A 57,671-nucleotide genomic window follows, 5' to 3' on the forward strand; every position below is an offset into this window, starting at 1 on the left:
TGCATGCAACAGTCGGCAGTCAGTGGTTCGACCGAAACAAGTTTCGGATGCGGTTCGGGATAGATGCGGTTGTAATACCACGCAGCAGCAGCCGCCAGCGCCCCGACACCGGCTTGCACGATCACCACGTCGACCTGGTTGGCGGCATCTTTATGGATCTCTTCGAACATGGTCAGGTATCCCGCTTGTATCCACCGAGGTATCTGCTCATAACCGGGCCAGCCGGTGTCGGAGAGTATCTGCCAGTCACGCGCAAGCGCGTCTTCTCTGCAACGAGCCACAGCAGCATCATAAGATCCATCCACAACGATAACTTCAGCACCCTCGTTGCGGATGTTTTCGATTCGCGCCGGGACCGTTTCTTTTGGCATGTAGATCACTGCCTTTTGGGCAAGTTGGCGCGCCACCCAGGCGACACCGCGGCCATGGTTGCCGTCCGTTGCCGTAGTGAACGTGAAACTCCCGGACGGCAACGGTGAATCTCTGTAGAACCGCTCGGACGGCGGGCAACTTTGAGAGTTTTCGTTGAGCAACTGTTTGATGACCTGATAGATTGCATAGGTGGAGCCGAGCGCTTTGAAAGCGTTCAACCCGAATCGATGCGATTCGTCCTTGACCAACAACTCCCCAATGCCGAGTCGCTCAGCCAACACCGGCAGCGACACCAACGGCGTCGGCGCGTACTCTTTGAGTGATCGATGCACCGATGACGCTTCGCAGCTTTTGAACTCGGAATTGATCGCATCATCCCAGATGGGAGCAACCTGTCGGTGCCTGTTGATTTCAAAGCATGGTTCCATGGCGAACAAGCTACAACTATCGCCACTTGCGGTCAATGATTTCGAGTCGACAAAAAAAGCGGGACCTCCGGTTGAAACCGGAAGCCCCGCCCCGCGGACGGCGGAGAGGGTCATAGACAGATGGGCGGGGGAGGACCGCCTGCGAACATGTAATCCACCAGGTAGACAAGGTCAGCGATATCGGGCCCCGCACCGTTTGCGTCGATGTCGCTGGCTTGCCAACATGGTGGCACGCCGCCACCTGAGAACATGTAGTCGACCAGAAAAACCAGATCTGCGATATCCGGTCCCAGACCGTCAAAGTCAAGATCGGCCCGCACCTCACAGCAGAAGAGCGGGTTGATCCATTCGAAGTAGGCCATCATCTGGGGAAAAACCACATCACGTTCCGTCCACTGGGCATCGCCGTTGATGATCGCTTCGAAACCGAACGACAAAAACAGCAGGCGGTAGTCGCCACTGTATGAGACCGCTCCCGAGTTCGGTTTGCCCCAGTATTGCAGTTCGGCCACACCGCCGTTGATTGGATCGATGTGATCCAGAACGCTCTGATTGTCGGCGCCGCCACTGCCGTCAATCTTAAGCGCGACCGAGGCATCAAATACCTGGGCGCCCGGCTGGGCTGCCAGGTAGGGATAGTAACTTGTCTTGACATACTCGCAACGCAGATAGTTGTGCAAGAAGTCTGCATCGGTCGTGTCCAGCTGGCCGGCAATACCCTGGCCGCTCAAAAGCAGATTACCACCGGCGTCCAGATACGCCTTGATGGTGATAATCTCGTCCGGTGTTAAGAGATTGCTGCGGTGGTCTCCGGTAAACCATATTACCATATCGTACTCGCCCAGATGGGCCGCTTGGGGCGTGCCCCAGGATGCGTTCCAAACGTCGTAGGTGGAATCGGTGTACAGCAGCGCCAGGCGGTAGTACAGGTCGACATCGTTGCCGGCCAGATCATCGTCGACCAACAGCACCGACGCTTCGCCGGTCGATTTGTCAAAGCTCAAAGTCTGCACCTTGGTGCCGTAGTTGCTCGTCCAGGTGATGGTCAGGCTGAAGGTGGCAACCTGCCTGCCGCAGCCGTTGGGGATATCAAACTCGAACGGCGTGGCCGCATTGTCTACCGATCCCCCGACCGCCATGTCGCTGAAAGATGCACTGCCCACCGTGACATTTAAGGGCGGCCCGGATACCGACAGTTCTGCGGATATATCGGAGAGCGCTTCTTCGTGCAGGTTGTCCAGAGTAACGGCAAACTGGATCGTTTCGCCGTCTTCCAGAATACCATCGCCGTCGCCGCCTGAACTATCATTGAACGCCAGTCCCCCAATCTGCGGACCTTTCCACATGTCGACAAGATACACCGTGTCGCCCTCGAATTCTGAAATTGCCAACTGATAATCGCGGTTGTTGAAGCATAGACCGGCCGGTTGGTTATGACCGGACGAAATCAACTCCGGCGGCGCCACAAAATCGTTGTCGTAGCGATAGATTGAACCGTTGGTGTGAGTGGCCACGTAGACATTGCCACGTGCATCAATGTTGACCCCATCATATCGACCTGGTGAGGTAGTAGTAAGACTCACCACCGTCGAATCATCCATGTTGACCGCCACAATCTGGGAATTCTGAATGTAGCTGACCACGATAATGCGATTGTTTCGAATATCGAACGTACAATCCTGAATAGCCTGGCCCAAGCCGGAGGCGAATGTCCAATGTTCACCATCGCTGAGGCGCAGTTTTATGATACGCCCGCCCGTGTCAACGATGTACAAGAAGCCCGAAGTATCGGCTGTGAGGCCATCGATACCACCCCAGGCAACGATGCTCTGCTGGAATACCGTAGCCCCGGTGGCGGCGTCCAACCCAACCAGTATTCCGGGCGTTGAGACATACAGCACGCTATCCACTAAGTGGTTGCCAAGCGTCTGGGTGAGTCCATCCCTGAACGGTGACTGAATGCCCGCGGTGTCGATAGCCACGATAGCCCCATCATACAGGCTCGATACTAAATAGCGATTATTAATGCTGTCAAACGATATGCTCTCTACCCCGTTTAGCAGATTCTGCCCGTTCACTGACCCCACCACTAACAGGATCAATGCCACTATTACTGTGCCTCTTCGTCGATACATGGTTTTCCTCTCCGTCGAATCGTTTTCTATGTCAATTTCTGTCGCGCCTTTCGTATCAGGGGTGCCGCCAGCGGTCATCTCTTGCACAGGCAGACCTTTTTTTTGCGCTTCGCCATATCCTAACCTCGATCTTAGCAAAGTAGGGTGGGTCCGTCTTCGGACCCGCCTTTGTTGGCAGGCTTGAAGACAGACCTGCCCTACAAGAGAAGGTTCCACCCAAGCAACCAGCCGGACTATCCCATCCAGTAGTTGCGTCTGTCACTTGTTCGGCTTATGTTTGTCTGATTATGAGGTACGAAGCAGACCGATGAATCTCAATGACCTCTATAGTGCAGCCCGCAACGGCGACCGGCGCGCCGAGGAAAAGCTATTTGATGTTCTGACTGCAAGATTCAGGCTGTTTTCGCGCCAGAGAATATGGGACAGCGACGTTTCCGAAGAAGTCGTCCAGGAGAGCCTGTTGACGATTTATAAGGAGTACAAGACGATTACCTTTACCTCAAGCTTCGCCGCCTGGGCATACAAAGTACTGAACAATCGGATCCTCGCCCAGATCAAGAAAGGCCAAAGGCAAGCAAGTCGTTTGCAGCCGTTGCCCGAGGGTGATACAACTGTCGCCCCCGCCTCTGAAGACTTTGACCCGGCCTTGAAACGACGGCTTCTGGATTGTCTGAAGAAGATTCGTTCCACCAACTTGCGCTACGCCCGGATTCTCAATTTACAGTACCAGGGATTCGATACTGAAGATGTATGCAGGCGATTGGCCGTGACTCGCAGCAACTTGTATTCGCTGCTATCACGGGCGCGTACGGTTTTGGAGCTATGTCTTGAGGAAGGGGGCGTGCTGTGACCAATGGCTGCAACGACCAACGGTTTGAGACTCTCTTGCACGCCTACGAACTGGGGTTCCTAAGCGAAGATGAACGGGCGGAGTTGGAGATGCACATGCTCGACTGTTCCAGCTGCTTTGAGAAGGCACAGAGACTCGCACCGACCATGCAACTGATAAAGAGCGATCCCGAGGTGCGCGAAGCTGTCGACTCACTGGATTCAGACGAAAGCACGGTGCCGAGCGATACGATCGGTATTCCCGAGATGAGAGCTCGCCGTAGTTTGTGGCGCAAGCTCATGCCGACCTCGATTGCGGCTGCAGCCGTGCTCGCACTGCTTGTGTTCAAGCCCTGGAAAGTCCAGATCAGCACTGACGAAGCGGTGGCTCAGGAGAATCGGCTGGCCGTGATGTATTTCGAGAACCTGGTGGATGAGGCAGATTCAAGTCATCTGGGCGAGATCGCGACCAATCTCTTGATCACCGATCTGTCGGAATCACGGTTCATCCAGGTGGTATCAAGCCAACACCTGCACGACCTGCTCAAACTAATCGGCAATGAAGACGTGAAGATAGTCGACAAGGATATCGCTACCCAGATCGCCCGCAAGGCGAGGGCCAAATGGATTCTGACCGGGAAGATTCTTCAGTCCTCTCCCGGTTTTGTTGTAACGGCTCAGATTGTGGATGTCTCCAGCGGAAACGCCGTTGCATCCCAGCGAGTGACCGGCGCTAAGGAGGATGACATTTTTGCGGTCGTCGACAAACTGACAACAGAAGTTAAAAATGATCTCTCCCTGCCGGCCGATGCCATGGGCGAGATGGACCCCTCGGTGGCCGATGTCACGACACACTCGGCCGAAGCTTACCGGCACTACCTGGACGGCCTGGAACTCCGTCGCAAATTCTATAGTCCCGAGGCGGCGGCAAGTTTTCAAAAAGCGCTTGAGTACGACTCCACCTTCGCCATGGCCTGGTATCATCTGGCCAAGCTTATCGACCGAAATCTGGTCGACCGGGCCGTCCAGTACGCCGACAAGGTCGGACGCAAAGAGCAATACTACATACGCAGCCTCAAGGCGTTGATCGACCAAGACACAGAGCAAGCCATGGCCCTGCTGCAAGAATTGGTCCGACATTTCCCCGATGAAAAAACAGCCTTGCTGGACCTTGGCCGCCTTTACAATCAAATAGGAGACAACTCAGAAGCGATTGAGGTTTTCCATCGGGCCGTTGAGATCGATCCTACGTACAAAGAAGCCTTCAATCTACTGGCCTACACCTATCAAGGGTATGGTAAGCTCGACAGCGCCTTGATGGCCATCAACCGATACATCGATCTGGCCCCGGATGAACCTAACCCCTACGACTCACGTGGAGACATTTACCGGGCTGAGAAGATGTTCGATGAAGCGATTGAGTCATACCAACAAGCTCTGCGCATAGCGCCGGATTTCAATGCCACCCGATACAAACTGGGCCCGCTATTGATGATTCGCGGTGATTTCGATCTGGCCGACAGTTGCTTCCAGTGGATGGCCGATTCACCCCGCAAAGTCACCCGATCCGGTGCGCGGGTGTATCTGGCCCTGCCCCACATCGGTCGTGGACATCTCAACCAGGCTATCGAGATTCTGGACGATGGGATCGCCGCCGACCGCCTCGAACAGAGCGGCGGCTGGAACAGTGTTCTCAAGTACTACCTCAAAGCGCTGTGCTATCTTGAACAGGGACGCAACAGCGACGCCATCGATGCGGTGGATTCCTGTTTCAGCGTACACGACCGGGACTCGCCGCTGGACATGCAGTGTTTTCGTGGATTGTACACTTACACGCTGGCCGAAACCGGCCAGGTTGCGCGCAGTGCCGAATCGACGCTGGTCTTCGAGACCTTCCTTGACACTAACGGGATCGTGTTGGAACCGTACTATTTCGCACGCGGCGCGCTGGCTCTGATAACCGGTGACAAACGCACGACCGTGGCCGACCTGCAAAAATCGGCCGACTGGGTGGAATGGAAAAACGACTTCTTCCCGGCTTACTTCCTGGCCCGCGCTCTTTTGGAGGATGGGCAAACCGAAGAAGCTGCAGAACAGTTTGAAAACCTGCTGGACAACGGCACTATATGGCAAGCCTTTCTGGAGATATGGAATCTGAGGTCCAGACTTTATCTGGCCGCAGCTTACGAGAAACTGGGTCGGTATGACGACGCTCGCACGCAATGCGAGTATGTACTCGAACGCTGGTCCGACGCCGATCCGGACCTGGCCATTGTTGAAGATGCCCGCGAGCGCCTGGCTCGTTTGGCACAAAGACCCTGACCCGCCAGGAGTAAAGTGTCAATCCCAACTTCCCGCACCTTCAAGGTCTCAGTGATTCCAAATAGAAAATGCGTTAACTGTTACCGTAGGAAACCGCTTGAAAACCTATGAACGAAAGCTTACCTTCACGCCAGACTAAAGACGACCCGAAAACGAAGACAAAACAACCACCGCTCCCCGTCGCGAGTGCGTCGAGTGGTGGAGATGGAGACTGCACTGATGCACTTTGACCTACTCAGCCCCAAAGATACCAAAGCCATCGATGCGCTGATAGAATCGTATGGCGGCGCACGAGCCATCGGAGACCAAATATCAACCAAGCGCGGATTCGAGACACGCAAGATAACCGCCGCCGACAAAGGGTACGGCGAAATGATCGAAAAAGCCGAGCAGTACGCCAAGTCGTTTCCCAAAGTGGGCGATTTCGTGGCCGCCGAAAAGCTTGAGGTCACCAAACCATCGGTCTGCACCACACAGGTGTCCGGATTCCAGGGCGCTTATGTCACACTGGACTGCATGCGACGAATTGCAGAGAACAAGAACGTGCTGTTCCCTTCGGAAATGATCTCGGTGGTAGCCTTGACCGAACAATACGTCTATGGGGGTGACCTGCTGGCCACCCTGACCATGGCCGAGAACATCCTCAAGGCGAGTAAGTTCTGCTCGACCAATCTTATCGGTATCCCGCTACCCGAAGAACGGTTCGTGCGCCTGGAAAAAGTGACCGGTGAGAAATTTGACCGACGCGGTCTCGGTGACGGTATGTGCGCCCTGATTCTGAAAAACATGGGGACCGGCTTCGGCAATCTGGGCGGTGTCGAAGTGGCCGACAACAATCATCTCGTCTATCTCGACGGTGTCATCCGGGCCGGTATGGAGACCGGCAACAACTTTTTCCTCAACCCAAGCTGGTCGACAATCGTGGCCGCCTGCTGCTGGGGTCGGGTCATTCCGGAAGTTAGCTTCAAGGTCTCCATGCTGCTCTCCACCCAGAACGCAATCCAGTTCCGCATGCTGCTGAACATAATCAAAGCCTACCTGCGCGATGACGGCAGTACACCGATCTACGAGATCAACATCGGCAACGGCGCCAGTCCCGAAACATTCATCCAATGTTCCGAAGAACTCAAAGCCTCAGGACTTGAGAACATCCTGTTAACCGCCCACCTTCGTATCAACCCCGACCTCGGCATGGAAGACTTCAACTGGACCGACAACGCCCACAAAGTTCTCGAGGCCGGATGCGACATGACGATTAAGTACGAAAGCGACGGCACGGCGCGACCTTATGATACGATGGAAGCCTACTTCCTTTCCGATGACGAACGTACCGCCAAAGCCGACCTGATCGGCGATGTAATCTACCACAAGTGCATCCGCTGCGATCTCGATGCAAAAGAAATCATGCGCCGCGGTCACAAAACGCGATTCGCCGGAATTGCCTGCAAAAGCTGAGGTAGCTATGAAGAAACTGATGGAACAATTCGACGGCACTGCTTTTTCGGACCTGATTCGAAGCGCCCCGGAACTTGACGTGCCCATTGACGGCGTCCGCGGATGGGTGATCGGCAACGACACCCATCAAGTGGTCTTTTTCGATATTCAACCGGGCGTGGAAGTTCCCCTCCACTCCCACTGTGCTCAGTGGGGAATGGTGGTAGAAGGTGAGATGACGCTGACCATCGGGGATGAGACCCACACCTACGGACCCGGGGCCTGGTATGTCATTCCGGAAGGAACTATGCACGGCGCCAAAGTCGCCAAGCGCATGTCGGTGATCGACATCTTTGACGCACCCGACCGGTACAAGACAAAATAACCTGCAAACCATCTCGACCGGAGTATTAATAAGATGCGTTTACTTTTCATTGGCTTTGGCACCGTCGTTCAGGGTCTTTCGGAACTTCTTGCAGAGAAGGCAACAGAACTCAAACAAAAACACGGGCTTGATTTGAAAGTGGTCGGAATCTCCGACATGCTCAAAGGTTGTGTCTACGCACCTGACGGCATCGATCTGGCCCAGGCACTGGAGGCCGCGAAGAACGGCGACCTCAAACAATTGCCCAATCAATTCGAGGCTGACGCGCTGGCCATGATCGATGCAGCCGATGCCGACCTGATGGTCGAAGCTACCTATACCGATATCAAGACCGGTCAACCGGCAACATCGCACATCAAGGCCGCTTTGGCTAAAGGGATGCATGTGACCACCACCAACAAAGGTCCGGTGGCTCTTTTCTTGCAAGAGCTAAAAAAGCTGGCCGATGCAAACGGTGTGAAATTTCTGTATGAAGGCACCGTTATCAGTGGTACCCCTCTGCTGAATCTCATTCGCGAGACGCTGGCCGGTAGTCATATCAGTGAGATCAAGGGGATACTTAACGGCACGACCAATTATATCCTGTCACAGATGGAACAAGGTCAGCCCTACGATGCGGTCCTTAAGAAGGCGCAGGAGTTGGGTTACGCCGAAGCTGTTCCGGACGCCGACGTACTCGGCTGGGATGCTCTGGCCAAGATTACTATTCTGGCCAACGCTGTTTTCGGTGTCGATGCAAAACCTGACGCGTTCTCGTGTCAGGGCATCACCGAGATCAGCAATGACGCTATCGCCGAAGCCAAAGCCAACGGAAAGAGATTCAAGCTGATCGGAACGCTGAAACGGGATGGTGACTCTGTTGTCGGCAGCGTTGCGCCGGTGCAGATGGACCTTTCACACCCGCTGGCCGGTGTGATGGGCGCCACCAACGCCGTAACGATCAGCACCGATACGCTGGGCGACGTCACGATCGTCGGACCCGGCGCCGGGCGAGTCGAAACCGGCTACAGCGTGCTTATCGATATCATCAGCATCGGAGGTTCACGATGAAGATGTTGCTTGGCGGTCAGTGGGTCGACCGCGACGAGAAGATCGATGTCTGTGACCCCTTCGACAACTCGGTAATCGATACGGTTCCCAGTGGCAAAGCAGACGACGCTGAACTGGCCTTGGCTTCGGCAACCGCCGGATTTGAAATCACCAAACGGATGTCCGTCTATGACCGGGCGCAGATTCTCTACAAAGCAGCGGGTCTGATCTCCGATCGGCTGGAAGAGTTCGCCCGGATAATCGCCCGCGAAGGTTCCAAGACGATCAACGAAGCGCGCAAGGAAGCGGGCCGTTGCGTCAACACGATTACATGCTCGGCCGAAGAAGCCAAACGCATCCTCGGCGAGACTATACCCTGGGACTCGTTCCCCGGCGGTGAGAAGCGTCGCGGCTACTACTACCGTTTCCCCATTGGTGTCGTGCTGTGTATCACGCCGTTCAACGATCCGCTCAATCTGGTGGCCCACAAACTGGGTCCGGCCATCGCCGCGGGCAACTCGGTGATTCTCAAACCGGCCACGGTTACGCCGCTGTCGGCTATCATGTTAGTCGAAGTGCTTCTTGAGGCCGGACTGCCACCGAATGCAGTTCAACTCATCACCGGCTACGGTTCGAAAATCGGCGATCAACTGGTCAGCGACGAACGAGTGCGCATGGTGTCGTTCACCGGCGGTGTCGAAGCGGGCAAACAGATAGCATCCAAAGCAGGCATCAAAAAGATCGGCATGGAACTCGGTTCCGATTCGCCGGTGATCGTCTGGAAAGATGCCGACATGCAACTGGCCGTCGAGTCATGTGTCTCCGGCGCTTTCTGGGCGGCAGGACAAAACTGTATCGGCGTCCAGCGGTTGCTCGTGCACAAGGATATCTATGACGAGTTCAAAACAGAATTCGTCGAACTCACCAAGACATACAAGATCGGTGACAAACTCGACGAGTCCACGCAGATGGGTCCGATGATAACCGAAGCCGAAGCCAAACGAGTAGAAAAATGGGTCAAAGACGCAGTCGCCGGTGGCGCCAACCTGCTCACCGGCGGTGGCCGCACCGGCGCGTTGGTCGAGCCGACCGTGCTGGACAACGTGCCCGAAGATGCCAAGGTCCATTGCGAAGAAGTATTCGGTCCGACCGTGAACCTATACCCGGTGGATGATCTGGACAAAGCAATCGCTGAGGCCAATGCTCTGCCTTACGGTTTGCTCGCGGCCATTTTCACACGTGATGTTGAAACCGCTTTCAAGGCCGCGTATGAACTTGACTGTGGTGGTGTGATGATTAACGACTCGACCGATTACCGATTGGACTCGATGCCGTTCGGCGGCGTGAAGTATTCCGGGTTGGGCCGCGAAGGGCTCAAGTTCTCATTGCAGGAGATGACCGAACCCAAAGTCATCTGCTTCAACCTGCCCGGGATATAGTGGCAAGCCCCTTTTTTGCGCTTCGCGCAGCATGCTTTTTGGCGCCGTCAAGCGACCCCGCGTGACGGTTTGGGAGTTGGAAGACGGGTGTCGGGCGAGATCGCCCAACACCACCCTCGAAATGACGGCCGATGACGGGTGGCCGTCTCAAGCCTTGTTTGGGACGGACTTCTGTGTCTGCGAAGAGTCACCCCCAAAGCGACTTTGAGGGTGCCACCCAGTCGCCAATGGCGCCTCTGGCGCCAACCTCACCTTGAGCGGAGTTGGAGGGTGCTTGCATCCAATCACGCTTCATGCCTCGACTCCGCTCGGCATGACATGGATGAACTTGTGCCCCCTTTGTCATTCCCGCGAAGGCGGGAATCCATCTTCAATGTTACCACGTGCCGTCAAGCGACCCCGAGTGACGGCTTTGGCAGTTCTTCAGTATGGTGGGGCCGTCTTCGGACCCGCCGCGATTGTCAGGACCACAAGGATCGTGACCTACAAGGTGACGGCGCGCGTAGCGCGAAAAACAGGCTTGCCTGTGTCGGGCGAGGTCGCCCAACACCACCAACGAAATGGTTTACCGCGACTCCTCGTCTGAGGTCAACTCTTCCAACGCCGCTTTCGTCTTTTCACGTCTGGCCTGTTTTTCGGCAATTTCACGCTCACGCAAGTCTACCGTCTGAATTGTCGGGTTATTCACGGGCGTAGGATCACCGGCACCGGTTTGGTCCATTCCTGCATCCCCCATATTTGAAACTGCCTGAACCGTGCCATACGAGGTTGGGAAGTAAGTGGCTGTCAAGCTTCCATAACAGATCTTTGCTGTAATCGTGTTTTCTTTCAACGCCTCAAACCGGAAATCGTAGAAACCGGCCGAGTCCTTGTAGTACACCCGGTGACAGTTGACATCGAAGTCGCTAAAGAAAGAAGAGCCGGCAGAAACGTAGGCGCCGAGTCCAATCCTGGTATAGTACCCAGCGGTAGCCGAACCGCCCTCGGTTTCATCTATCTGGGCCTTTATTCGACCGTTATTCGTAGTGCCGCTTATTTCGGCAAAAGCATGCCCGTTGAGCACTATATACCCGGGGGCCGGAATCTGAATCCTGACCGTCGCAACGTCTTCCATAGTGTTAAGAGCCGATATGGTGTGACAGCCGGTATTTCGATCCAGCACGATCCCCGGTTCGTTCATTAGTTCGAGATCGTCGACCGACTCTTCGTGCAGAACTACGCGTTGATTGTTCAGATAGGTACTTCCATTGCCCATGAAGGCGATTGTGACGCTGTCGTTGGTATCCTTCAGTTTGAGTTGACCGCCGTTGGGACCTGCGTAGATTCTCACTTGATCAACGGCAGTGTCGGCCTGATGGAACATTTTTATCTGCCCGTAGGTCCAGCCCGACAATTGCATCGTCCTGCGGTCCTGATCGGACCCCCACTCATAGAAATTCAGGTGATTGCTCTCAGTATCAAACTCCCAGACCGGACTATCAATAGTGCTTCTACTGATCATCAGGTCACCCCGCATCGAAGTGTTACCCATAACAAACACGTCCCCGTTCAGGTTGGCGGCTCGATTGGATACACCACCAGAGGCCGAAGCAGATATGGCCGTGTTGTGACCAGCACCATCGGCGGCAACGTAAAGGCCATAGTTGGTGGCGGTCGGCTCCCCGCCGCCTACTCCACCGTAGAGGGCATAATTGACATTTGCACCCTGAGCTGTACTGAATACGCCATAGTTGTTGTCCGCCGTGACAACTCCGTCGGAGTTGGCCTGGCTATATATCCCATAGTTGTGAGTTCCGTCCTCAGCCGTTACGGAGAGCCCATAGTTGGCCTCGTCTCCGTAAGATCGCCCATAGAAAGCGTAATTGACTTCACCGTCATGGGCTTCTGCATACGAGCCGTAATTCGTACCCAGCCCATCGGCCGTAAACCGCCCCCCAGTCTTGCCTCCGATGTCGCCGGTAGCAGCACCGTTAATGGCAATGTTGTAGTTTTGACCGCCGGTAACAGCAGCCCGTAGGGCTGTTTTGCTGGTGCCCAAACCCATCATCCACAGATCCACGGCGGGGCCGTTGCCGAAGTTTTTCAACGAAAAAATCGGATCCTCGGTATTTGTGTTAAGACTTAGCGGTGCTATGAAGTTGCCGGCCATCGCTACCGTATCCGGACCGTACGAAGAACTGTCCGACCAGTTCCAGCCGGTCGTCGAACCTCCGATAGAATCATCAGCCAGCGTCCAAGACGAACCCACCCACTTCATGATCTGGCCTTCGGAAGCGCCGTTCTGCCCAATGTCGGCAAGATCGATTCCACCGTCCGTAACGGCATCGGCAGAGTCGGCTATACCGGCTTGGGCCGCTGAAGTCGCCGAGATGGCTGTCTGAGCTTCCAACGCTGCCTGTGCCGAATCTGACATCTCTGACCGGAGCGCGTATGGTACCGCTACCAGCGCTATCCGGGGGCTGTACTCAGGATCGGCCCCGATCTGAATGCCAAGGTAGCGAGTACCTCCGTCGAACACACTGTTAGTCAGAGGATTCACTTCACCGAGCAGCACGGTAAACAATCCGTTAGTGGTAGCAACGGTACGAGTCTCTGTCCAGAGATCAGCCCCGGCTTCAAAGGAATCGTAAATAGTAAACGTCACGCTGTAGTCGCCGTCGGCTACCGGATCGCCGGTATCATCGGTTAGCCTTCCTTGATAGTTCATAGTAGTCGGAACGGCAGCAGACACAGCGGTTGTCATCAGCAGGATTGCTAAGGCTGCAATGTACCTGGTGGTCAGAACGGCGCGGGGAATCATAGGTGTCTCCTCTGGCATGTGCTTTGTCTTCTTTTTGTCTTCTCAATGGCAAGTACTCTCTGTACCGGATAAATATAACCATTTCAGTGCTGTTTGCAAGCGAGATCAACAGCATTGTTCAGAACTTGTCCGTTGACGCCAAGCCGATCCCTATTGACAACAACAGTTAAAACCCTAAATTGTCCAGCCTATTCATGGGGCGGTCGATCCGCCTCCGGTAAGGTGATTATGGAAGGATTGCGATATGCGTCTTTACGAATTCGAAGGCAAAGAGCTTTTCGAGAGATTCAGAATCCCAGTGGGCGAAAGGCACATCGCCCGGACACCCGACGAAGTTTACGAAATCGTCAGCGACCTGAAGTACCCGGTGGTAATCAAATCCCAGGTACTCACCGGCGGACGCGGCAAAGCAGGCGGAATCAAAACCGCCGACGGCGCCAACGAAGCGCGCACCAACGCCGAACAATGTTTCAACCTCACCATCAAGGACTTTCCGGTTGAGTTGGTACTCATCGAGCCCAGGCTTGATATTACACAGGAATTTTACATCGGCGTCACGCTTGATCGGGCCAACTACAAAATCGTGGTCATAGCTTCCGGCGAAGGTGGGGTCGACATTGAAGAGACCGCCGCTACCCACCCCGAGAAAATCGTCAGGAAGTCGTTGAGCATCGAAGAAGAGCTCTTCACCTTTGATGCCCTTACTATAGCCAAGAAGATAGGTATCCCTGCATCCTTACTCAAAGAAGGGGCGGCGATAATTGTCGGCCTGTACAATCTGTTTCGCAGGTATGACGCCAAGTTGGTCGAGATCAACCCATTGGTTCTCACCGCCGACGGCAAACTGATGGCTGCCGATGCGCGCGTATCGCTCGATGACGATGCTGTCTTCCGGCATCCCGATCTGGTCGATCTGGGTATCGAAAAACGTCACGAAGAGGGCGAGATGACGCCACGCGAACAGCAGGCTACCGAGTGGGGCATACCTTATCTCGATCTCGACGGCAATATCGGTATGTTCCCCGGCGGCGCCGGATTCGGCATCATGGGTAACGACTTCATACATTACTATGGCGGCCGTCCAGCCAACTTCATGGATTCAGGCGGCGGGCCCTCACCCGAACGAATCGCCAAGATGCTCGTGCTTCTGGATGAAAACCCAAACGTCAAGGTGATTTTCGGCGCTCGTTTCGGTGGCATTAGCCGCTGCGACGATTTCGCCAAAGGTGTCTTGATGTTTCTGAACGATCATGGCCTTTCCAAACCTATGGTGATGCGCATGACCGGAAACATGTGGCAGGAAGGTGTGCGCATCTTCGAGGAGGCCAAGCAAAAGAACCCCGAACTGTTTTCCAATGTTGAAGCGCATGGTATTGAGACACCGATCGAGGAAATATCAAAACGAGCCGTGGAACTGGCCAACCTGGAAGGGGGCAACTGATGGCTATCCTGGTCGATAATAACAGCAAAGTAATGGTGCAGGGGATCACCGGCGGCGCCGGGAAGTTCCACACCGAGCGAATGCTCACCTACGGCACCAATATCATTGGCGGCGCCACGCCGAGCAAAGGTGGCCAGGAAGTGCATGGCCTGCCGGTGTTCGATACGGTTGCAGAATGTGTCGATAATACCGGCGCCGATGTATCGGTGATTTTCCTGCCGGCCCGGTTTGTCAAAGAGGCGGCAATCGAAGCGGTCCGGGCCGGGATCAAGTTCCTGGTCATTGTGCCGGAACATATCCCGATTCATGACATGTTGCACGTTCGCCGTGAAGCGGTCGCGCACGGCGCAACGATCATCGGCGGCAACACCGCGGGCATCATCTCCCCCGGTCAGGCCAACCTCGGTATCATGCCGGACATCGCGTTCAAACCCGGTCGGGTCGGCACCGTGTCTCGCTCCGGTTCGATAACGTACTACGTCGCCGACACCCTCACCCAGTCGGGTTACGGTGAGACAACTTGCGTAGGTTTGGGTGGTGATCCGGTGTTGGGCTCGACCTTCGATGAGATTCTGCTCAAGTTCGAGGAGGACGATGCAACCAAGGCGGTCGTCATGTGCGGCGAAATCGGCGGCGTCTATGAAGAACGTGCTACCCAAGCGATCAAACAGATGAAAACGCCGGTACTGGCCATGATCGGCGGCGTCTACGCCCCGCCCGGCAAACGAATGGGTCATGCCGGCGCCATTGTCGAAGGCAAAATGGGAACGGCGCAGGACAAACTGGATGCTCTGGCCGAAGCCGGAGCACACCCGTGCAAGACCTTTACGGAGATACCCAAGACTCTGGCCAAGCTGGGAGTGTAGTCTGGGCAAGGGAAGTGAGCCCTATGGAACTTCAGCCCGAACGAAACGTTTAATACTCAATGATCTATGTGCTTTCAAAACCGCGCCTGCTTCAGACTATCGCGGCCCTGGCAGTAGTCCTTTTTGTGGGGGCTCTTCTTTTGCTAACCGTTGCCGGGGCTCAACCGAATGACTGTAAAGACTGTGACGATGGGTGTGACGGGCACGGCGAGTCGGTCTGCAGTTGCATAGGTTGCGCTCCTGTTATGGCGGCCTGTCGGGTCTTACCGCCGGAACTCGGTCCTCCGCAAACCCACTGTTGCTTAGCCCCAATCTCTCCTCTTGAATTGCTCGAATCCGATTGGTTTGATCGTCTGGATCGGCCACCACAAACCCTTTCTTAGTTTTTACTTGCAAACGATCAGTGTTCTTGGCCAAATTCCTTGGGTCCATGTTTGGCGAAGGACGCGGTTCGGTCACTTGGTGTTGTGAACCAAATCGATCGCATAATTATGCAAATGAGAATTAACAGCAAAGGTACAGAAAATATGATCAATCGAATAACCCTTCTAACTCTTGTTCTTGCCTTGTCCACACTCGCAATCGCCTGCGGCGGTGGTAAGAACTTCAGCCTCACCGAGGAACCGGGAACGGAGATTCGTATCTACGAAGTCTTCGGCATGGACTGTCCCGGCTGTCATGTCGGTGTTGAAAAACTGGTCAATCGGGTTGATGGTGTCGTGACCTCCGTGGCCAACTGGACGAAGAAACAAATTGCCATCAAGGTGCGCTCGTCGGATAACGTTTCCGACGAGGCTATCTTCGACGCCATTAAAGAAGCCAACTTTACCCCCGGAAAACGTCTCGACTGATTATGGGAGATAACATGCTTAAAAAGACACTTCTGATATTTGTGGCCCTGAGTCTATCCCTGGCTACTGTACCGGACTTGACGGCCGGAGGCATTAGTGCCGATGCCGGTCTCACACCGGCGCACGACAAGTGGATGTTTCGCACGCAAGCGCGCTTGAACAGATTGAAGAACGCGCCCGACCAGATGACCCGCGAGATGGACATGTACATGTTCCCGCTGGTGATCGCCTACGGCGTCCGCTCGGATCTGACCGTGATGATCCGTCAGCCGCTTATGCGTATGAACATGACTATGGCCGGCAACACCACTCACACCACCGGGTTTGGCGACCTGATGCTTATGACCAAGTACCGCGCCGTCCGGCGCAACACCCCGACCTATACCTTCGGCGTCGCACCACTGCTTGGCATCAAGCTCCCCACCGGCGAAGATGACATCTCCGCGAACGCAACTTCGCTCAAAACCGGGTTGTTCGTCTCGGGCCGCATTCAACCGTGGGCGTCCGAGTTGAATTTTACTTATACACTCAACGGTCTGACCGGCGACGACGACCGCGAGGAGTACCAGGTTCTCGAATTCGTGGGCGCTTTTGCTCGTCAGTTCAGTCTCACCGAGGACGGACGCAGAGCGATCGCGCCGGTGGTCGAGCTGTCGTATGAACATGCTACCGCCACAGAGATCGATAATGTTGAACAGCCTAACAGCGGTGGATCGTTGCTCCGGGTCGCACCGGGCGCGAAGTTAACAATCTCAGGGGTCGTCTTTGAGTCACTGTTGTGGATTCCGGTCTGGGAAGATTTGAACGGCAACCAACTCGAGTACGACATCGGCGGCCTGATCGGCCTGCGCGTGATGCTGTAAGGTGGCAAGCCACTCTTTCGCGCTTCGCGCGCCCGTACTGTCACCCACTGCTTGACCGTGTCACCCTGAGCGGAGTCGAAGGGTCCATCTTCTCTTGTAGGGCGGAACCCTCGTAGCGGTTCCGCCTTTCAGTCCCACAGCAAGCTGTGGGGCACCCCAACTCGAATACGACGTTGGCGGCTTGATCGGCCTGCGCGTGATGTCGGAACCACAGGGGTTCCGACCTACTATTCGGACCTACTATTCGAACTTCGCCGGAATGACACAGTCAAGATGAGATTGCCGCGGCCTCGCGAAGCGCGCGGCCTCGCAATGACGGAGCGGTGAGTGAAACGCAAGATATCCATTCATGAGCACCCCACTTTATCCTTCCCTTGCCCGCCGTGGCATCGTATTATCTGAAAAAGCGAATCCATACCCGGAGGTCCGATGTTTAAGACACTAGTGTCATGCATGGTCACGATGATTCTGGCGGTAGTAGTAATCACACCCACATTTGCCCAACGCCCGGAACCGAAAAAAGAAGAAATCCGCGGGCATACCATGTATACCCTCATGGAACCGGGTGGCATACCGGCCATATTCGAGCCGGAATTTGTATCCATCGAAGTAGCCGACTCGTTTTATTACGATGATGAACCGTTGATCGCGGTGTCATCCGGCAGCGTCGCGCGAGGCTACAGCACCTGGCATCTGGACCATCACGAAATCGTCAATGACATGCTTGAAGGAACGGCTATCGCCGTCACCTGGTGACCGCTTTGTTTTACAGGCATAGTTTATGCCTCTGAGATCGACGGACAGGTGTTCACGTTTCAAGCTTCGGGATCGCTCTGGCAGGACGCCCTGGTTATGCACGACCGTGAGACCGAATCGCTCTGGCCGCAGCCGTGGGGCGAGTGTTTCAAGGGAGCTTCCGAGGGCAAGAAACTAACCGAGTACCCGGCCATTCATACAACTTACTCAGAGTTCAAAAAACTCTACCCGCACGGCCAACTATTGAAGAAGCCCGAAAGAGGCGAAGCTGGTTCACCATACTCAAGGTACTTCGCCGACCCGGAGAAGCTGGGTATGTTCGGCAGGCTCAACAATTACGAACAGATGCCCGGTAAAGACAAAGTGTTTGGAATCCGCAGCGGCGACCAGCAAGTGGCGGTGTCTCTGGCTCTCTTGAAAAGGAGGGGTTACACCTTGGTTACCGGTGTGGGCGATCCGATGATAGTCACTTACGATTCGACATCCGAAACCGCCTCAGCTCTTGCATTTGAGGGCGACCAGAGAGCATCGGTCAAAGGTCTTAGAGTTTATAGCGACAGTATCATCGGACCCGGCGGCGTGACTGTTTGGCACCCTCGGACCGGCAAAGCCATCCGGGGTGAAGGCTCGGACCTGCCGGTTGTACCGACTATGAGCGCATACTGGTTTGCCTGGTTGAGTTTCTTCCCGGAGACTGAGCTGGTCGATTAGTGCCGGAACTTGCCAGTTGAGAACAACCCGATTTATCGGTGGTTTGCCTGGTTGAGTTTCTACCCGGAGACTGAGCTGGTGAATTAGTTGCTAGTCTCTTGTGGTGGCTGATTCTTCGGACTCGGCCACTACCCACGCGATCTGAAGATCACGCGGGCACAAGATACTCAATTAACAAAATAGGACATTTCTATCTTGCTAAAAACCGGACATTTCTGTTTTGCCTTGACATTGGGGCTATTTGGGGATTGACTAAACGCTCTATTTTCGGTATATTCTCACTCGATAGGGTATTTGTCATTTCTTCAGCCGCGGTAGTGCAGGCTATCGGCAGGCTGTGCCCTCGGAGGTTCTGCGAACCTCTCGCTGAATCTCCATACCACGACGACGATATCAGGACACCGAGGAGTACAACATGTCTCACCGATTCTCCCTTACATTGCTCACTCTGTTGATTCTGCTCACCCTCACCGGTTGGACCTGGGCAGGCAACACGTCTAAAGATGGGCTGAACCCGATTCCAATCAGCAACCCGAACGCTCAACTCTATAATGACATCGAAGACGCTCGTCCGGCACCGGCTACTTTTAAGAAGCCGATGACGGAAGGTCCTTTCGAGGTCCAGATGTCCGGCGTTGCTTCAAGTCCTCCGTCAGCCTACTTCTGTGAAGACTTAGGCTACTACGACGACACGGTTACATCCGTCTGGGTGTGGAGTATTCCGGATGCCTGGGGCGACGATCTCATGAATATGCGCTTTACCGTCGAAGAAGGTATTGAGTGTACTCTGAAGGTCGGTTGGGTCCTGATGTATGGTGGTTTTGCCACCGGTACACCGGATATGCGGGTGTACCTATGGGACGACGACGGCTTCGGTTTCCCCGGCAACAAGCTGGACTCGACCGATGTACCTAATGCCGCCATGGGCGGATCCTTCTGGTGGGCCGAAGCCAACTGGTCGGCTGCCGATTGGGTCTTCACCAATGGTGAAGAATACCATATCGGCTGGACGACCCTGGGCGGCGACGGCGACACGTTGTGGTGCGTGTCCGATAAAGGTACCGGTCCCCACTCGTACACTGGTGAACAACGGGCCAGTGAAAACTGGAACGGCTTTTGGGGTACGATGTACGACGACTGGGGCGAGGATGTATGTTTCCTCATGACATCTGAGCGTTGTTGCTATGAGTTACCTTTTACCGATTGCTATTCTCAAAGCTGGGATGAGGGCACTGCCTACTGGTGGAAAGCTCCCCACGACGCTTATGGTATTATCGACTATGCACAGCGGTTTACTGTCACTGGGGTTGAAACCCTTCAGTCTGTAGATATCGATGTCTACGACTTTACGGGTTCCTCCTCGCAGAACGCCGGTATCGTCGGTAATGACGACTTGATTATCAGTGTATGGGATGACAATGCCGGCTATCCCGGCTCGGTTATTGCGCAAGAAACCGTCCCGGCGGGGACCTATGTGTACCATCCGGCCTATACTAACGTTGATTTCTCATCACACAATCTGGTGCTGGGTTCCGGGGACTTCTATGTCTCCTTCAACTCGACCGGTGATCTCGGTGCCGGCGACTTTGAGGGTACCTTGTCGGATGATGAAACGGATGGCCACGGTCGCTCATACTGTATCTACGGTGGCGATTGGTGGACCATCGGTGATCTCTTCGGAATCGATGTCGACATGAAGTACACAGCAAATTTGTGTGATGACCCATTCTTCGAGTGTGAATTGGCTTTCTACGACACGGGTCCGGTCTATTACTGGACTTTGCCGGATGCTTACGGCGACGTCGCCAATGCCCAGTTGATCAAGTCTGTTGGGAAGGCGTGCGAAGTCAGAGAAGTCTCCTGGGCTCTTCATGATTTCAATCCGGGCGTGGCCTATGCTCACAACTCAGTGGTTTCAGTCCACGAGGACGTGGGTGGTCTGCCCGGACCGGCCCTGGCCTCGGTCACCCTAACTCCGGCTGATTATGTGATGTACCCCGGTTACACTTCGGTCGACTTCGCACCCTTGGCTGTCAGCGTTCAGGGACTATACTGGATTTCAATCGAATCCTTGTCACCGACCGAAGCCGAAGGTATTGCTACCCTGACCGATTTTGGCGGCGGCGGCTGGAACTATGGTGCCGCCGAACTCTGGAATGGTTTCTGGGGTCTGCTCTGTCTGGATTGGAACGGCGTGCCTTGTGATATTGCTTTCGTCGCCAAATCCTATCATTGCTGTCAACCACACTGTTGCTGCCCCTGCCAAGGAGATCCGGGTTGGGCTACGCATCAGCACGATCAGCAGCGTACCGGCGCATCGTTCAATTCCTTTGGCGACGCCCAGTGTGACTTGACAACGCAATGGTGCTACACCCACCCGACCAACCAGATATTTTATACCGGTCCGGCTATTTCGGGCGACAAGGTTGTTTGCGCCTGGGATAATGAAGTCAAGGTGTTTAACCTGACGACGGGCTTTGAAGCTTATACCCTGTCCGGTTTTCCGCTGGGCAACCAGATCAGATGTACGCCGCACATACAGGATAGCGTGATGTATCTGACCGGCGGAGATCAGCAATCTGTTAGCGCTTGGGACTTCGCTACCGGCGCTATGATCTGGAGCCGTGATATTACCAGTGTCGGTGTCGGCGGCCTGTTTGGGCAGACCCGTTACGGTTCCTTTATAATTCTGGAACAGGGTAGCGGCGACGTATTGTACTTCGGTACGGATGACGGTGCTATCGTTGCTGTCGATGCAGCCACCGGCGCTCTGTACTCAGGCTGGACGGTGAACCCGGTGTATATCGCTCCCGGTGCTCCACTGAAATCCGGCTCGACCGACGGCTTACAGCTTTTCTACAACACCTATCCGGGTGGTGTGGAAGGTGATGTTTACGCCATCGACGCCGCTACCGGCGCTATCAACTGGCAGTTGTCAACATCCGGCGGCCTACAGGCTGCTGCGGTCTACCCGGAAGGGCCGCAGGGTGGTGAAGGTTTTGCCGCACCTAACGCGGTCAGTCTGGAAAATGGTCTTCTGTTTGTCAATTCAAGTATTGCCGCTCCGTATCATCCCGGGGATGGTGTCTTCTACGCCATCAACACTTCTGACGGTTCAGTAGCCTACGCGGTGCCTTCGCACCGTCCCAACACTGCCGGTACCGCCGCCGGTCCGGTAATCGACCGTGCACGTGTCTATCAGGCCGGTCAGTCCTGGTGGGCGACTCCCCCGTCAGGTGGTTTGATTCTTGCTTTCAACAAGACCACCGGCTCCTATGTGTGGGCGACCTCCAGCCCCGAGTATAACACATACCGCGGTGATATGGCTCTCACCTGCGGAAAAGACGGTGAGGCGCCACTGTTGTTCGCAATCGGTCACCACGGCTTTATCAGCACATTGAACTCTGCCACGGGTGAGGAAATCTACCGTCGTCGTATTACCTATGGTGGATTCCCCAACTCAATAGCTCTGAGCGCAGCGATAGGACCCGGCGTCGTGGCTATTAGTGACCTTTACGGTACACTTTCTGTTCTGGCCAAAGGTGAAGATCGTCCGCGCCTGGAAATTCAGTCGTACCAGCCTTCTCCATCGGTGGAGTTTGGTCCGGCCACTTCATTGCACGTGCCGATCCCGAACCGGTTGGTCAACACCGGTTGTGCCGACCTGACCTTCGGTCAGCTTGAGACCAACACCTCTGCGAACCATCCGTGGATACCGCCGGACTTCGCTCCGGCCAACGTGCGTCCCGATGTAATGGATCGCGCAGCCGGTATCACTGATCGTTTGACCGAAGGCTTCGAGACCAAAGCTATCCCGGCGCGACCGGAAGCTGAGGTCGATGACTATTTCGTCATTCGTGACCGTGGTGAACAGTCGTTGAACCTGGGTGCCGATGCAGGAGTTCCGTTCCTGCAGTATGCGACTCACACCGAAGCGGTCGTTTGGCCACACGCCGGTGACATTCTTGCCGCCGGTGACACGGCTGACCTCGTTATCGATGTCAACCAGTCGCTGATCGTTCGCGGACCACAGGATTTCTATATGGTGATCCCCAGCGACGATCCTGATTTCTATCTGCACGACGTCTGTGGCAACACGCTCTACGGTCCGCCCGAAATCCACGTAACTATCGTCGGTGGCTGTCTTGTTGATACCACCACCATGCAGTTCGGCATGGGTGGCGGTAACACTCAACTCGTGACCAACAATGGCCGTATCGGTACCGGCGACTGGGACCCGCACGCAATGGATATAGACGGCGACGACGCCTCGATCTACCAGGGTTCGTTCATCTATGCCACCGGCCTATATGAGGTGGCCCTAAGCACCCAGGATTGGTATTCCGGCGGCGGCGAGGACGAGGCGTATCGGTCGATGCAGCCGGACCCGAACTGGTGTGACGACCAGTGCAAGGCGCACATCGATGAGGGTGTCGTCCTGAGTTGTCTCGGTGGCTACTCCTCAGACGGTATAACTTACACCCCAATCATGGGTAACCGAGTTTGTGTAACCTATCTTGACTCCGTTCAGGACTTCGGAACTTCTTGGGATTGGTCAAACTACGATGCACCGTTCAGTAATGATCTGACCATGGGTCTCATGGTGAACTCACGCACGGTGGGTGCTTATGACTTTGAGCCGCTGAAGGACCTCACCGTTGACATCATGGAATTCACCGAGCGCAACGGCGACTCGGTCACAGGCTGGGCTTTCGGCACCACCATGGACTACGACGTCGGAAGTGATGATATCGCTTCACGTTCTGCGGAAGGATCGGCGGCCTGGGTCTCCAACGGTGGAGTGGGCGATGTCCAATGGGGTATGATCAAGTTCCCGTTCGGATGCGGAAGTAACGAGGCGGCAGGCGGCAACAATACAAACGTAGACTACGTCCCGATGATCAATACGGTGTCCGGACACGGCGACGGCATGTGGTTTAACGTTCCCACCCTCTATCTCGATTCCGCCTGGGACTACCTCAACCGGCCGGCCGGTGAGTATTCTCAAGCGCCGTTCACCAGCGATAGGGAAGCTCACTTCACCATTGCCAAACACGATTTTGCCGGTGGCGATACTTATGAGATGGCTGTGGCTCAGTTCGGTCTGCACGGCACTTCGGGCGATGCAACTGAAATCAATGCCCTGGCCAAGCTGGCCAACAAGTGGCTCGGTTTTGGTCGTGGCGATGTCAACAATGACGGCAATGTTGATCTTGGCGACGTAGTTTGTCTGGCCAGGTACGTGACTGGTAACGGCCCCGGACCGATTCCGTTCATGCACCTGGGTGATGTCGATTGTGACGGTGACGTTGATATGGACGATGTGGTGTATCTTGCCGAATTCCTGTATGACAATGGACCTTGCCCGTGTGGTGACTGGTGCTTCTAGGCCACAAGTGGCCCTTCTGGCGCTTCGCGCGGTCATAAATGACTCTTTCGCGCTACGCGCGCCGTTCTGTGCGTGGTGTACGTCCTCATGCGCCACGGTGATAAATCACTTTCTCGCGCTTCGCGTGCCCAGAATCTAACTCAGTGCATCTCTTCAACCTCACCCTTAGCGGAGTCGAAGGGTGCACGGTCAAGCCGTGTTCTTGTGGCTATGCCACGCGTTGACCCAAAAGCGCGCGAAGCGCAAAAACCAGGCTTGCCTGTGGTTCGACTCCGCTCACCATGAGGTTGCGCGCGAAGCGCGAGAGACCCATTTATGGGTGTCATTCCCGCACCCCTTTGTCATTCCCGCGAAGGCGGGAATCTATCCGTATTGCGGTTCGCTCAAAGCTGAAGATGGACCCCCGCCTTCGCGGGGGTGACGACCCAGGGACCGTAGGTCGGCCACCCACATGATCCCACCGCCCCTTCTTACGCCTCACAAAAAAGACGCCCAGCGGTGGAGGGGAACTCAGGGGAGTGGTCACCACTGGGCGATACAGTCGGCTGCACGATTGCAGCCGGATGTTGGTCTTACGATATCGTAGAGCCTGTTCCGTTTTTGTTCTATTACCTCACACTATCTTACTTCAGCAACACCATTTTGCGGGTGGTCTCAAACTCCGGTGTGGACAATCGATAGAAGTAAACACCGCTTGACAAGTCTCTGGCATCCCAGGCAACCGTGTATGTCCCAACTTCGTGCCGGCCGTCGGCCAGTATTGCGACTTTCTGTCCGACAACGTTGTAAACATCGAGCGAGATATTGGCCGCTTTCGGTAAGCTGAACGTGATCGCTGTCACCGGATTAAACGGGTTAGGATAGTTTTGTCCCAAACTGTAGCCATCAGGTAAAAGTCCGCCGACACTTTCCACCGAAGCCTGCATCGAACCATACTGTTTGTCGGCCACGACGGCCTCGACCACCCGGACTCTACCGATCAATCTGACTACCGCTGTTTCTCCTGATTCGATGACGTTGTCGCCGTCGAGATCAAGGATTCCCACCCTGACATTCTCGCCACGCACACCGTGGACCAGATCGAGCCCGTCATCAACCAGCTTCTGGGGTGCAACCGTTCCATCGGCGCGCAGATGCAATTGCAGTCCGCGAAGGTCGACCGGTGAATTCAAAATAATATCGGTCGCACCGTTTTCATACACCGCTCTCAAGACGATTTCCGGGTTGGGTTTCGCCACGGCCGCCCCATCGGAGGTAACACAACCGCAATTCAAGTCGGGGAAGGCTGGTGGATCCAGCGGGTTGAACATCCAGTCGATCAGGAACACCAGATCGGAGATGTCCGGTCCGATACAGTCGCCGTTGACATCCAAAGCATCGATCACGCACGGCGGCGGACCATACGAGAACATATAGTCGACCACGCCGACGAGATCGGATATACTGATCACCGGGTCAGCGTCGAAATTACCCGGTACGTATCCGACGATTTCCACCCGGTCGCGCCAGTAGTCGAAGCCTGGGTGTACGGTCGTGTATGTCGTGTCGGCGAAGGCGAGTCTCTTGGCGACATCGAGCATCAGGGTGGTGTCCCACCTGATGTAAGCGGCATCGCTACAACCCGGCACAACATTAAAGTGAATGTTGAACACGGTCGACACACCCGGCGGAATGGTGGCATCGAACGAATTGGCCAGGGCCACAAAAACGTAACCCAAACTGTCATTGACCTCGCTGAAGTTCCAATCCCACTCGGAGGTCATCAAACCCTCGGTGGACAGCGAACAGATCGATACTCCCTCCGGGATTGAAATCGGAATTGTCGCTCCCTTGATCGGCTGAGTCAATTTGGTTTGAACCGGCTGTACCGCACAGGCCCAATCGCACGGCGTTACGGTTATACTCGGGACAATCAGAGAATCGACCGGGTCGGTACCCGGGCCGGTAACTCGCAACAACACCGGGACCCCTACCGGCGGGAAAGAGACGCCGTCGGTATCGGGCCATATAGTAATCGTATCGTGGTAGTAGCCCGGCGGCAGCGAGTCGGTCTGCACCGTGACAGGCGACATATAGGGTGTTAAAAATGGTGGTTGATCGTTGAAATCCAGATGCAGCCACGGCGCATGACTCCATATGTGAAAGGGTACGGCTTCACCGTGCACCTCATAAATGTACAGCCCGGTGGTGATTGCCCCACCCTGCGGCAACACGAACGAGAATTGTTGGGGGTCGGTGGCCACCACGGCACTGCCGGAATCGGGCAGGATGTGCAGAACCACCGGGACGATCACGTCGTCAAAGCCGTACATGTCATCCAGCGGATAGTAGATCAGCACGCTGTCACCGTAGGTGCCCGGCGCCAGACCGGCGATGCTGATATGGAAGCCGACATGCGATGGTGTCACACCAAAAGCGGTGCCGGAGTCCAGCGTCAGCCAGGGGCTGTTGTTGAAAACAGTGGCAGCAAAACTGAGATTGGCGCTATCCAGATCGTACACAAGGAACTCTTCACCGATAACGTGGTTGCCCTGGTTCAGCGTGAACTCAAAGTGATCCGGCGCCGCCAAGACAGTGAACGGCTGGCCTTCGGTCACGATCAGCGTAAACGGCACATGTGCCACATCGACCGGCGGTTCAACATTCTCAGAGTAAGCGGTGATGGTGAGAACATCATGGTACACCCCCGGCGCCATGCCCTCGGTGGAGACACCGAACGGAAGGGTCATCGGTGTTGTCGGCACCGTGAACCAGACCGGCAGTGTCAGCCAGGGCGCTTCATGGGTAAAACTCAGCGCCAGTGTGGCGCCGTGAAGTTCCTCGATGTGCAAGTAGTCCTCAAAACTGTGCCCCGATGGCACCGCGTAATCGAATTGCTGAGGATCGACCACCAACTGAAATCCCAAAGAGTCGACGACCAGCCAAACCGGTATGGCCACCGGCGGGAAAGGTATGGAATCATGGGGTGCGTATAGCACGATCGTGTCCACATACTGTCCCGGCCCGAGGTCGTTGGCATAGATGCCGAAGTAGACCGAGTCGGGCGTCCAATACATGTTGTCTGGCTGGGTATCCTCAATGTCCAGCCAGGGACTTCCGTGCATCACTTCGGCTGCGAACGGAATCGACAAACCGTGAGCTTCCCACACGGCTATCCCCTGGTGCGGTATCACGTCTCCCGGTTGGGCCGCGAATTCGAAATGGTTGGGATATACTATCAGGTTGGGACCGTCATGGATCGATACGAACACCGGGACCCGTACCGTGTCGAAGTCGACGTTCGGGTCAACGGGCATTATAACGATAGTGTCCACATAGTTGCCGGGCGGTAGATTGTTGGCACCAACGGCGACGGTGAGAGTCATAGGTGTTGAGTAGGGCGGCATCGGGAACGGGTCCACCACCAACCAGGGATGCGTGTTCGAAAAATGAAAAGGCACGTTGTGTCCGTTGACTTCGAACACATGAAGCGAGTCCGATGTTCCTGTACCACCGGACAGACTGAAATTGAATTCCGAGGGAATCGTGTGAACGACAAATTCGCTGCCACCGCCGGTTACGTGCAGCACCACCGGTACATCCAGTGTCTGGAACGGCCCCGTGGAGTCATTCAGGAAAGCGTGAAGGACTATCATGTCCTCGTAGATGCCCGGTGTCAGACCCTCGGTGTGAACGTACACCGGCAGGCTGAACGGTGTGGCAACCGGCGCGAAGTACACCGGCAGGGTCAACCATTGACTGGAGTTGGACCAGCCGAAGTAGATAGTATCGCCGTGCGCCTCAAAAACGAACAACGAGTCTTCCATGGTTGCACCGGGCGGCCCCGCGAAAGCCAACTGCGGAGGCGCTACCATTAAGAGCGGTTGATTGGGCGTGCAACTCAGGTGAAGCCGGACCACAACTTGCTCGGGCGGGATATTCGGATCACCGGCAGTGACGGTAACAATCGATTCCAGTAGCAGGGTGTCGCCGGGCGGCAGGGAGTCCGGCAGGTCGCCCAAGTGCTCTTTAACTATCCAAACCAGTACCGAGTCTGAGTCATAACCGGACGGCGGTATAACCCCCAGCCAAGCCGCATCCGGATCAACCTCCCAGTATAACCCGGTGTCGCCGCAAACAGCCATGATGTATATGGACTTGTATTCGATACTCTCTTGCAGAAGCCAGCCGTTGCAAAGATCACCGTAGAAATCCAACCCATCCGGCATAACTTCCAGGCATGAATTGTTCTGCCCCCAGGCAGACTGGATACCGAACATTAAGAGCGCAATACAGACAAACGACCGCAACATCAACTTATAAAGTCCACACGAGTAGCGCATTACAGCTTCCTCCGCTAAGATGTTGGTTTTCGATCGCGATCCCAGGAACATCAGGACTCGAAGGTCCTGCCGCGTCCGCCTGTTCACAACCTGTGAATCGACAGACCCACCGTGGCTCTATAGCTATCCTTCCACTTAAAGTATATCAATACAGCCATTTTGAGTCAAGCCTTTTTTGGGGCGCGATGTTTGACCTTGACTTTCGCCTCGATAATCTCTATTATGGGCCAACAATATCCATGACTCCACACTCGGAGGTAGCCAATGCTGTCCGCTGTGCGTACTTTGCTTGCCGTGCTATTGACTTTGTCCGTCGTCCCCGTTATTCACGCCGACACACCGTTGACTACACAGCTGGTGGCGTTCGGTTTCAACCAGCCGGTTTTTCTGTGTGCTGCCCCCGGTGACACCACTCGTTTGTTCGTCGTCGAACAGCGGGGGAGGATTCGTATCATCAAGAACGGCTCGCTGCTCAGTACGCCCTTTCTGGATATCGATGCTTACGTTCGCTCCAGCGGTTCCGAACAAGGATTACTGGGTATGGCCTTCCATCCCGATTATGCAGTCAATGGGTATTTCTACGTCAACTACACCAGTGAACCAAACGGCGATACCCGTGTCGCGCGGTTTCAGGTGAGCGCCGACCCTGATCTGGCTGACGACTCCAGCCAAAGCACTTTGCTCACACTGGATCAGCCCTACTCGAACCACAACGCCGGCATGTTGGCCTTCAGTCCAATCGACGGTTACCTGTACATCGGTTTGGGCGACGGTGGCTCCGGAGGTGATCCGAGTAACCTCGCTCAGGACTCCACGTACCTGCTTGGGAAAATGCTGCGCATTGATGTTGACGGTGGTTCGCCTTACGCGATTCCGCCGTCCAATCCGTGGTATGGACACCCCACCGTTCGGAATGAGATCTGGGCATTTGGCTTGCGAAATCCATGGCGGTATGGTTTTGACCGGCTGACAGGCGATCTTTACATCGCCGATGTCGGCCAGGGTGAATGGGAGGAAATTGATTTTCAATCAATGTCAAGTAGCGGTGGCGAAAACTATGGGTGGCGACTCAAAGAGGGAACACACTGCTATCACCCGTCGGTAAACTGCGAGGACGGCGTGACGCTCGTAGAACCAGTTTATGAGTACTCCCACAGCGGCGGCAACTGCTCGATCACCGGCGGATATGTCTACCGCGGTTGTGCGATACCCGACTTGCAGGGTGCCTATTTCTTCGCCGATTATTGCAGCGGGCGGGTCTGGTCTTTTCGGTACGATGGCGCCACTGTATCTGATTTTACCGACCGGACGGCTGAGGTTGGTCAATCCCCATGGACTATAGCATCGTTCGGCGAGGATGCCAGGGGCGAGTTGTACATCGTCAATCACTCGGGGGCGATTTACAAAATCGTTCCGGACGGCGTGGCCGATCAATGCGAGGCCATCGAGTGCTGCGTCGGTATCCGTGGCAATGTGGATGGCAGTTTTGACGACGGGATTGATATTTCCGATCTGGTCTACCTGGTGGACTTCATGTTCAACGGTGGACCTCAGCCGTCGTGTTTCGAAGAGGCGGATGTTGACGCCAGCGGATCGGCGCCAATCGACATAGCCGATTTGGTTTATCTGGTGGATTACATGTTCACGGGCGGTCCGGCGCCGTCGAGTTGTGTCTAACGCGGTCACGGATGTCAACGAGACTGGTCGAAAGATAGAAGTCCTTTGACCGTATCGTGCAAGGCGGCTCGATAGTGCAAACCGCCGGTATCGGTGTCGCGCATAATTCGTGAGAACTCTTCAAACTCATCAAGCGTGGCCAGACGAACCTCGGTGATCTCGTCGTGATCGGTAAACTGAAAATCCCCCGACAGATACCGCGCCTGAAAGACCAATGACCGCCAGCGTATACTGTCATCCGGCGACACGTCGGCGCCAACGAAGGCTACATCGGTGCGAAGAAGAAAACGCTCCAGTTCAATCCGACAGCCGGTCTCCTCGGCCACTTCCCGATCGATTCCTGCGACGATGCTCTCCCCCGGTTTGATGCCACCCGAGGGCGCGCGATACATGCCGGGCGGATACATCGGTTTGGCGATAACTACTATCCGACCCTCTTTGTGGATGTAGAGCGTGACGTCGTGGTTGCGTCCGTCCTTTTGGGAGGACCTGATACGATCCAACTCTTCGCCGCTAACGTCGATCCGAAACTCTGCCGGTTCCGGTTGCCCGAACCTCTCGGCCATCCGGGCGATCATAGGCTCGCTGACAAACATTCTACAAGAGGGCGAGGATACCGGTCTGCTTGGGCAACGTCGTCACCTGACAACCGCCGTCGGTGATCAGACAATCGATCTCTGTGCGGAAGCCACAATCATCCATGTAGATACCGGGCTCTATCGAGAACAGATGCCCCGGCTGAAGGATGCGTCGATCCTCTGTCTCCAGATTGTCGATGTTGGGACCGCTGCCGTGGCCGTGAGTGCCGATGGAGTGTCCGGTGCGATGCGTAAAGTAGTCTCCATAACCGGCCTCGGCCACCACCGCACGGCAGGCATCATCGACCTCACTGCCATAGATCGGACGTTCCTGCATGCTGTCCTCGATAAAAGAAATCGCGGCATCACGGGCGCGCACGATCACATCGAACATTGAAACATACTTTTCAGGTATCTCGTCTCTGGTCCCGGCATAGGCCATCCAGGTAATGTCGCCGTAGATGCCGTCTTCTGTTTTCAGCTTGGCCCAAAGGTCGATAAGAATCAAATGCCCTTTTTGGATGGTCACAGACTTTTCCGCCGTCGGCTGGTAATGTGGATTCCCGGCGTTGCCGTCGACCGCGCAGATCGGATTAAACTCGCAGACCATGTTGTTCTTGTTAAACTGCTCAAGTATGTGCTGGCTGACATCGTACTCGCTGACCGGCTTGCCTTCTGTCAGTGATCGAGCGATCAGGGAAAAAGCGCCGTCCTTAATCTCCATTAGTTTTCCAGCCGCTTCGTGATGAGCTGCTATCTGCGGCTCTGTCAGCCGCGCCTGAAAAGCAGCCACCAGATCAGCCGAAGACACAATCTCGACACCCATACTGCGCACCATCTCAACAGTGCCGGCGTCGACCAGCCCGATATAGGGCAGCCGACCCATCCGGGAGTATTCCATGGCCACCCACTTGCGGCCTTCGAGAACGCGGGTCAGTTCCTGCTCCATAGCGCGATACCCGGCGAACGGTTTCAACTCACCCGGCAGATGCCCGAATTTGCTCTTTTCAATCTCAGGTATCAATCCGACCGGTGAGCCTTCGACCGGGATGAAATAAAACGACCGGCGTGTCAACACACCTTTGAGGTGTAGCATCTCGACTGCGACGTCGTTGCGGGCATGAAAGTCGGCCATCAGCCAACCGTCCAGTTCGTGTTCTTTCAGGTATCCTTGAATCTTTTCAATGTCCATCATATAATCCTCGCTTTGGTTGGACTAAACATAAGTCAACAGGTCGCGCTTGTCACACAAAATCTCGCGGTGTCACGTTATGGATTGATAGCATCGGCACAATCAGAGTGCTACCTGAAATCCATCGTGCGCCAATACAAGATTGTCCAGACCGGCTTTGTCGGAAAGCTGCTGGAGATTAGCCGTTGCCTCGGCATCGCCAAGATGACTGATGACGAATCGTCCGACGTTCGATGTTTGGGCAAAGTCGAAGAACTGATCCAGGTCGACATGGGTTAGTTCGAGTACGGCGATGTCAACGCCGTCGAGATGCGGCTTGATGTCGTCGAAGCTTCCGATGTCGGCAGAATAGAACAACGTCGTACCGGGAAGATCGATTTTGAAAGAATGACACTGCATCCGGTTGGGCAGTTGCAGCTTTTCAATGAACTCGGCGTAGCCATGTAGATGCTTGTTGCCAATGGCCTGTAGTCGAAAACTGCCTTCAAACACGAAGCCGTCGGAGTATCCATGCAGGTTCAACTCGAACGGCAGTTTTTCACGGATAATATAGACCGCGGGCAAGTAATCAGTGAACGGTTTGACAAACTCGTCCGGCAGATAGATATCCAACGGCTCTTTGCGTCCGGACAGGTAGATCATCTGAATGAACTGCGGCAGTTCGCAGCAGTGATCCGGATGGGTGTGACTGATAAAGACTCGATTGACATTCAGTGGATCGAATCCACAGCGCAGAAACGACGAAGTCGCCCCGCCGCCGCAGTCAATCAACGTGAGATCGTTGTCGACGTCCAGCAGATATCCTGTACAGGCGCGATCTGCTTGTGGCATCCCTGATGACGATCCGAGTATGGTGAAAGTGGTGGTGGTCATGTATCGTCTTTTGGTATAGTGTTCAGCTGGATCCTTCGTCGCCAAGAGTGAGACCGCAACTGTGAACATTATAGCTTTTCTCTGAGCAGAATCAAGGCAACTATTGTTTCACAGTCCCCTCTTGAGAGGGGATGAAGGGGTGTGTTTTTGTTTTTCACCGGCGAAGAACACACCCCGCCCTGCGGGCACCCCTCTCGAGAGGGGATGAAGACAAATCTCGTGAGTGGTGTTGGTCGACCCCGCCCGACACCCGTCTTGCTACTCGCTGGTGTTCGGCGGACACAAGGCCCGGCGCAGCGCGATAGAAGAAACACCTTCCAAGATAGAGCGTCATCCAACCAAACTCCCCACTCGCTCCAATGCCGCTTCGCAGTCGGCCCGGTGGACATCGAGATGCAAAACAAACCGAATCTGTTTGGGACCGAACGGCAAGGCTCTCACGCCGACACCGTCCATCTTGCTACAAACATCCAGCGGCTGGTTGTCGCCGGTAACATTTACGATGACCAGGTTAGTATCAACTCGCGACAAATCGACATCGAAGAGATCAAGCTGGTTGAGTCCCTCGGCAAAGAAGCGCGCATTGGCGTGGTCATCGGCTAACCGTTCGATGTTGTTCTGTACGGCGTACAAGCCAGCCGCGGCGATAATCCCAACCTGACGCATCCCGCCACCGAACAGTTTACGTTCCCGCCTGCACTTCTCAATAAACTCGCGCGTACCCAAGGCCACCGACCCTATCGGTGCGCCCAAACCTTTCGACAGGCAGACCGACACCGAGTCGAACGGCCGAGTCAACTCCGGCAGTGACAGGCCGGTTGCGACGTGGGCGTTCCAGATTCGGGCGCCGTCAAGGTGAAAGATCAACCCGAACTCGTCGCACACCTCGCGCACTTTCAGGATTTCGTCCTGCGGCAGGATGGTGCCGCCGTGGTGGTTGTGGGTGTTCTCAAGCGCCACCATCTTGGTCAACGGGCAGTGCAAACTGATCGGTCGGATACTGCCTCTAACCATATCGGCTGTAATCATCCCGCGATCAGTGGTAATCAAATTGACCAGCAAGCCGGAGTGGACAACCGGTCCGGCTACCTCGTAGTTGACAACGTGACACTCTCTGTCGCACAAGAGCTCCCAGCCCGGTTCCGAGTGAACTTTAAGGCAAACCTGGTTGCCCATCGTCCCCGAGGGCACATACAACCCGGCTTCGCGCTCGAACAGGGCGGCCACATATTCTTCTAGTTTTTTTACAGTGGGGTCATCCCCGAGAACGTCGTCACCGACTTCGGCCGTGGCCATCGCCTGGCGCATATCATCGGACGGTTTGGTGACGGTATCGCTTCGCATATCGATTGTCTTCATAGGGAGGAATATAGCTGAAATCGGTTTTGTACACAACAGCAGCTGTGCCGCAGTCCCCGCCGGTGGGAGACAAGCCCCCACCCTACGCGTCATTCTGCAAAAAAAAGACCGCCCATTAAGGCGGCCTTTCAAATCGGTTGTAGTGGTCGAATCAGGAAGCCAGCGTGACGTTTTGCGCTTGCTGTCCTTTGTCGGTGTCAGTCACCTCAAACAATACGGTCTGGCCCGGCTTGAGCGTTTTGTAGCCATCCATCTTGATCTCGGTGTAGTGAACGTAGATGTTTTCCGCTGAGTCCTCTGAGGAAATGAAACCCCACCCTTTTAAGTCGTTGAAGTACTTAACTTTTCCCGTGGACATTAAGTTCCTCCATATTGAGGATTGAATACTGTCAAGGCATCCTATAATCATTATACGTGGCAATGGGACCGCCAGCAACAATAATTTTTGGTTAAATCAGAATCCAAGCAGAATCTGCGTCACCAGAGTCATGGCCAGCCCCGACAGTATCGGCACCGTGACGTTATCGTCGATGCCAAATGGCAGAGCTTCGACCACCGCCGCTACTACCGCCCCTGCTACGGCCACAGTCAGCGCCAAACCGGGCGTAAAGACAGCCACAATCAGCGTGCCAGCCAAACAAGCAGTCGATCCCTCCAGCGATTTACTGCCGAAAAACCTGCGCCGTCCAAATTTCCGCCCGACCAGAGCAGCCAGGGTATCGCCGACGATAATAAAGGCTATGGCCGCGATGGCAATTGGTTTATCAAAAAGCGCCACGGTGAAACAGACAGTCGACAGAATATAGGTGGCCCCGGAGAAATCACCCTGTTTCTCGTGAGGACGGATCATTCTGCCAAAGAATCTCTCAAGCCCGCCTGTCCACAGTGACCATCCCCGCAATCGTGAGATATCCCCCAAAATGAAGGCCAGCGTGATCGGAACCATGAGAGTGAGCATACCGACCCGGTCAAGTTGCAGAAAGTAGTACCCCCCCGGAATGACCAGCGCGAACATGTGGGTGCCTTTGCGCCACAACTCCTGCCCGAACGTGATTTGCCGTGGGACAGAGTCGGGACTGTCGATCATGACCCCGAGGACCGGTATTCCAGCGGCTTGAGATGAATCGGCCGCAGTTTGTTGGGGAACTTTACTGAAAACTGGCGGTACAGGCGGTCCCGGTACTCTTCAAACACTTCGCGGGCGTGCCGCTTTCTGAGAACAGGCACAATATCGATAGAGGCGCGGCCAAAATCGATCAGATTCTTACGGTTGACCACCCTTACAATATGATATCCGAATTGGGTCTTAACCGGTGGCGATATACTGCCTATCGGTGTCAACAGAGCGGCCTGGTAAAGCTCATCCGGCACTTCACCCGGTCCGACATAGCCAAGGTTGGCCAGATCGACTCTTATCTGGGGTTCACCGGGATAATGCTCCTGTGCTAACTGCAAGAAGTCCACGCCGCTCAGGGCCTGATCGCGCAGAAACTCCGCGAAAGTGGAATCCTCGGCGATTATATGCTGAATCTCCACCGGTTTTTTAACAGTGAACTCGTCGATATGTTTATCGTAGTAAGCCCGCACGGCGCTTTCTTCCGGCTGCCAGGTGTGATCAAATCGCTGCCGCTCAAAAATCTCCTTTGAAGATTCATGGCGGTACCGAGACTCGATAGCCATCACCTCCGGGAGCGTGTCGATCCTCATATCGCGCGCTACCTGAACCATGACGACCCGTTTGGCCAACTCCTGTATCATCTCATATTTGAGAGCCAGGGTCGTGTTATCCAGCCTGTTGTTGTTGCGGAACGTCTCCTCCAGCGCCCGAAGATGATTGAAGTCGAGGGTGTCGGTGCCATTGATAATCGCCGCCCAGGTGGCCGGCTCAACCTTGTAAACATTGGTGTCAAGAATGGCATCGTTGCGGACGATCTCAAGCGGCAGACTGCGCACAGAATCCAGAATCCGGCCACCGATCTCGTTCGCCTTGGTGTTTTTCAAGTCCTGCGTTGCGACGATGTAGGCAGCCGAGTCGTAGGGGGGGATTCCCTCCGGCATGTGCCTCGGGGTCATGATGATATGCCATCCGTCACGGTCCTGGTATGGCTGCGAGGCCACCCCTTCTTCCATAGAGAAGGCCACCGAGTCAAACGGAGGTCGATAGATTCCGCGCTCTGTCCACCCAACCAGCCCGCCATCCTTACCCGAAAAGGTATCGTGGGAGTACTGTCGGGCAACCTCTACAAAGGGCATGCCCATTTCAATGAGGCGACGTAACTGGTGAGCGTACTCTTCCAACTCGAATTCAAACTGCTCGGGAGAAAGCGACCTAAAATGAAGCGAGTCTTTGCCGGCTTTGATACTGACCGGTGAGATCAGGATATGGAACAGCATCACCTGTTCTTTGATAGAGAATAGATCCGGTCGGCTGTGGTAAAAGTCGACCACCTCCTGTGAATCTACGGTCACTTGGTTGTAAACGGCCTCATTCAGAAGGGCGCGGATCATGGCGTTTTGATAGCGATGCTTGTATATCCGGTACACGTCGTAGTAGTCATCCAACTTGACATCGGCCGAGGCCAGCCCGGCCAAGGTATCGCACAAAAGCGAATCCAGGATGAGCTCCACATCCGATGCCTTCAGCATCCCCCCCCGTGGGAGGATATCGCCGGCCGCAATCGTATCATAAAGTTGTGGCTGAGTGATTTCGAACAGCGTGTCAACTTTGGCGATCACGTAGTCGTGTTTATCAAGCTCTTTTTCGTACACAATGGGCGGACGGCAAGCCGCCATGGCCAGCAAACAGAACAAGACAATTATCAAAAACAATTTCATACAATCACCGGAACTCCATTGATCGGTTTGGAGCTGCCAAGATTATACAATTATCTCAGAAAAACAAGCCCAAATAGCTGAGTGGAAGTTGCGATGAGCAGTCTTCAGCAGGGCAAGTCTGTCCTCATATCTGCCGTGAGACCCACGGAACGGGTGGCACCCTCAAAACCGGTTTGGGGGGGGCTATTGTTTCTCGCCCCAGGCAACGTTTGAGGCGGCCACTCAGTCGCCCGAGGGTACTCGAAACATAACTGGCGAGGAAAAGAATCACGCCAAGGGCGTGATGTCGAAACCACAGGGGTTTCGACCTACTGTTGTTGCCTCAGCATGAGGTGGTGAGAGACATTGTCAAAGGACAATTCCACAGTAGTCGAGATTACATCGGGGCAAGCTCAACCGGAGTCGGGTCGATGGGAGTAACCGCCTGATCTTTGCGCGCATTCCTGTACGTTTGGAACTCAAGGCGAAAGGTGGTTCCCTGACCAACCTGTGAGTCCAGGCTGATGTCGACTTTTAGAGCGCTGCAAATACGATGGACGATGGCCAGACCCAGCCCGCTGCCCTGTTTCTTGGTCGAGTAGAATGGCTGATAGACCCGGCGCAGGTTATCGGGCCTGATTCCGGGACCATTATCCTGAATATACAACTCAACGATACCACCGACCGGATCAATGGCCAGGCGAAGCGTCAACTCATCCCCTTTTTCCTCAAGCGCCTCACAGGCGTTCACGGTCAGGTTCAAAAGCAATTGCTTGATCAGGTCTTCATCACCGACAACGTAAATGATCGAGCTATCCGACTCGAAATTGAATTTCAGATCGGCGCTGAACGAGGGCTGGTGGTGCAGAATCTGAATCACGTCGTTTATCAGGTGGCAAAGTTCGACTTTGTTGTAAGCCGGACGGTCAATGCGTGCGTACTGAAGAAACTCAGAGAGGATTCTCGACAGCCGGTGTGACTCTTTGACGATCAGTTGCATCAACCTTTCGTTTTCACCCTGCAGTTTGAGTTCCTTGTCGAGGACTTCGACCGATCCTGAGATGGCGGCCAGCGGGTTTCGGATTTCGTGAGCAATCGAGGCCGACAATTCCCCCACCGCTGCCAGCCGATCGGCCGCTCGCACTTTGGACTCAAGTCGTTTGGCGTCCGTAAGGTCGGTAAAGATTGCGATCACGCCTCTCAGGGCGCCGGTTTCCTCCATTAAAATGGACGTCGAGAGACCGAGGGGAACAGTTTGACGTTCATGATTGAGAATGCTGATTTCCTGGCGGGGATGGCTGGCTACGCGCTCAAGTCCGTCCAGAAGGTCCCCGGCCAGGTCGGGCATCCGATCGGCAAACACTTCATCACAGCGCATCCCTTTGACTTCTTCCTCACGATATCCCAGGATCTTCTCGGCCGCCCGGTTGAAGAAAATGATGTGTCCGAAGGCATCGACAGTCAACAGACCGCTGTTGAGATGCCTGAGAATGTCATCGGTTTCCAGCTTGGCCCGCTTGAGGGCCCGGGAGGTGTCTGCCAACTGGCGGTCGCGGGCTTCCAGCCGCTCAGCCAGGTAGCCTGAGATAAAGGCGATCAGGTAGAAAATCAGAATATGCAGAAATATCGAGTAGAAGATAGCGTCCTGCGCCGACACAATCGATTTGAGAGCGTTCGGGAAATAAAGAGGCGCTCCCGTTTCGCCGGACCGCAGCCAGATGATAAACGTATAGGCCAACGAGACCAGCGATGCCACCACCAAAGTCCCCACCAAACGATAAGCCAGGGCAGCCGACACAATGGTCAGCAGAAAGAGGGCTGAGAAGGGTGAGTTTATGTTGCCGGTGGCGTGTATGACACCTGACTCGATGACGATCTCAAGCAAGAACTGCAAACCGACAACGGTGGCTGAGGCCATCTGTAATCTGCCGAAGCGATCAAAGGCCAGCAACAGGGCTACGCCCAGGGTAAAGATAGAATAGAGAATCAACGGCAGATGCAAAAAGCTCGGATACTCAATCCAAAACACCACCACCGCAAACAGGATCACAAAAGTGATCAGTCGCAGCGGTAGAAACCAGCCTAATCGCTTGGGTCTTGCGTACCTGTCCTTTATGAGCATGGTATACAAACGGCGCCGCTGTGACGGCGCCGTTTTCCGTGATATTCTGTTACCTTTTGTCTCGCTGTCGTCGACTGCTATATCTTACCGATAATGTCGAACATCGGCAGATACATCGCTATCAAGATACCACCGATCACAACACCCATAAACACGATTATGATCGGCTCGATAACCGAAGTCAACGCAGCCACGGCGTCATCGACTTCATCGTCATAAAAGTCAGCGATTTTTGACAACATATCATCCAGGCCGCCGGTCTTCTCACCTACCGAGATCATCTGTGTGACCATGGGCGGGAAGACACCCGTTTCCTTGAGCGGCCCGGTGATGGTGTCGCCCTCGGCGATGGCCATGACCGAACGATTAATGGCCGCAGCAATGACCCGGTTGCCGGCCGTCTTGGCCGTGATTTCAAGCGCTTCCAGAATGGAAACACCCGAAGCCAAGAGGGTACTCAAAGTTCGCGTGAATCTCGCCACCGACGACTTGCGAACGAGGTTGCCGAACACCGGTGTCCTCAGCAGAATCTTGTCAAAGGTTAAGGCTCCGCTGTCGGTTCTCTTCCACCAGATGAACACCCCGGCAAAACCGAGAGAACCGAAGATCAGGTAGAGGAAATTCGATTTCAGGAAGTTCGAGATTTGGAGAACGACCAATGTTGGTCCCGGCAGGTCGGCCCCGAGTCCACCGAACATCTTGGCAAATACCGGCACAATGAAGGCCAACATACCAATCGTCACAGCGGCCGCCACAAAGGCCACCACCGACGGATAGATCATGGCTCCCTTGACTTTTCTTACCAGTTTGTCCGCTTTCTCGCGGTAGACGGCCAGTCGGACCAGAATTGCGTCCAGGGCGCCGCCCATCTCACCGGCTTCCACCATGTTGGTATACAAGCCATCAAAGATTTTGGGATGACGAGCCAGGGCTTCCGAGAGCGTCGCTCCACCCGCCACGCCGTCTTTGACCTGGGCGATAATCTTGGCCAGTTCTCTGCTCTCAGTCTGGGCGGCCAGGATGTCCAGACATTGCACCATGGGCAGACCGGCCCCGATCATGGTTGCAAACTGTCGTGTGAATCGGGAGATATCAATCTTCTTGATGCCGGTCCCGATCTTGATCTGAAGTTCAGGCGCTTTCTTACTGATCGAATTGACCAGAATGCGATTCTGTCTAAGCACCCGTTCAAGGTCGCCCCGGCTCTTCGCTTTAAGTTCCCCCTGGACCGCCGCACCGGCCAGCGTTTTTCCCTTGTATACAAAAATCGGCATCAGCTTAACCCTTTCTCAAACCACTTCATCCGGCCTCAGGAAAACGCCGGAGACTTATCTTTGGCCAGCATTTCGCTTAGTTCCTGCGGATTGGAACTGTACGCCATGGCGTCCTGGACGGAAATCTTGCGCGTATTGTAAAGCTCGGCTAACGACTGGTTCATCGTTTTCATTCCGTATTTCTGGCCGGATTGTATCATCGAATATATCTGGTGTACTTTGTCATCGCGAATCAAAGCCCGAACGGCAGGCGTGGCGACGAGTATTTCCAAAGCCACAATCCGACCGCCGCCTATTTTCGGGATCAAGGCTTGCGAGATGATCGCCTGGATCGAGAACGACAAGGAGATGCGAATCTGCTCCTGCTGGTTGGTCGGGAACGAGTCCACGATACGATTGATCGACTCGGCGGCTGAGTTGGTGTGCAGAGTGCCGAAAGCCAGGTGGCCGGTCTCTGCAATCGACAAGGCCGACTCGATGGTTTCCAGATCACGCATCTCACCCACCAGAACTACGTCGGGGTCTTCACGGAGCGCATACTTCAAGGCTATGGCGAACGATGTCGTGTCGGCATACACCTCGCGCTGGTTCACCAAGGCCGTCTGATGACGATGCAGGTACTCGATAGGATCTTCGACGGTGATAATATGCACCGGACGTTCTTTGTTGATCTTGTCGATAACGGCGGCCAGGGTGGTCGACTTGCCCGATCCGGTCGGACCGGTCACCAGCACCAGACCGCGCGGAAGCCTGGAGAAGTCGGCAATTACTTTGGGCAGACTGAGGGCTTCAAAGGTCATGATCTCATAGGGAATCTGACGGAGCGCCACAGCCACGTTGCCGCGCTGCATGAACATGTTGCAGCGAAAGCGGCTGAGGGATTCGATGCCGAACGAAAAATCCAGCTCTGAGTTCTGCTCGAATTTCAGTTTTTGCTTCTCACTGACCATGGCGTAAGCCAGTTTTTTGATCTGGTCGGCGTTGAGCATGTCCTGCTTGAGCCGTACCAGCTTTCCATCGACACGTACCACCGGCGGCGATCCCACCGTAAGGTGAAGATCAGACGCGTTCATCTTGACCATTTCTTCCAACAACTCTCTAAGAGACGCCATTCAATACTCCAGACCTAAAACGTTAGTATTCGGACACACAGGTATCTTGTATGATTATCGGCTTTCTTGAGCGATTCTTGAGATTAACGACCGATTGGTCTCGTTAACTTATTGGAAGTCAAAGGCTAGCAGTCTGATCAGATTGAGGAGGTGACAGCGAATACTTCGTCAATACTGACGATTCCGGCTTTCAGCTTCTCCACGGCGCACATACGCAGATTGTGCATTCCCTCGTCCATAGCCGTTTTGCGGATATCGGTGTCGGAAGCTTTGTTCAGAATCAGGCTTTCGATAGCGGGAGTTACCGGCATAACTTCATAAATACCGGTTCGGCCGGCCAGCCCGGTCTCGTTGCAATCTGCGCAACCGACACCCTTAAAGGCTCTGAGACCCTTGAGCAGATCGCTGGGTACGCCCAGACTGTCGACCTGTTCTTTGGTAAGATTGACTTCCTCTTTGCAGTTTTGACATATCTTGCGCATCATGCGCTGGGCCATAATCAGCTTGGTGGCCGAGGACACCAGATAGAACGGCACACCCATGTCCAGAAGACGATTGATCGATGAAGGAGCGTCATTGGTATGCAGGGTACTGAAGACAAGGTGGCCGGTGAGCGCGGCGCGGATAGCTATCTCCGCCGTTTCACCGTCACGAATCTCACCGACCATGACGATGTCCGGATCCTGCCTTAGGAATGATCTCAATGAGGCAGCAAAAGTGAGCCCGATCTGTGACCTGACAGCGACCTGGTTGATGCCGTCGAAATTGAACTCCACCGGGTCTTCGGCCGTCATGATGTTCACATCGACCTGATTGATCTGCTTGAGAGCCGAATACAAAGTAGTCGTCTTACCCGATCCGGTGGGTCCCGTTACCAGGACGATACCGAAAGGCAGGTGAATTGCTTTATCGAACTTATCGAGGTCGGCTTCGCGGAAGCCAAGTTTGGTCAGGTCAACTTTGAGCGCCTGGGGATCGAGAATTCGCATCACCACTTTTTCCCCGAAGATCGTAGGCAGTACCGAGACACGCAGATCGACCGTTCGTCCGCCGATCTTGATTTTGATACGGCCGTCCTGTGGCAAGCGTCGCTCGGAGATATCCAGTTCGGCCATGATCTTGACACGGGATACGATGGCCGAGCGATACTTGAACGGCAGCGGGGCCATCTCTTTCAGGTCACCATCTATACGGTACCTGACCCGGATACGCTTTTCATAGGTCTCTATATGAATGTCCGAAGCGTTCATCCGAATCGCTTCGTAGAGAATGGAGTCGACCAGTTTGACCAGCGGCTTGTCCTGGATAGCCGACAAGAGATCAGATTCGGATGCCTCCTCCTCAGAGACAACCACTTCCAGATCAGGGTCCTCCTCCAACCCTTTGATCATCTCAGACAGGCCGCCGGAATCGACGTAGTAGGTCTCAATCGCCTTTTCAATTGCCTTTTCCGGCGAGATTACCGGTTGCACCGTACAGCCGGTTATGAACTTTACGGCGTCGAGAACATAGATGTTATTGGGGTCACTGATGGCCACCAGGAGCGTGCGGTTGAGCTTGCTTACTGCGATGACCTTGAACTTGCGGGCAATGTCAAGCGGGATGAGCTTGACAACCTCGGGATTTAGCTCAACATCGGTCAGACGCAAGGCGCCTATTTTGAGGTGCTTGCCGACGAAATCGGCTATCTCATCCTCGGAATCAACCGCCCCCACCTTGACCAGAGCTGACTGGAAAGTTTCCAGGCTGTCCTTCTTGACGATTTCCAATGCTTCGTCTACCTGGTCCGGCGTGATCTTGCCGGCCTTGACGAGCATTGCTCCCAGTTCAGCAGACATCTGAGCAGTCCATTGAGTTTATGCGGTTACCGTCTATCAACCTGTCTCGGGGCATACCCGGCCTTTCTGGGTCGGGTTAGTCGTGAAAAATATCGTCCAGCTTGTCCTGCGCCAAATCGGCAAACTCAGTTGAGATACCTTGAGTGGCATTGGGGTTGGACTTGGCCATAACCTGCTCGAAAATGGAGGCCAACTCGGCCGCCGTCTCCTTGGCATACAGGCGCACCATACCGATAGTCGTGCGGTCATCGAAGATTACAACCAGGATTGAACGCTCACCGACGAGCGACATGTGGATATGATCTTTCTTGCCCTGATGGAACAGCACCGAGAACTCCGGTTCACCCACCAGGCGCGCAATCTCTTTGGTCGAGGCAAAAGAGCCGGCCAACAAAGCGGCCAGGGCGGTGGTGTCCAGGGAATGGGTGAAACCCTGGCGTGTGATAAGATGTCCATCCTTGTCTACCAACAAAGCGCACTTGGCCTCGGCCCCCTTCAACATCTTGGACATGAGGGTCTCGATCTGGTTGATTTCTTCCTCGTAAATAATCAGCGTATCATCGGACATTATGGCCTCCTAAGTGCCTATTTAATTCCAAACAGTCGCTTGAAGAAACCACGTTTCTTCTGTTGGGCTCGACGCCTGAGCGAAGGAGCCATGCCCGGTGTGGCAAGATCGGATGAACCGGTATTCATGCCACCGTCTGAGCTCTTCAAGACGTTCTTCTCGTATGTGGTTTCACCCTCAGATTCTTGTGGGGTGGGGGCAAATTCAGTGGGCGTGATTTTCCTTGGTGAGGACTCTTCCCGGCTGCCGGGGAACGGTCGAAAACCGGCCGGCTCGGACTCATCATCGTCTGCCGCCGGCGCCGCTTTGAAGTCGTGTTCCGCCTGGGTGCTTTCCGGCTCTTGAAATGTCCGGGAGGCAGGTTCACCTGATTCATCGACAGACGGCATGCCTGGCGCCTCGGTAACGCCGACCCCAGGTTGGGCTTCAGCGGCCGCCGATGTCGATGGCTGAGCGCTCGCTGCTATGGTCGTAGTCATGGCGCCCGGTACGCCAACGGAGGTGGTATCAGGTGTCGCCATGACGGCGGCAGCCTCAACCGGCTCGGTTGTCGGATAAGGTCGCACTGGAGCAATCGGCTCCCGGTCGACTTCGGATGCCTCAGCAGATTGGTTTACAGAAGGCATCTCTGTGTTGCCGGCTGCCTTGGCCTTGTCCAACACCAATTTGATGATCATCTTCAGAGTGTCGAAGACGCCGTTACCAACCGTGGCGGAAGCGCCGAAATCGGCTCGGCCTTTCGGATTCACCTTCGCACGCAACTCTTCCACCGGCATCACACCGGGGAGGTCTCGTTTGTTGTACTGAATGACCAGCGGCAGTTCGTCGATGTCGTAGCCGTACTCCTGCAGGTTTTCCTGAAGGTTCATGTACGACTCGATGTTTTCATCGAGCTTATCGGGCTGACTGTCGGCTACAAATACGACACCATCGACACCGCGCAACACCAGTTTTCGGGTGGCGTTGTAGTACACCTGACCCGGTACCGTGTACAACTGGAACTTTGCCGCAAAACCGTTGATGGTTCCAATGTTGATGGGCAGAAAGTCGAAGTAGAGCGTCCGATCCGCTTCCGTAGCCAGCGAAATCAGATCGCCGCGGGTGTTGCCCGGAACCTTCGAATGCACATACTGAAGGTTGGTAGTCTTACCCGAAAGACCGGGACCGTAGTAGACGATCTTGCAACAGACTTCCCTGGACGAATAATTTATCGATACCATAGTTTAGATCCCAGCCGTTAACCTTCCAGGTTGACCGTCGTTTGCAGTTTACCAATCGCATTTTTCATTTCAAGCCGGATCAACCCGATGTTCACCTGTTTTTCAGTGGTGACAACAAGGATACCTTTGCCGGCGTCGGCAAAGAACAGCTTGCCGTTGTCGGCCTCGATAGTCACTTGCTTGAGCGGCTCGGTTTGGAGCCGATCCAGCGACTTCTGGATATTGGAAGTGATTGAGGCGGCCAGGGCGCCGATGGTGTCACCGTCGAAACTGTCATCGAGATCGGCCGCGATAACGATGCCGTCTCCACCGACCATCATAGAACCGGTGATTCCCGAAGTCTTGTTGAGGTCGCTAAGCACTTGGTACATGTTTCTTCTCCGCGTTATCAGACTGCCTCTCGCCGTAGCGTTCGGCCACATATTTCTTTATAATCTCAAGCCCTTGGTTAATCCTGATATTCAGAAGGTCATCGGCTTGCCATTGAGCCATTACTATCACTGTGAACGACTGCCAGGCGGCAAGTATGAGCCTGTTATCAGCCATCTCGATTCTCAGTTTTTCAGGCTTTCCCCAGTGGCCTTTGCTCAGGACACGGCTGTTGACCTCCAAAAGAGTGAGGGCGTGAGGCGCCCAGTCTTCACATTCGAGCTGGTTGCGACTGAACTGCCCAAGCAGTAAACCTTCATGATCGAGAACGGCCGCCATCTGAACCGAAGCATCTCCTCCGATGTAACGAACGGCACGTTCAAAGCCATTGCCGCCTGCATCCGGGATCTGGCTGAAAGTGTCATAACCGGCCGGCCTGGTTTTGGGCTCTGCAATGGTCTGAGGTTCGACCCCGGCCACACTTAGACCACGCGCCTTTGAGACTGCAATCGAGGTCAGACCGGATTCGCGTTCGACCGGCGGCTCGGGCTGGGCCGGTTGTATCAGTTGCTTTTTTTCCTGCGGCAGCATCTGCCCCCAAAGAGGACGCAAAACAAACGGCGTTGATATTACATGCAGTAAGAGGGCGGGCAGGTATCCGGACGTACCCAGGGTCATGGATACCCTCACTTCCATCGAATATGCCACTGCGATGAACAAGCCGAAAACGGCGCCGACGGCCAGGCGGTACACGAAACAGACACCGGCGGCCTGGACAAGCTGCATAAGCGACGCCTGATGATTGATCATCCAGATTACTAAACCGTAGAAAACCAATTCATACATGGCGTATATCAGCGACGCTTTGAGCACCGAACTGCCTAATTGTTCCGGGAATATGACCATGGGAGCAATTAACAGCAGCAGAGTGAACAAAGCGGTCTGGCGTGCGATGCGTGCGCTAATTTCCATGATGTCCCTTCTAACAGCCGCCCTGCCCCAAAAGCAGTGCGTCTAATTTCATTCTGAGAGCACCCAGATTAGTCTTGCTATTGGCTACGAACATAAACATACCCTCGTGTGAACGCACAGTGTAAAAGGTGTGGCCACCGGTTTCCACCAGCACACTGTGCACCTTTCCGAAAAAGCCGGCGGTCAAGCTCTGATCCAGCCCGCGGCTGAACTCCAAAGCGATAGCACCGCAAACGGTCGAGTCCAGGCGCATAGTCCATTCCGACTTGACCACCAACCCCTCGCGATTGATGAACAGAGTGCCGTCCACGCCCGGCAGTGAGATTACCTTTTCCAGAATCTGTTCAACGCTCAGTGGTGTACTTGGCTTGTCTTCAGGCGTCGCCATGGCGTCGGTAACAATAGTCGTTTTGTCTGCCAATTCACCGGTGCCTCCAGGCTCGGCCACAGGCGCCTTGTGAGCACCAGAGACTGCTTTTTCTCCAATCAACGCCTGGTGCTGCTGGGGAATCTGGCGGGCGATTTCCAGAAGCTTGGTAATCTGGCTATTGGCGGGATCGCTCTCGTGCAGTTTGGTCAATAGCTTTATGGCCGGCTGGAATTCCCCTTTATAGATATGTATCTCGGCTATCAACAGCTCGGTAGCACGCGTCCAGCCGTCACATTCGGCCGCCTTGCGCGCCTCGATCTCGGCCCAGTCAAAGAGCTGGCGGTCGAGATTGATTTTGGCCATGACAACATGCGCCGAACCGTAGGAAGGATGCACTTTGAGGCCGTTCTGACAGACCCTGAAAGCCTTCTCCAAATCTCCTTTGCGACGCATCGCCTCGGCCAAAGCGGCGAAGATTTGCGAATTGGGATCCTGGGCCAGAATCTTCTGGCACTTTACAATTCGACTGTCTATTTCTGAAGCACTTGCCACGTCAAATCCTGTAAACCATATTCATGTAAACTCTTATCAATAATGCAAAGTTTCTCAATTAGTAAGTAATGCTCCGACATGCGATTATGTCAACCATTATCTCATCAACCGAGCGTCCGCCTGGCTTCAAACACCCCGTAGGCAAACAAACCAACCATTACCGTCAACATCATCGGTACCACGAAGCTCGGGATAGCCAAGACTTCGAAGGCGTTCAGCAACGATGCGACCTGTGAAAGTACCAGCACCACAAACCCAATGATAAACATCTGCCAGGATTTGCTCAGAAGGCCGCCACGAACCAGTTCGGCCACTTTGAAAGCGCCGACCAAACCGGCCACGGCCACGATCAGCACCAGCAAGCTGAATATAGTCGGCGGGTTGGTAATCACGGCCAGGTTGGCCGCCTTGGCAGCCGGACTCAGAAGAAGGATTAAACCTGCAATTGAAGCTATGTTCCGTTTCATACGCACCTCATTGTTCTCTAATCATCTTGACTACTTTGTCAGCCCGCCTCATTGTCTGGTAGAGATTCTCATCCAGACCAAATCGCTTGACCAGTTCTCGTCGCGTGGCCAGCGGCTGCGAGATTTCTTTTTTGACGTTTCCCATTGCCCGGCGATAGGCTCCCGTGCCCAACAAGCGGAACACGTATTCCAATTGTTCGGTCAGCATGTTTTCCAGCGCGCCCATCAAGTGATGGTGACGGATAGCTGACGGCAATGCTTTGACAGCGTGAAGAAATTTGTCGAAGGAAGGAGCCAATTCGGACGACGGATCCAAGCCGGGGAAGAAATTCAACACTCCGCCGCGATACTGCGAGGAAAAAGCCGGCAGGCAGTTGTTGCCTTCCCCTACCAGCGCTTCCACGGTTGAGCGTATACGGAAGAAACATTGATTGTACAACTGGAAGACGATGGCCAGGAGAACCTCTTCCTCATCCTCCACCTCTGGTTCCTCGGCATCACGCTTTCCGATTGATTCGACCAGTTTCTGGTTTATCAGTTTATAGACGGACCGGCAAGTGACAAACTCGCCCATCGGCGACATGTTAATCAAGTCCGGCACGGTTCGATCTCCATTGATCAAGGCCAGGATTCGGAATTCGTCCAGCGAAATCGTTATCTCTTCGCGATTGATCTTGGGTGAAAGCACCACATCCAGAAGAGCGTCATCGGGCGGGATCACCTTCTGGATTTCCAGCCACTCATCGATCCGCCGGGTACCTTCCATGACGACGTTCATGGTGTTCATCTCGATGGTGAACGGCGCGTTCTTCGGTTTGGCGTCTTCATGGAAAACGAAGTCACCCTCGCCCCAACTGAACAGATTGTAGACAATCTCTTCAATCTGCAACTTGAGACATTCGCCGATCTCCTGTTTGTCGAAAAGACCCATGTCGATCAGCGTCGTGCCCAATTGGCGACCCGTCTGTTTGTGCAGGGTGATGGCTCGTTCGAGATCACCTTTGGAGATTTTGCCGCGTCTTAAGAGCATGTTGCCCAACAAGTCTTCAGACGAGTTGATCGACGACGCATAGATTATATTGCCGCCTTTGAAGGCCACTTCTTTTTGGCGCGTAGCCGTCTTCGCTTCCAGCACACCGGTCTTTTTGCCGGTGGCCAACAGCTGCAGGATATCCGGGAAGGATACCGTTTTTAGATTACCGGACAGACTCACCTAACTACCCTCTCAGAGTGATAAGTGTCCAACCAACCCGTATTCGGGTACTTCTTTTAGGTTATCGTCTGCCGGAGGAGATATCTTAAGGCGATTTTGGAATCAGGCTCTCAAAGGCAACCGCTTTTACGGGCTTTTAGGCAACGGGATGGTCACGCTGCCCAGCCAGGAGAGATCATCAACAAAGCCGTGGCCCGTCGCGGCCGTCGGAATCTGAGCACCGGGGCGGCTTTGAGCCTTAGGCGGACGGACTCCGGCCACCACCAACCGACTTACTCCGGCTTGCTGCAAGCGGGTATTCTGCGCCCCCGACTCGTATATTGGCCGACCAACAATCAGGATATCGGGCGTCAGCGACCGGACTCTCATTTCGGCTTGTCGATCCAGTTTGTCCACAAAATGGACTTTGGTCGAACCTGCTTTCAAACTTATACCGTCTTGACAAGTGTACCATCCATCGGCGGCCATCCCGGTCGTATCGACGCCTGAAAACGAAACGATCCGGGCCGAATCGTATGGATCACCGGTACTGTTGCGGACATCCTCGACAGCCGCCTTCAGACCGGCGTGGACATAGAGGCTGTCAACCTCAAAGAGCGTGGCCAACCGTAACAGGTCGTCAATGGCCGAGTATTCCGCCGAAAACATCACCAGGCTGTTAAGTTTGTCAATGTCCATTGCGGTCAAGGCCGGCGCCAGCACCTTGGCATCGATGGGATAAGGTTTTCTCCTGAGCCCCGTGATAACCAGATCACCATTTTGGTTGCCGACCTGCCGGTACAGAGCAGCGACGCCACCTGGAACCGTGAACAGTTCAAGCGAGCCGCCCTTCGGTGTCGGGTCTATCTGTGCTACCAAACCGACGTTGGCCAAAAGCAACAGTCCTATCAGCAGCCATCGACGAGCGGACCGTTTGGTCAGGGCCATAGCGCCGAGAACAAGCGCAAAATAGACCGCCACGGCCAAAAGCCATGACGGCTCGGACACCTCCCAAACCTGCGACTGTTCGCCACCGAAAACGGCCAACAGTTTGAGTATCAAGATCAACAAGAGGTTCAACAAAGAGCCGACAAAGGCTCCCAGTAGTGGCAGGATCAGGTCGGCCAGAAGCAGACAGAGAGAACCTACAACAGCCAGCGATACCAACGGCACGATGACCAGGTTGGCGATTGGTGAGATCAGTGGTACCCGATGAAAGTAAAAGGCTGTCAGCGGCGCCGCGCAAAGCTGCGCCGTCAAGGCAAGCAAAACCGGAAAGACCAGCCATCGATACCAACCTCGGCCATGGAAGCCGGTGAATCGTTCGTGCAGTCTCGGCATGATGAAGATCAGACCCCAGGCGACCACGAACGACAACTGGAACCCGACATTGAAAAACTGGGCCGGATCGTACAGAAGTATAGCCATAGCCGCCACCGCGATCAGGTTGTTGAGATCGTAGCGTCTCTGCACCAGTGCGGCCGTGATCACCAGTGCAGCCATTATCGAGGCCCGTATCACCGACGGCTCTCCGTATGACAACGCTGCGAACATCAGAACGAATGCTAATAACACTATCGCTCGACGACGACGGGACAAACCGAATGGACGCAGGACCAGCATCATGAAAGCCACTACCAAAGCCACGTTCGAGCCGGAAACAGCCAGCAAATGAAGGGTGCCGCTGTCTCGAAAACGTTGATACACCTCCGGTGGGATGTTGCGCGTCTCCCCGATCAGAAAACCGGCCGCCAAAGCCGAGGGGGATGGCTCCAGATTGTCTTGAAAACTGGACAGGATTTCCAGCCGAAGCGCATCCACCCAGCTTAACAGCCACGGACGTCCTCTGGTATCAACTCGGACGTTGTTCAAGTTTGGCAGGTATACCAGAGCGGACACGCCTCTGAGATTGAGATAGCGCCGGTAATCGAATCCGGTGGGGCTCTCCCCTCCTTTCAGGCTGTAGATGCGTCCCTGAAACTCTATCCTGTCCCCCCAGGCGAGACTGGTGCTTGAGTCTGAGACTTTCAACATCATGCTGCCATGCACCACCTGCATCCGGTCCTGCTCGATCGAGTCGACAGCTATTTTGATCTCGGTGCCAAAGCTCTTGAGGTCCGGCCAGTCGCTCACCTGGCCGTAGATTCGGTAACGATTTCCATCCTGAAAATGGTTAGCCAGGTGGGTGGGGCCGGTGTCATAGTAGCGGATACCGTAATGAAAGGCCGAAAAGCAGGTGAGCAGCAGCCCGAACAGAATTGTCGCTGCCGTCCGGTGTGATCGCATCACGGCCAGAGCAACCAGACAGAGCACCAGCGAAGCCAGCAGAAACCACTCACTGGGCCAGCGACACAAGTCCGCTCCGATAATCCCCACAATGATAAACGGTACCAGAAAAACAGCGGGATACTTGCGTATCATCAGTCACCCGTCGACCGACGGTGTTTCAAAAGAGTCGTCAGCCTGGAAAGTTCGCGCACTCTCAACAGAAAGCAAAACAGCAAGTACAGAACAGCCGCCGTGGTCAACGGAACAAAAAGCTCCACCAGCCGAGTAACAACTTCTGACTCGAATGGACCGGGCCGCCACGGCATCAAGCCTGCAATGTAAAAGGCCAACACAGATGCCACCAGAATCTTGAGCAGGTTCAAACCCAACCGATCCCAGACGACACGCACACCCTTACTCGGCAGGAAATAGATCAACAACGCGCCATTGACCAATCCGGCCACCGACGTTGCCGCGGCCAGTCCGGCAAAGTTGAGCGCCTTTATCATGGGATAGTACAGCGCGATGTTCACGGCCACAGCAACAATCGAAATCTGCATGGGACGTTTGGAATCACCACCGGCGTAGAAGAAGGGCACGGTCACCCGCACCGCGGCGAATCCGATCAGCCCGTAGGCATAGTGCCTGAGCGCAAGGGCTGTGTTGGCAGCATGCAGCTCGGTGAAGGCACCCCAACTGTAGATCAGTTCGATAATCGGTCGGCCCAACAGCGCCAGACAAACGGCCGAAGGCGCCACTACGAACATGTTCAGGTTGAACGTCTCGTGAAACGCTTTGTCCAATCCTTCGGTGTCCTCGCGGGCGAACAGTTCACTGACTCTGGGTAAGGCCACCGTGCCGAGCGCCACGGCGAAGACGCCCAGCGGGAAGTGCATCAGACGGTACGAGTAATTGAGATAGGAGATCGACCCTTCCACCAAGAACGACGCCAGCAGAGTGCTCAACAGAATATTGACCCGCCCGGCCGACATGCCTATTATCATCGGCGCAATCAGCCGCAGAACTTTCTTGAGGCCTTCATCGAAAAAGTTGAACCTCGGTCTATAACGGTAGCCCAGTTTGAACAAAGCCGGAAGTTGAATCCATACCTGACAAGCGCCGCCGAGCACGACCCCAAGGGCCAGCGTGTAGGCCGGTTGATCGAAATATCGATATCCGATTACGACTGTCAGCACGATACCGAGATTGAACATGGCCGGTGACAGGGCGGGCACGGCGAACCGCCCGAAAGAGTTCAGCATGCCCATGACCAAGGCCGAAAGCGACACAAACAGCAGATAGATCATCATGATCCGGGTGAGGTCGACGGTCAGCGCGAATTTGTCGGCGTACTCGGTGAAACCGTGGGCGGTCAAATAGATGATCACCGGTGCGGCCAGGATACCCAGGAGCACGATCAGCCCGACCACCAGGAAGATCATGGTGAACACGATATCGGCCAGTTTGAACGCTTCGGAATCTGATTCCTTGACCAGTTTCTCCTTGAAGACCGGCACAAAAGCCGACGACAGAGCACCTTCGGCGAACATATCACGGAGCAGGTTGGGGATTCGAAAGGCTGTCACGAAAGCATCGGTGGCCAGCCCGGCGCCGAAAAAATAGGCCATCACCTGTTCGCGCAACAGCCCTAAAACCCGTGAAAAAGCGGTCGCCCCCGATACTGTCGAGGCCGATCCGACCAGGGAACCTTTTTTTACGCGACTGGTTGACAAATCGATACTGCCGATATATACTTACAAGCTGTTTTGGAGATTATAATAAAGAAAGGGTTTGAGTTTGCCAAACCATAAATCTTGCGAAAAACGAGTCAAAACTTCAGAAAAGCAGCGCCTGCGCAATCGTGGCCTGCGTTCCAATCTGCGCGCCTCAATCCGTGAACTGCGCCTGATGACCAACAAGGAAGAAGCCACCGCCAAGTACAAAGAAGTTGAAGTTTTGTTGGACCAGGCCGCCGGCACGAACATTCTTCACAAGAACAACGCCGACCGCAACAAGTCTCGCCTTTCTCGTTTCGTCGCCAAGCTCTCGTAGCGTTTTTCGCAAATATCACGAATTCTCCAACCCCGTGGGTACCCACCCTCGGGGTTTTGGTGTGTTGGGGGGGGCTCGTCCACCCCGGAACCCAGGATGGTCGAGTCTTCAGACTCGACCTCACGAAACCCACGCGATCTGAAGATCACACGGGCACAAGTGTGTTGTAGGGTAGGTCTGCCATCAGACCTGCAGTTTTTTGCCGGGTGGCCGTCTCAAACCATGTTTGGCGTGGGAGTAAACAGTCATGCCCTTCTGAGTCATTCTGGCGAAGGCCAGAATCCAGGTTTCGAATCTCAAGATGGATGCCGGATCAAGGTCCGGCATGACAGATCTGTTAAGTTAACAGTAGGTCGAAACCCCTGCGGTTTCGACATCACGCGCTTCGCGTGATACTTTGAGTTTGTCTTGTCGGCCGAAGATGTCGAAACCTCGCTTCGCGGCCATAAATGGCTTTCACTCCCTTCGGGGCAGGGGGTGTCGACCTACAAAGACCTGGTAGCGGCCAGCTTTTCGATAGCCAATTTGAGACGGGCGTGCGTTGCGCACAGAAGTACGAAGCTCCGTTCATGAGGACCAGGTTTGGCACGAATGATCCGAACCAGATCGGCTTTATCCTGAGCGTTCCAGCTTTCCAACTTCGGTATACTAGCCAGCAACGGCGCCAACCGTTTGAAACCGTCCAACTCTCGCAACGACCATTCGGAAAGGCCGGTGAGATCAAGAGCCTTAGACACGGTGTCTTTAGCCCGACCGGCGCCTCGTTGCCGATCGCCCCGATGTTTGCGTGCAAAGTAGTCGGTAACGACGTAAGCGAGATTCTCTGTAGACATGTCGCGCCAGTTGTCCATCTGAGCCGGATCGGCATGAAAGAGAACATCACTCACAGAGAGCTTGTGCATGATGCTCAGCGGTGTACGATAGCCATGCCTGCGCCTTTGTTTGTCATGCTCTTTTTCTGCGAGGCTGCGGACGGTATGATCGAGAGCGCGGAAACCGAGTTTGTAGTAGAACCAGAAAGCGCCGGAGTGCAACGCTTCGTCCTCGCCATAACCCATCTGCCTTTTGCGAACGACAAAAGCGCGCGAACCGAAGTGATGATAAAACAGACGAAAGAACTGTTCAAAGATATATGAGGATTCGCCCGATCTCTGTTCAGGGAAAACGTTGATGGCTATCTCCACCCGATCAAACAGGGTAGCGGCCACGCCGTAGCCTATCGGCATTCCATTGCGAACCAGCAGAGCGCCGAAATTGGATTCCAGCGGCAGCCGACTGTCCGGGTGCATGCCAAAGAGTGCAATCATGAGACCTCGCCCCGGTCGGTACAAGTAGACTTCATCCGGATTGGCCGAAGTGATCGGAAGCAATTCACGATTGCGCACGGCCATAGCTTCGTTGATTACCTGTACGAGTTTCGTACCCTCTGGTCGACCTGCCAGCTTCAATGGAGCAGCGGTATCGACCAACTCCGCACGCAGGTCATTGGTGCGGACTCTCAGCACGGTACGCTGGTAGAACTTTCGACCCGCAGGCCAACGGGCCAGCGTTCGACTGGCCTGCGAACGACCAAGACGCCAGGTGATTTCCATCTGCAGGTTTTCGAACAAATGTTCCTGCACCGGATGGGGCAAACCGGAACTCTCAAGTAACCTAACGAACGTCAGCAGTGGTCCTTCGCGGTTGCCGTCGGCTCGCTTGAGCCAATCGGCAGCCTGCACATCGCAGTCCAGCCCCAGAGCGTCGTTCTCCTGCCAGGCCACTAACAGCGGCAGGGTGTCGAGCAGGCGGTCGTTCAGCGTTTCGTTGTTGGCGCTCCAATCAAGCTCCATCGACTGCGGATACCGTTTCAACAGCAGACAGGTGAGGTCGTAGCCGAACGGATGCACGGTTGTACTGTTGACGAGTCCTGAGTTCATCAGTTGTGCTGCCCCGGCATCGTCCTTTCGCTGGGTGAACCTGAGCACCCGTTGCCCGAACGCTCTCAGTTCGCTCTCAACCAGCCGCGCCAACTGTGGACCATCGGGATAGGCTCGCATAAAGCAGAGAGTATCGTGGTAGTTTATCAGATGGCTGAGTTGATCGATATCCGCACTGCTCAGCTTTTTGATAGCCTCCACTTTTTCATCGTTGGCAGTCGTGTGAAACTGTAGTCTGAGCTTGGCTAGCTTGCGTAATTGTGATGTCACCGTGCGACCTGAGCGGTTGAGTTTAGTCACTTGGTACCCTTTCACTCGACCAGTGTTACCGCACAAGATACCGATTGTACGCCCATGCCGCAAGCCGCGGGCAAGCCAACAAGTTGGTTCCTCGCGCTGCGCGCATCTTGTATCGATGGATTCTTGGAGCACGCGGGCGGATTTCATAGCCGGGTGGCCGGCGCAGACCTTATCTGGGGGTGCCACCCGGAATCGTGCGAAGCGCGAAGAAGGCGCTTGCCACTCGCAGTGACGAAATGTCGGGTTGGACACATCGCGGCGCACGAGGACGTACACCGCGCACGAAGATGGATTCCCGCCTTCGCTGGGAATGACACAGATTGACCTGTTTGCGTTGTGGTGGTCGAGTCTTCAGACTCGGTCACGTTTTCCCGCGCGATCTGAAGATCACACGGGCACAAGTAGAGACTCATCGCTCGACTGCGCTCGGGATGACGAATGTAAAGCGATTCGGGTGGTTGGCTCAAACCTCGTTTGGGACCGAAAGCAACAAAGTAGATTCACCCTTCGACTACGCTCAGCGTTAAACGGTGGCGCGCAGAGCGCGAAGAAGTGGCTTGCCACTTATCTATTCAGCAGATACACGCGGCCGCGGTAAGACGAGGTGCGGCGGGTGCGGCGGCGAAGTAAGATCAACTCGCGCAGGAAGCGTTGTTTTTCTTCGATTGGAATTGGCGAGGTCAAGACCGACATCGGGAAATCGATATTCAAGGCCCGCCAGGTCGATTCGACACCGGCGATACCGGGTGGGAATAATCGTTCGGCTGAAGCTGCCGTCTTGAGGTCATCCAAACTGAAGGCAGGAACGGTGACGATTGCGCTGTACTCGGTCAGGCGGGTTACGGTATCGCCATTGTCCGATGTCTCCACCACCGGCGCCCAGCCACCGCGGGCCATGATTGAGTGGAAGAGCGTCTCCAACGAAGCCGGGCAACCAGCACGACTGGCATGTCTCAGGAGCACGTCGAACTTTCCTTGCCGGGGGAAGTCAAAACAGAGTCTCACTCCCGTCACCGATGGATCGTTACCAGAGCCTGAGTCCAGGATTCGTATAAGCTCCGGGTGACGAGCCGAGGTACGGAAAAGATCGGCATGATCAAAATTGGTCAAGCCAACTCGAGAAGAGGCCGTGGCCAGGCTCTCGGTCGGGCATACCTGCACCGGTATATGAGCCAGCCCGGCGTCGGTAAGGGCAGAAAAATGTTCGGTCTGTTCCAGTAGTAGATAATCGTCGCCATCCATCGCTGTGACCAGGAAGGGATGGCGCAAGAAACTGATTTCGTCCAGATCGACCGTCATCCGGTTTTCAAGCAGGCGAACCGACTCAAAGGGGCATAGCTGATCGGTGTCGAGCAGACGCAATTGGGTGTAGATATCCGGTTCCATGACCATTGGTTGAGCAAGCGATGTGCCGGAAGCCGAGTGTCTGGGTTATGTTTTCTATCAGTAGCTAAAGGGTCTGTTTGTCCTGTTGGGCCGGCAGTTTATGCGTATCAGTACAAACATACCGGTCTTTTATCAGCGGCCCTGGTTCACAAATTGTGCAATCAGTGAGTCCGTCTTCGGACTCGTCTTTGTCGGCAGTGTAATAGGTCAGGACCCATAAATGGGTCATGGCCACTTCTTCGGGCTTAGCGCGTTGTCGAAACCTCGCTTCGCGGCCATAAATGGCTTTCACTCCCTTAGGGCAGGGGGTCTCGACCTACAAGAGAAGATGGATTCCCGCCTGCGCGGGAAAGACATTGTGGCAGGTTCAAAGACGGACCTGCCCTACTAAGAACTGGTTCACAAATTGTGCAACGAGGGTCAAGCAGGAGTGGAGTTGGAAGAACCACCCCCAAACCGGGTTTGAAGGTGCCACCCGGAACCCTATCGAGGCCAGGTGGCCGTCTCAAACCGTGTTTGGAACGGTGGGCAATCCGGCAAATTCACCCTTCGACTCCGCTCAGGGTGACACCATCAAGCCGTGTTTTTTGCGCTTTGTGCGCACTGATCTGGGCATTGCTTGATAATGTGAAGAGCCGCGAAGCGCAAGAAAGCGATTTATCGCCACCCCCAAACCGGGTTTGAAGGTGCCACCGGGGGAAAGACATTGTGGCAGGTTCGAAGACGGACCTGCCCTACTAAGCGCTATGGAAGACAGACCTGCCCTTCTATGAACTACTCCACGCAGCCGGGCAGGGGCAGAGGGCCGCCATCGAAAAAGTAAACT

The 57,671-nt window shown here is 54.8% G+C and carries 40 protein-coding genes and 2 pseudogenes (2 of these 42 only partly in view); 14 read left to right on the forward strand and 28 right to left on the reverse strand.

Annotated elements, in window-relative coordinates; genetic code table 11:
- On the reverse strand, positions 1 to 800 hold the 5' portion of the coding sequence (locus OEV49_00700; protein ID MDH3889575.1) for a diaminopropionate ammonia-lyase. The gene continues 376 nt to the left of window position 1, outside the view; the window shows 800 of its 1,176 coding nt (coding positions 1-800); its start codon is at positions 798 to 800; the stop codon falls past the left edge of the window.
- 110 nt (positions 801 to 910) lie between these two features.
- Entirely contained in the window at positions 911 to 2,935 is a 2,025-nt protein-coding gene (locus OEV49_00705) for a hypothetical protein (GenBank protein MDH3889576.1), read from the reverse strand.
- A gap of 307 nt (positions 2,936 to 3,242) precedes the next feature.
- On the opposite strand from OEV49_00705, the gene OEV49_00710 reads away from it, so the two are divergent.
- The 6 genes from OEV49_00710 (at position 3,243) to OEV49_00735 (ending at position 10,372) form a co-directional block, all read left to right on the forward strand.
- The gene (locus OEV49_00710; GenBank protein MDH3889577.1) at positions 3,243 to 3,785 is read left to right on the forward strand and encodes an RNA polymerase sigma factor; all 543 of its coding nucleotides are present in this window, start codon (positions 3,243 to 3,245) and stop codon (positions 3,783 to 3,785) included.
- Entirely contained in the window at positions 3,782 to 6,085 is a 2,304-nt protein-coding gene (locus OEV49_00715; protein MDH3889578.1) for a FlgO family outer membrane protein, read from the forward strand. Before OEV49_00710 ends, OEV49_00715 begins: the two co-directional genes overlap by 4 nt.
- Positions 6,086 to 6,304: 219 nt before the next feature.
- Positions 6,305 to 7,540, forward strand: a complete 1,236-nt coding sequence (locus tag OEV49_00720; GenBank protein ID MDH3889579.1) for a hypothetical protein — start codon at positions 6,305 to 6,307, stop codon at positions 7,538 to 7,540.
- Between the two features lie 7 nt (positions 7,541 to 7,547).
- The gene (locus OEV49_00725; GenBank protein ID MDH3889580.1) at positions 7,548 to 7,904 is read left to right on the forward strand and encodes a cupin domain-containing protein; all 357 of its coding nucleotides are present in this window, start codon (positions 7,548 to 7,550) and stop codon (positions 7,902 to 7,904) included.
- A gap of 33 nt (positions 7,905 to 7,937) precedes the next feature.
- Complete coding sequence (locus tag OEV49_00730) at positions 7,938 to 8,954, forward strand: homoserine dehydrogenase (protein MDH3889581.1); 1,017 nt, start codon at positions 7,938 to 7,940, stop codon at positions 8,952 to 8,954.
- Positions 8,951 to 10,372, forward strand: coding sequence for an aldehyde dehydrogenase family protein (locus tag OEV49_00735; protein ID MDH3889582.1), 1,422 nt, complete (start codon positions 8,951 to 8,953; stop codon positions 10,370 to 10,372). The genes OEV49_00730 and OEV49_00735 overlap by 4 nt, the downstream gene beginning before the upstream one ends.
- 565 nt (positions 10,373 to 10,937) lie before the next feature.
- Here the strand turns inward: OEV49_00735 and OEV49_00740 are convergent.
- The gene (locus OEV49_00740) at positions 10,938 to 13,172 is read right to left on the reverse strand and encodes a hypothetical protein (GenBank protein ID MDH3889583.1); all 2,235 of its coding nucleotides are present in this window, start codon (positions 13,170 to 13,172) and stop codon (positions 10,938 to 10,940) included.
- 244 nt (positions 13,173 to 13,416) lie between these two features.
- Here OEV49_00740 and OEV49_00745 point away from each other — a divergent pair, with 244 nt between their 5' ends.
- The 6 genes and pseudogenes from OEV49_00745 to OEV49_00770 all read left to right on the forward strand — a co-directional run bounded on the left by OEV49_00745 (position 13,417) and on the right by OEV49_00770 (position 24,049).
- Complete coding sequence (locus OEV49_00745) at positions 13,417 to 14,613, forward strand: acetate--CoA ligase family protein (protein MDH3889584.1); 1,197 nt, start codon at positions 13,417 to 13,419, stop codon at positions 14,611 to 14,613.
- Complete coding sequence (gene sucD, locus OEV49_00750; protein ID MDH3889585.1) at positions 14,613 to 15,479, forward strand: succinate--CoA ligase subunit alpha; 867 nt, start codon at positions 14,613 to 14,615, stop codon at positions 15,477 to 15,479. Before OEV49_00745 ends, sucD begins: the two co-directional genes overlap by 1 nt.
- Before the next feature lie 527 nt (positions 15,480 to 16,006).
- Complete coding sequence (locus OEV49_00755; protein ID MDH3889586.1) at positions 16,007 to 16,330, forward strand: heavy-metal-associated domain-containing protein; 324 nt, start codon at positions 16,007 to 16,009, stop codon at positions 16,328 to 16,330.
- Positions 16,331 to 16,344: 14 nt separating this feature from the next.
- Positions 16,345 to 17,193, forward strand: coding sequence for a transporter (locus OEV49_00760; GenBank protein MDH3889587.1), 849 nt, complete (start codon positions 16,345 to 16,347; stop codon positions 17,191 to 17,193).
- Between the two features lie 555 nt (positions 17,194 to 17,748).
- A pseudogene (locus tag OEV49_00765) lies at positions 17,749 to 18,660 on the forward strand (DUF3179 domain-containing protein).
- Between the two features lie 415 nt (positions 18,661 to 19,075).
- Positions 19,076 to 24,049: a PQQ-binding-like beta-propeller repeat protein gene (locus OEV49_00770; GenBank protein ID MDH3889588.1), complete on the forward strand. Its 4,974-nt coding sequence runs from the start codon at positions 19,076 to 19,078 to the stop codon at positions 24,047 to 24,049.
- 623 nt (positions 24,050 to 24,672) lie between these two features.
- Here OEV49_00770 and OEV49_00775 read toward each other — a convergent pair.
- Positions 24,673 to 28,371: a T9SS type A sorting domain-containing protein gene (locus OEV49_00775; protein MDH3889589.1), complete on the reverse strand. Its 3,699-nt coding sequence runs from the start codon at positions 28,369 to 28,371 to the stop codon at positions 24,673 to 24,675.
- Positions 28,372 to 28,635: 264 nt separating this feature from the next.
- Here OEV49_00775 and OEV49_00780 point away from each other — a divergent pair, with 264 nt between their 5' ends.
- On the forward strand, positions 28,636 to 30,048 hold the full coding sequence (locus tag OEV49_00780; GenBank protein MDH3889590.1) for a PQQ-dependent sugar dehydrogenase: 1,413 nt from the start codon (positions 28,636 to 28,638) through the stop codon (positions 30,046 to 30,048).
- Between the two features lie 14 nt (positions 30,049 to 30,062).
- Here the strand turns inward: OEV49_00780 and OEV49_00785 are convergent, their stop codons facing one another.
- From OEV49_00785 to murJ, 20 genes and pseudogenes are all read right to left on the reverse strand, one after another.
- On the reverse strand, positions 30,063 to 30,614 hold the full coding sequence (locus tag OEV49_00785) for an NUDIX hydrolase (protein ID MDH3889591.1): 552 nt from the start codon (positions 30,612 to 30,614) through the stop codon (positions 30,063 to 30,065).
- A 31-nt stretch (positions 30,615 to 30,645) separates the two neighbouring features.
- On the reverse strand, positions 30,646 to 31,821 hold the full coding sequence (locus tag OEV49_00790; protein ID MDH3889592.1) for a Xaa-Pro peptidase family protein: 1,176 nt from the start codon (positions 31,819 to 31,821) through the stop codon (positions 30,646 to 30,648).
- A gap of 99 nt (positions 31,822 to 31,920) precedes the next feature.
- Positions 31,921 to 32,691 carry an MBL fold metallo-hydrolase gene (locus tag OEV49_00795; protein ID MDH3889593.1) on the reverse strand — a complete coding sequence of 257 codons (771 nt, stop codon included), beginning with the start codon at positions 32,689 to 32,691 and terminating at the stop codon, positions 31,921 to 31,923.
- Positions 32,692 to 33,021: 330 nt separating this feature from the next.
- The gene (locus OEV49_00800; GenBank protein MDH3889594.1) at positions 33,022 to 34,035 is read right to left on the reverse strand and encodes a beta-eliminating lyase-related protein; all 1,014 of its coding nucleotides are present in this window, start codon (positions 34,033 to 34,035) and stop codon (positions 33,022 to 33,024) included.
- Positions 34,036 to 34,201: 166 nt separating this feature from the next.
- Entirely contained in the window at positions 34,202 to 34,408 is a 207-nt protein-coding gene (locus OEV49_00805; GenBank protein ID MDH3889595.1) for a cold shock domain-containing protein, read from the reverse strand.
- A gap of 96 nt (positions 34,409 to 34,504) precedes the next feature.
- Positions 34,505 to 35,137 carry a phosphatidate cytidylyltransferase gene (locus OEV49_00810; GenBank protein ID MDH3889596.1) on the reverse strand — a complete coding sequence of 211 codons (633 nt, stop codon included), beginning with the start codon at positions 35,135 to 35,137 and terminating at the stop codon, positions 34,505 to 34,507.
- The gene (locus OEV49_00815) at positions 35,134 to 36,885 is read right to left on the reverse strand and encodes a peptidylprolyl isomerase (protein MDH3889597.1); all 1,752 of its coding nucleotides are present in this window, start codon (positions 36,883 to 36,885) and stop codon (positions 35,134 to 35,136) included. Before OEV49_00815 ends, OEV49_00810 begins: the two co-directional genes overlap by 4 nt.
- A gap of 376 nt (positions 36,886 to 37,261) precedes the next feature.
- Positions 37,262 to 38,986 carry an ATP-binding protein gene (locus tag OEV49_00820; protein ID MDH3889598.1) on the reverse strand — a complete coding sequence of 575 codons (1,725 nt, stop codon included), beginning with the start codon at positions 38,984 to 38,986 and terminating at the stop codon, positions 37,262 to 37,264.
- A gap of 77 nt (positions 38,987 to 39,063) precedes the next feature.
- Positions 39,064 to 40,260: a type II secretion system F family protein gene (locus OEV49_00825; GenBank protein MDH3889599.1), complete on the reverse strand. Its 1,197-nt coding sequence runs from the start codon at positions 40,258 to 40,260 to the stop codon at positions 39,064 to 39,066.
- Between the two features lie 35 nt (positions 40,261 to 40,295).
- Positions 40,296 to 41,372, reverse strand: a complete 1,077-nt coding sequence (locus tag OEV49_00830; GenBank protein ID MDH3889600.1) for a type IV pilus twitching motility protein PilT — start codon at positions 41,370 to 41,372, stop codon at positions 40,296 to 40,298.
- Between the two features lie 137 nt (positions 41,373 to 41,509).
- Complete coding sequence (gene pilB, locus OEV49_00835; protein ID MDH3889601.1) at positions 41,510 to 43,210, reverse strand: type IV-A pilus assembly ATPase PilB; 1,701 nt, start codon at positions 43,208 to 43,210, stop codon at positions 41,510 to 41,512.
- A gap of 76 nt (positions 43,211 to 43,286) precedes the next feature.
- Positions 43,287 to 43,778: a roadblock/LC7 domain-containing protein gene (locus OEV49_00840; protein ID MDH3889602.1), complete on the reverse strand. Its 492-nt coding sequence runs from the start codon at positions 43,776 to 43,778 to the stop codon at positions 43,287 to 43,289.
- A gap of 635 nt (positions 43,779 to 44,413) precedes the next feature.
- Positions 44,414 to 44,998: pseudogene (locus OEV49_00845) on the reverse strand (GTPase domain-containing protein).
- A gap of 17 nt (positions 44,999 to 45,015) precedes the next feature.
- Positions 45,016 to 45,369, reverse strand: coding sequence for a roadblock/LC7 domain-containing protein (locus OEV49_00850; protein MDH3889603.1), 354 nt, complete (start codon positions 45,367 to 45,369; stop codon positions 45,016 to 45,018).
- Positions 45,353 to 46,339: a hypothetical protein gene (locus tag OEV49_00855; protein ID MDH3889604.1), complete on the reverse strand. Its 987-nt coding sequence runs from the start codon at positions 46,337 to 46,339 to the stop codon at positions 45,353 to 45,355. Before OEV49_00855 ends, OEV49_00850 begins: the two co-directional genes overlap by 17 nt.
- 10 nt (positions 46,340 to 46,349) lie before the next feature.
- Positions 46,350 to 47,261: a roadblock/LC7 domain-containing protein gene (locus tag OEV49_00860; GenBank protein MDH3889605.1), complete on the reverse strand. Its 912-nt coding sequence runs from the start codon at positions 47,259 to 47,261 to the stop codon at positions 46,350 to 46,352.
- Between the two features lie 104 nt (positions 47,262 to 47,365).
- Positions 47,366 to 47,728, reverse strand: a complete 363-nt coding sequence (locus OEV49_00865) for a hypothetical protein (protein ID MDH3889606.1) — start codon at positions 47,726 to 47,728, stop codon at positions 47,366 to 47,368.
- Between the two features lie 7 nt (positions 47,729 to 47,735).
- The gene (locus OEV49_00870; protein MDH3889607.1) at positions 47,736 to 48,941 is read right to left on the reverse strand and encodes a DUF4388 domain-containing protein; all 1,206 of its coding nucleotides are present in this window, start codon (positions 48,939 to 48,941) and stop codon (positions 47,736 to 47,738) included.
- A 126-nt stretch (positions 48,942 to 49,067) separates the two neighbouring features.
- The gene (locus tag OEV49_00875; protein ID MDH3889608.1) at positions 49,068 to 51,341 is read right to left on the reverse strand and encodes a ComEC family competence protein; all 2,274 of its coding nucleotides are present in this window, start codon (positions 51,339 to 51,341) and stop codon (positions 49,068 to 49,070) included.
- On the reverse strand, positions 51,341 to 52,921 hold the full coding sequence (murJ, locus tag OEV49_00880; protein MDH3889609.1) for a murein biosynthesis integral membrane protein MurJ: 1,581 nt from the start codon (positions 52,919 to 52,921) through the stop codon (positions 51,341 to 51,343). The genes OEV49_00875 and murJ overlap by 1 nt, the downstream gene beginning before the upstream one ends.
- Positions 52,922 to 52,979: 58 nt before the next feature.
- Between murJ and rpsT the strand changes: the two genes are divergently transcribed.
- Positions 52,980 to 53,240: a 30S ribosomal protein S20 gene (gene rpsT, locus OEV49_00885; GenBank protein MDH3889610.1), complete on the forward strand. Its 261-nt coding sequence runs from the start codon at positions 52,980 to 52,982 to the stop codon at positions 53,238 to 53,240.
- A 183-nt stretch (positions 53,241 to 53,423) separates the two neighbouring features.
- Here rpsT and OEV49_00890 read toward each other — a convergent pair whose 3' ends face one another.
- The 4 genes from OEV49_00890 to OEV49_00905 form a co-directional block, all read right to left on the reverse strand.
- A complete protein-coding gene (locus OEV49_00890) occupies positions 53,424 to 53,567 on the reverse strand; it encodes a hypothetical protein (protein ID MDH3889611.1) in 144 nt (47 codons plus the stop codon).
- A gap of 158 nt (positions 53,568 to 53,725) precedes the next feature.
- Positions 53,726 to 55,459 (reverse strand): hypothetical protein, encoded by a 1,734-nt coding sequence (locus OEV49_00895; protein ID MDH3889612.1) that lies wholly within the window; start codon positions 55,457 to 55,459, stop codon positions 53,726 to 53,728.
- Positions 55,460 to 56,023: 564 nt separating this feature from the next.
- Complete coding sequence (locus tag OEV49_00900; GenBank protein ID MDH3889613.1) at positions 56,024 to 56,845, reverse strand: hypothetical protein; 822 nt, start codon at positions 56,843 to 56,845, stop codon at positions 56,024 to 56,026.
- Positions 56,846 to 57,619: 774 nt separating this feature from the next.
- A protein-coding gene (locus OEV49_00905) for a M28 family peptidase (protein ID MDH3889614.1) crosses the window boundary here: on the reverse strand, positions 57,620 to 57,671 show its final stretch. 2,687 nt of this gene lie beyond the right edge of the window; 52 of the gene's 2,739 nt are visible here — the last part of the coding sequence; its start codon lies beyond the right edge, outside the window — the gene reads right to left on this strand; the stop codon is at positions 57,620 to 57,622.

The organism is Candidatus Zixiibacteriota bacterium, assembly GCA_029860345.1.
GTDB lineage: Bacteria > Zixibacteria > MSB-5A5 > GN15 > FEB-12 > JAJRTA01.

What these genes read in the sequence shown, in the direction of transcription:
- OEV49_00705 (MDH3889576.1), bottom strand. Translation starts at nt 2,935, where the DNA reads ATGTATCGACGAAGAGGCACAGTAATAGTGGCATTGATCCTGTTAGTG.
- OEV49_00710 (MDH3889577.1), top strand. Translation starts at nt 3,243, where the DNA reads ATGAATCTCAATGACCTCTATAGTGCAGCCCGCAACGGCGACCGGCGC.
- OEV49_00720 (MDH3889579.1), top strand. Translation starts at nt 6,305, where the DNA reads ATGCACTTTGACCTACTCAGCCCCAAAGATACCAAAGCCATCGATGCG.
- OEV49_00725 (MDH3889580.1), top strand. Translation starts at nt 7,548, where the DNA reads ATGAAGAAACTGATGGAACAATTCGACGGCACTGCTTTTTCGGACCTG.
- OEV49_00730 (MDH3889581.1), top strand. Translation starts at nt 7,938, where the DNA reads ATGCGTTTACTTTTCATTGGCTTTGGCACCGTCGTTCAGGGTCTTTCG.
- OEV49_00735 (MDH3889582.1), top strand. Translation starts at nt 8,951, where the DNA reads ATGAAGATGTTGCTTGGCGGTCAGTGGGTCGACCGCGACGAGAAGATC.
- OEV49_00740 (MDH3889583.1), bottom strand. Translation starts at nt 13,172, where the DNA reads ATGATTCCCCGCGCCGTTCTGACCACCAGGTACATTGCAGCCTTAGCA.
- OEV49_00745 (MDH3889584.1), top strand. Translation starts at nt 13,417, where the DNA reads ATGCGTCTTTACGAATTCGAAGGCAAAGAGCTTTTCGAGAGATTCAGA.
- sucD (MDH3889585.1), top strand. Translation starts at nt 14,613, where the DNA reads ATGGCTATCCTGGTCGATAATAACAGCAAAGTAATGGTGCAGGGGATC.
- OEV49_00755 (MDH3889586.1), top strand. Translation starts at nt 16,007, where the DNA reads ATGATCAATCGAATAACCCTTCTAACTCTTGTTCTTGCCTTGTCCACA.
- OEV49_00760 (MDH3889587.1), top strand. Translation starts at nt 16,345, where the DNA reads ATGCTTAAAAAGACACTTCTGATATTTGTGGCCCTGAGTCTATCCCTG.
- OEV49_00770 (MDH3889588.1), top strand. Translation starts at nt 19,076, where the DNA reads ATGTCTCACCGATTCTCCCTTACATTGCTCACTCTGTTGATTCTGCTC.
- OEV49_00775 (MDH3889589.1), bottom strand. Translation starts at nt 28,371, where the DNA reads ATGCGCTACTCGTGTGGACTTTATAAGTTGATGTTGCGGTCGTTTGTC.
- OEV49_00780 (MDH3889590.1), top strand. Translation starts at nt 28,636, where the DNA reads ATGCTGTCCGCTGTGCGTACTTTGCTTGCCGTGCTATTGACTTTGTCC.
- OEV49_00785 (MDH3889591.1), bottom strand. Translation starts at nt 30,614, where the DNA reads ATGGCCGAGAGGTTCGGGCAACCGGAACCGGCAGAGTTTCGGATCGAC.
- OEV49_00790 (MDH3889592.1), bottom strand. Translation starts at nt 31,821, where the DNA reads ATGATGGACATTGAAAAGATTCAAGGATACCTGAAAGAACACGAACTG.
- OEV49_00795 (MDH3889593.1), bottom strand. Translation starts at nt 32,691, where the DNA reads ATGACCACCACCACTTTCACCATACTCGGATCGTCATCAGGGATGCCA.
- OEV49_00800 (MDH3889594.1), bottom strand. Translation starts at nt 34,035, where the DNA reads ATGCGAAGCGATACCGTCACCAAACCGTCCGATGATATGCGCCAGGCG.
- OEV49_00805 (MDH3889595.1), bottom strand. Translation starts at nt 34,408, where the DNA reads ATGTCCACGGGAAAAGTTAAGTACTTCAACGACTTAAAAGGGTGGGGT.
- OEV49_00810 (MDH3889596.1), bottom strand. Translation starts at nt 35,137, where the DNA reads ATGATCGACAGTCCCGACTCTGTCCCACGGCAAATCACGTTCGGGCAG.
- OEV49_00815 (MDH3889597.1), bottom strand. Translation starts at nt 36,885, where the DNA reads ATGAAATTGTTTTTGATAATTGTCTTGTTCTGTTTGCTGGCCATGGCG.
- OEV49_00820 (MDH3889598.1), bottom strand. Translation starts at nt 38,986, where the DNA reads ATGCTCATAAAGGACAGGTACGCAAGACCCAAGCGATTAGGCTGGTTT.
- OEV49_00825 (MDH3889599.1), bottom strand. Translation starts at nt 40,260, where the DNA reads ATGCCGATTTTTGTATACAAGGGAAAAACGCTGGCCGGTGCGGCGGTC.
- OEV49_00830 (MDH3889600.1), bottom strand. Translation starts at nt 41,372, where the DNA reads ATGGCGTCTCTTAGAGAGTTGTTGGAAGAAATGGTCAAGATGAACGCG.
- pilB (MDH3889601.1), bottom strand. Translation starts at nt 43,210, where the DNA reads ATGTCTGCTGAACTGGGAGCAATGCTCGTCAAGGCCGGCAAGATCACG.
- OEV49_00840 (MDH3889602.1), bottom strand. Translation starts at nt 43,778, where the DNA reads ATGTCCGATGATACGCTGATTATTTACGAGGAAGAAATCAACCAGATC.
- OEV49_00850 (MDH3889603.1), bottom strand. Translation starts at nt 45,369, where the DNA reads ATGTACCAAGTGCTTAGCGACCTCAACAAGACTTCGGGAATCACCGGT.
- OEV49_00855 (MDH3889604.1), bottom strand. Translation starts at nt 46,339, where the DNA reads ATGGAAATTAGCGCACGCATCGCACGCCAGACCGCTTTGTTCACTCTG.
- OEV49_00865 (MDH3889606.1), bottom strand. Translation starts at nt 47,728, where the DNA reads ATGAAACGGAACATAGCTTCAATTGCAGGTTTAATCCTTCTTCTGAGT.
- OEV49_00875 (MDH3889608.1), bottom strand. Translation starts at nt 51,341, where the DNA reads ATGATACGCAAGTATCCCGCTGTTTTTCTGGTACCGTTTATCATTGTG.
- OEV49_00890 (MDH3889611.1), bottom strand. Translation starts at nt 53,567, where the DNA reads ATGCCGGACCTTGATCCGGCATCCATCTTGAGATTCGAAACCTGGATT.
- OEV49_00900 (MDH3889613.1), bottom strand. Translation starts at nt 56,845, where the DNA reads ATGGAACCGGATATCTACACCCAATTGCGTCTGCTCGACACCGATCAG.